Below are 57,671 nucleotides of genomic sequence, written 5' to 3'. Positions count from 1 at the left end.
CGACGCATTATCACGAACTGACGCGCCTCGCCGAGAAGCTCGACGCGCTATCGCTGCATCACGTTCGCGCCCGCGAATGGAAGGGCGATCTCGTCCTGCTACATGAATTGGCGAAAGGACCGGCGGATCGCAGCTACGGCCTTGCCGTGGCGCGCCTCGCCGGCCTTCCCCCTGCCGTTCTTGCGCGGGCAAAGGATGTCCTGAAACGTCTGGAAGCGGGCAAGGCGAAGACCGGCGGGATCGCCGCGGGGCTGGACGATCTGCCCCTGTTCGCAGCGTCGATGATCAAGGAAGCCGCACCGTCGGACCCCCTTCGCGACACTCTCGCCGCCATCGATGTGGACGCGCTGAGCCCCCGCGAGGCTCTAGAAGCGCTCTACCGCTTGAAAGGGCTGCTCGACGGCGCGTGAATCAGCGGTTTCATCACTAAGCGACAATCCCTACATAGTGCCCATGCCCAGCTTGTTCGATACGCTTTCCAATCGCCGCGCGATCATCGACCGCCGCATCGTCGCGGATCGCATCGCCGCGCTCGCGGAGCAGCACGGGCCGAATCTGCAACCTCTCCGCGCCGCCATTGTCGAGGAATTGCGGACTTCGCTGGAAGCTGGCCGTATCGAGGCCGCGCGCCGCCTTGCCATGCATCCGACCCGCGGTCGCGAAACCGTGTCGGCATTCGCGTTCCTCATCGATCAGATCCTGCGCATCCTGTACGACGCAACGACGAACTACCTGCATCCGGTGGGCAACCGAAGCACATCGGAGCGGATCGCCCTGATCGCGGTCGGCGGCTACGGCCGGGGCGAGATGGCGCCGCATAGCGATGTGGACATCGGCTTTATCACCCCATGGAAGCCTACTGGCTGGACGGAGCAGGTGATCGAATCCATGCTCTATTCGCTCTGGGACCTGGGCCTGAAAGTCGGCCACAGCAGCCGGTCCATCGATGAAACCGTGCGCATGGCGAAAAGCGATCTCACGATCCGCACTGCGCTGCTCGAAGCGCGGTATATCTGGGGCGACCGTGCCTTGTATGAGGAAACCTCCCGCCGCTTCGACGAGGAAGTGGTGAAGGACACCGGAAAGGCTTTCGTCGCGGAAAAGCTGCAGGAGCGCGATGTCCGGCACAAGCGTATGGGCGACAGCCGCTACGTGGTCGAACCCAATGTTAAGGAAGGCAAGGGCGGCCTGCGCGATCTGCACACGCTCTTCTGGATCGGCAAATATGTGAATCGCGTACGGTCCGTCGCGGAACTGGTCGAGGCCGGATTGCTGACACGCCAGGAATTACGCCAGTTCCAGAAGGCGGAAGACTTCCTCTGGGCCGTGCGCTGCCACCTGCACATGATCACCGGACGGGCAGAGGACCGGCTGACCTTCGACCTGCAGGTCGAGATCGCCGCACGCACGCATTTTTCGGGCCGCAACGGGCAATCGGCAGTCGAGCGCTTCATGCGCTACTACTTCCTCAATGCGAAGACGGTGGGCGATCTGACGGCAGTGTTCCTGGCGCATCTGGATGACCGCCTTGCTGCGAAGGGGCATCGCTACATACCGAGCTTTTTCCGCAGGCCGAAAAAGCTCGACGGCTTCATTCTCGACCGTGGCCGCATTGCGCTGCCCTCCGACGACTTCTTTCAGGCCGATCCGGTACGTCTGCTGGAGATCTTCGCAGTCGCCGACCGGCATGGCCTTTCCATACATCCCTCCGCGATCCGCGCCGCCAGCCGCGATGCGCACCTGATCGACCGCCACATCCGCAAGGATGCGCGCGCCAACGCCGCTTTCCTGGATGTCCTGACGTCGCCCCGCGATCCCGAGACAGTGCTGCGCTGGATGAATGAAGCCAGTGTGTTCGGCCGCTTCATTCCCGACTTCGGACGCGTCGTCGCGCAGATGCAGTTCGACATGTATCACCACTACACCGTCGATGAGCATACCATCAGGGCCGTCGGCCTGCTCGCGCGTATCGAAAAGGGCGATGCTGAAGTCGATCATCCGCTCTGCACCGCCTTGATGGACAAGCTGCTGTCGCGGCGCGCCCTGTACGTCTCGGTATTGCTGCACGACATCGCCAAGGGGCGGGGCGGCGATCACAGCGTTCTAGGCGCGGAGATCGCGCTTTCGCTCTGTCCGCGGCTGGGCTTGAGCGCAGCGGAGACGGAAACCGTGTCCTGGCTCGTCCGCTATCACTTGCTGATGTCGGCGACGGCCTTCAAGCGCGACCTCTCCGATTACAAGACGATCATGGACTTCACCGATGTCGTGCAAAGTCCCGAACGCCTCCGCCTGCTCCTGATCCTGACGGTGGTCGACATCCGGGCGGTCGGCCCAGGTGTGTGGAACAGCTGGAAGCGGCAATTGCTGAACGACCTCTATGACGCGGCAGAGGAAGTGCTGCGTCTCGGGCACAAGCAGAACGGCCGTCGCGAAAAGGTCGAGGCGAAGCAGGAAGCGCTTCAGGCAGCGATGGGCCTGTCCGAAGCCCAATTCGCGTCCCTGAAGAAAAGATTCCCCGAATCCTACTGGATTGCAGAGCCCGACGACATTCTTCAGCAGAACGTGCGTCATGTCATGGCGGCAGGCGATGCGCCCCTTTCGATCGCCGCCGAAGTCTATCCACAGCGCGGCGCGACTCTCGTCACTGTCTACGCCGCAGACCATCCCGGCCTGTTCTATCGGGTCGCGGGCGCTATCCACCTCGCCGGTGGCAACATCATCGACGCGCGCATTCACACGATGCGTGATGGCATGGCGATCGACAACTTCCTCGTCCAGGACCCGTTCGGTGGCCGTTTCGACAGCCCCGAGCAACTTAACCGAATCAAGCGTTCCATCGAGGAAGCGCTCTCGAATCGACACAAACTCATCACCAGGCTGGAGGCACGCCCCCTGCCCCGCACGCGTGCTGAAGCGTTCCACATCGTTCCGAACGTGCTGATCGACAACAAGGCATCCAATCGCTTCACGGTCGTCGAAATCAACGCGCGCGACCGCCCGGCCCTGCTTTTTGCGCTCGCCAACGCCCTGTTCCAGTCGAAAGTCACGGTGCACAGCGCCCATGTCGCGACCTATGGCGAGCGGGCCGTCGATACCTTCTACGTCACCGATCTGCTCGGCGGAAAGATCGAGAGCAAGGCACGGCTGCAGACGCTGGAGCGGAGACTTCTCGAAGCGGCGAGTTCCGAATTTACAGAGGTGCAGGAACGGAGCCGGGAAGTCGCCTAACGGATGACCATGACCGTATCAGAGCGCAGCATCGGCAACAGCGCCAGCATGTCCGCCTTGGCAATTGCAACGCACCCCTCGGTCGGCCGAGCCTCCACCCAGCAGTGAAAGAATATTGCGCTCCCCGCCCCCGGCACCGGCGGTGCATCATTGTGGCCGAGCACGACGATCACGTCATAGGCTTCGTCTTCGCGCTGCAGCGTCTCCGCCGAATAGCCGTGCGGCAGCCGGACGGGGCGGTTATATTCCGGGTCGCCCCTTCCATCCGACCAGCCATCCCCCGGACGTGTCCACCGCCAGGGCAATGCCGGCAAGACATCCAGCATCAACCGATCGCGGCGCAACAGAGCGCCTCGCACTGGCCATGATCCCGAAGGCGTGCAGCCATCGCCTTCATGCTTGTCCGCAGCGGCGCACAGCCCACCCTTGCCGATCGCGCAATTCACATCCATCGTGCCGAAACGCAAACGCCGCCTGGCGCTATCGACTGCAACGATGCTCACAGCTGGTGCCCTGTGCGATCCCGTTTGGTGGCGAGATAGCGGTCGTTATGCGGGTTGGCTTCGATCGCCAGCGCCAATCGTTCGGAAACCGTGATCCCGGCCGCCTCCAGTCCTGCGACCTTGGCCGGGTTGTTGGTCAGCAACCGCACCGTGCCGATCCCAAGCAGGTCCAGCATCCGCGCGGCGACGGAGAAATCCCTCGCGTCGATGGCGAAACCGAGCCGGACATTGGCGTCCACCGTATCAAATCCCTGATCCTGCAACGCATAGGCCCGCAGCTTGTTGACGAGCCCGATCCCCCGCCCCTCCTGCCGCAAATAGAGCAGCACGCCCCAGGGCGCGTCGGCGATCTGGTGCAGCGCCTCATGGAGCTGCGGCCCGCAATCGCACTTCAGCGATCCCAGCACGTCCCCGGTCAGGCATTCGCTGTGCAGCCGGACCACAGGTGGCGAGGAATCGCGCTTGCCGACGATCAGCGCGATATGCTCACGGGGTTCTTCCGGGCTGCGGAAGGCGACGATCTCCGCGTCCTCACTCGCTGCTACGGGCAGCCGGGCGCGCGTGGCGATCAGCAGGCGCGCGCCATCATCATAGGCTGCCACATCCTCGATGCTCACCTGGGCTTCGCTTTCGCCATCCGCGCCCACGAAGAAGGCTGGCAATATGCCCGCCAGCCGCGCCAGCCGAAGCGTCGCCGCTGCGGCATCCGGCGCAGTCAATGGCTGTGCCTTGAAAGGCCCCTTCAATGGCGTCCCAAGATCACGCACTGGGTCCGCAATGGCCATCGCGACATCGCGGTCGATCCAGGGCACGCGCGCGACCTGCACCGGCATTTCGGGATCGGCAGCAGCGCGCTGGTTGGTCAGCTTCAATGTCTCGGCGCGCGCCGCGGAAATGAGGATATCGGCCTGATCGTCGGGATCGAACGCCGCCAGCGTCACGGCGTCCGCGGCCTCCACCGCCATCACCCGCAAGGCTCCGTCCTGGCCATAGACGGTGACCGGCCACCCCCGGCGCAGCGCATCGATGGCGCGAGCGGCGGCTTTGGGGTCCGTCACATGCGGCTCAGAAAGAGAACTCGGTGATCAGCGGCACGTGATCGGAAGGCCGCGCCCATCCCCGAATGGGTTCGACGACCCGATGGCTGACAGCTTTATCCGCCAGTTCCGGGCTCACCCACATATGATCGAGCCGCCGCCCCCGATCGCTCTCCGACCAGTCGCGCGCGCGATAGCTCCACCATGTGTACAGCCGCTCGGGCGCGGGAAAGAACTTGCGGCCCAGATCCACCCAGTCATGAGATGCCTGCAGCCGTGCCAGAATCTCGCATTCCAGCGCAGTGTGGCTGACGGTGTTGATAAGCTGCTTGTGGCTCCACACGTCGCATTCCAGTGGCGCGATGTTGAAGTCGCCGGTCAGGATCGTCGGCTTATCGGCGAGATTGGACGACCATTCGATCATCCGTTCCAGAAAATCGATCTTCTGGCCGAATTTGGGGTTGATGTCGCGATTGGGCTCTTCACCACCGGCGGGAACATAGACGTTTTCCAACCGGACTCCATTGTCCAGCCGCACGCCGATATGCCGCGCCTCGCCATTGGCCTGCCAGTCGAGGCGGTCGTCTTCGCGGATAGGTATCTTGCTGACGATCGCGACGCCATGGTGCATCGGCTGTCCATTCAGCTTTTGGTGATTGTAGCCATATTGACGGAACAGCCCGGCCGGAAAGGTGTCGTTGACGACCTTGGTTTCCTGCAGGCACAGAATATCGGGAGCTTCTTCAGCCAGGAAGCGCTCAACGATATCGAGACGGGCACGGACGGAGTTGATGTTCCAGGAAGCAATCGTGACGGTTTCACTCATGGGATACCCACTAGGGTCCAAAATGCGCAAGGGCAAGCCACGAGCATGAGCCGCTCCGCCCAAGAAAAACCCCCGCTCCGGGGGCGTGGAACGGGGGTCTCGATTGCGCCTTTGTGCGCTTCGCGGCAAGAGCAGGGGCCGGGGGTAACAGGGGGGAAATCCCAAGGCTGCTCTTGCCGTGAACCCTCTCTAGCCTCGCCCATATGAGCGTCAGATGAACGAGCATGGTCAGAAATTCCGTTTATCTCATTCCGTCCCAAAGGGGTCTCTTTCTGCCTTCATCCGGAGCGACCGCGAGGCCGCGGGTCCGTCCAGCGGAAGGCGGAATCGGCGATCGGAATGCCGTAGCGGTGGTTGGTCAGGCGGATCGTCGTCCGGTTGTTCTGCGAATCGAGCGCCACCCAGCCGTATAGCTCCAGACCCGCAGGCGAGGCCGGCTTGCGCTTGAACACCAGGGTTATGGTGCCGAATTCCGGCCGCTTCGGATCACGGGCCTCTACACTCAGCACAGTAGGATCGCCCGTCTGAACGACACGCCCGAACTTCGACAGATCCTTGCTCGGATCGATCAGAGCAGCCAGAGGCGAACTGCCGATCGGCCAGCGTTGCACCTGCCGCACTTCGTAATCGATCATGGTCAGCGCCCTGCCATCTCCCACGATCAGCAAGGGCACCCCCTTCTGATATTGGAAGCGGACCTTGCCCGGCTGCTTCAGCGTCAGTCGACCATTTAAGGTTCTGCCATTGCGGTCTGTCTGGGTGAAGTCAGCCGTCATAGTGGTGACGGCGCGGATATACGCATTCACCTGAGCAAGATCGGACCGCTGCGCCGACGCCGGATCGGCTGGCAACAGGGCAACGGCTGCAACAGGCGCCACAGCGAGAGCAAGCGCGATGCGCTTCATGACTTGGTCTCCATTTCTACCTGGTGGGATAGTAGGACGGCGCCATTGAACCTGCCGTGAACTTCACAGTTCCGGATAAGGCACTAGAGCGGATTGCCCGCCTCGTCCCTCAGCACTTCGCGCCGCCCGACATGGTTGGGCGCACCTACCAGGCCCTCTTCTTCCATGCGCTCGATGAGGCGTGCTGCGCTGTTGTAGCCGACACGCAACTGGCGCTGCAGCCAACTTGTAGAGGCTTTCTGGTTCTCGAAGACCAGCTGGCAGGCCTTGCGGTAAAGCTGCGCGTCAGGGCTGTCGTCGCCCAGATCCACGCCATCGAGGGCGAAGCTGCCTTCCTCCGGCTCCTCGGTAACGGCGGATATGTAATCGGGCTTGCCCTGCGCACGCCAGTGATCGGCGACGGCGCGCACTTCATCGTCGCTGACGAAGGGGCCGTGGACGCGCGTCAATTGCTTGCCGCCCGCCATGTAGAGCATGTCGCCCTTGCCCAGCAGCTGCTCTGCGCCCTGCTCGCCCAATATGGTGCGGCTGTCGATCTTGCTGGTCACGAAGAAGCTGATGCGCGTCGGCAGGTTCGCCTTGATGACGCCGGTGATGACGTCGACCGACGGCCGCTGCGTCGCAAGGATCAGGTGAATACCCGCCGCGCGCGCCTTTTGCGCCAGCCGCTGGATCAGGAACTCGACTTCCTTGCCCGCCGTCATCATCAAATCGGCGAGTTCGTCCACAACCACAACGATCTGTGGCAGGGGCTGAAAGTCGAGCTGCTCCTCCTCATATATCGGTTGCCCGGTCTCGGGATTATACCCGGTCTGCACGCGACGGCCGAGTGGCTTGCCCTTTGCCTTCGCTGCCCTCACTTTCTCATTATAGTTGGCGAGGTTGCGCACGGAGATCGACGCCATCATGCGATAGCGGTCCTCCATCTGCTCCACCGCCCATTTCAGCGCGCGAATCGCCTTTTGCGGCTCGGTGACGACGGGCGAGAGCAGATGCGGGATATCGTCATAGGTCGACAGTTCCAGCATCTTGGGATCGATCATGATCAGGCGCAGCGAATCGGGCGTCATCCGGTACAACAGCGACAGGATCATGCAGTTGAGGCCGACCGACTTGCCCGATCCGGTCGTACCCGCGATCAGCAGATGCGGCATCGGCGCTAGATCCGCGATGACCGCATCGCCCGAGATGTTCTTCCCCAGCACGATCGGGAGCGCCGCCTGCTGATCGCCGAACTGCTCGCTTTCGATCAGTTCGCGCAGCACAACCGATTCGCGCTTGGCATTCGGCAGTTCGATGCCAATGACCGTGCGCCCCGGTATCGTCGCCACGCGCGCCGAGAGCGCCGACATGTTGCGGGCGATATCGTCGGCCAGCGCCACGACCCGGCTCGCCTTGATCCCCGCGGCCGGTTCCAGCTCATACATGGTGACGACCGGGCCCGGCTTCACTTCGGTGATGTGGCCCTTCACGTGGAAGTCGTCGAGCACGCTCTCCAGCAAGCGCGCGTTCCGCTCAAGCGCGGCCTTGTCGATCTTCACGATCTGGCTAGGCGCCGCTTCGGTCAGCAGGTCCGTGGATGGCAGGGAACTCGATCCGAACAGATCGTCCTGCCGCGATACCGGCGCAAAGGGGCGGGGCGGGGCGGCAGGCTTGGGTGTCTGGATGTTGATCGGCGGCTTGGGCTCGTTCGACACCGCCTTGCGCGGCACCGCTTCGCGCTCCTCGACCAGCACGTCACCCTGTGGCGGCACCGCGCGCTTGGTCAGGCTGAAGCGGGGCAGATTGGGTCGCGTCAGGTGGATCAGCGGCTTTTCCAGCGCAAGACTGCGATACCACAGCCATGCCCCGGCGATCAGCGTCGCAATCACCAGCAGCCCGACGATCCACTTCTGCCCCGCGTCCGGCGCCATCGCGATCAGGCTCAGCGTCCCCCGCGCCGTCAGCATCCCGACGATCCCGCCCCATCCGGCAGGCAGCGCCACCAGCGGCTGCGTCTGAAACAGTGAAAGACCGATGCCGATCAGGACGATGCCCGTCACGCACTTGCCCGCCTGCCCCTGCCAGCCGCTCATGTCCTGATCGCCCCACAGCCGCCGCGCGCAGACAAGGATCAGCGGCAACAGCAATGCCGCCGGCACGCCAAGCAGCCAGAGCAGGAAATCGGACGTATAGGCACCCGGCGTCTGCATGAAATTCTGGGCGAAGCCGCCCGCGACCGTGTTCAACGACGGATCGCTCGGATGATAGCTTAGGAGGGCAAGCAGCAGGAACAGGCTGAAGACGTAAAGCGAGATCGACCCGATCATCGCACCGCTGCGAATCAGGCTGCGCTTCAGCATTTGCCGCCACTCCGGCGTGCGCTTCGATGCCCGGCTGGCCACTTCGATCCCCGTTCGTGCTTCAAATGTTCCGGCTGCGCCCTTGTCCCTTAACCGGGAGTCTCCGTCAAGAGTCAGCTACTTGCGAGCGCCACGAGCGCGTCGCCGTCCATACGCTGGATCGTCCACTCCTCCATCGGCTTCGCGCCGAGCGCGCGATAGAATTCGATGGACGGCGTGTTCCAGTCGAGCACCGACCATTCCAGCCGCGCGCAGTCCCGCTCTATGGTAAGACGCGCCAGTTCCGCAAGCAGAGCCTTGCCCGCCCCAGATCCGCGCGCTTCGGGCACCACGAACAGGTCTTCCAGATAGATCCCCGGCCGCCCCTCGAACGTCGAGAAGTTGTGAAAGAACAGCGCGAAACCGATGCCGGCCCCGTTGCGCTCGGCAATCAGCACCTCCGCCATCGGCCGCGACCCGAACAGATGGCGCGACAGCACATCCCTATCCGCCCGAACCGCATGCGAGAGCTTTTCATACTCCGCCAGCGCAAGGATAAAGCCGTGGATCAGGTCGATGTCGTGCGGCACGGCATGGCGTATCGTAACGGTCAACTGGCACTCCCTTCCACATGGGCGGCAATCTGCGGATTGCGCCGCGCCGCGATCAGGCATCCACCGACGATCAGCACGGTTCCGCCCAATGTCGCGACGGTCAGCCGCTCGGAAAAGAACAACCAGCCCATGATCGCCGCCCAGACGAAGGCTGTATACTCCACAGGAATAAGGCTCTGCGCCTCCGCACGGGCATAGGCCCAGCTCAGGCACATCAACGACACGAACGCAAGGCCCGCCGCACCAAAGATCATAGGGGCGTGGCTTGTCTCAGGGACCACGGCAAGGAACGGCGAAAAGGCGCCGAACACGGCGAGCATCACCAGATGCTGGAAGAACGCCACTTCTACCGGCGAAGCGACGCCGGCCTGTTGCTTTTGCAGGATCAGGTTCCATGCGAACAGCACGGCTGAAAACAGGACAGCGCCTGCGCCAAACACCGCCTCCTGATCATAGTCGCCCCGTAGCCGCGCCGCCAGGATTACGGCGACACCCGCCAACCCGAGCACGGATGCCGTTATGGCACTCCGCCCGATCCGCTCCTTCAACAGCAACGCGGCTAGGTACAGCGCAATCAGCGGGGCTATGAAGGACAGCGCGATCGCTTCGGCCAGCGGCAGTTTTGTAAGCCCGAAGAAAAAGAAGAACGCCATCAGCGCAACGACGCCGCCGCGCAGCAGGTGAATGCGCAACACAGGCCACGCGGGCCAGCCCTTACGCAGCATCACCATACCGATAATCCCCATCAGGGTTCCCGCCAAGGCCCGCCACAGCAGGGCGTTGTACACGCCGATGGCAAGGCTCAACCCCTTCATCACTGCGTCCATCGCCGAAAACATGGCCACGCCGACGCAGCACACGGTAAAGGCGAGCGCCAGCGGAACGGGACGGCTCTTCATGAGCATGGCAAACCAGGCGGAGGCCGGACTATTCCGCCGCCACGCTCTCCGCCGTGCCTGCGTCGGTGGTGAACGCCTCGATCTCGGCGGCTTTCGCTTCCACCAGCTTGACGATGTGGTCGATCATGTCGGCGTCCTGCACATGATGGTCGGTAACGCCCGACAAATAGACCATGTGCTTGCCGTTGCCGCCGCCCGTAATGCCGATGTCGGTCTCACGCGCTTCGCCGGGGCCATTGACCACGCAGCCCAGCACCGAAAGCGACAGGGGCGTCGAGATATGGGCCAGACGGTCCTCCAGAGCCTGCACCGTCCGGATCACGTCAAAACCCTGCCGCGCACAGCTTGGGCAGGACACGACGCGTACGCCGCGTGTCCGGATGCCCAGAGATTTCAGGATTTCGTATCCTACGCGCACTTCCTCTTCCGGCTCGGCGGACAGCGACACCCGGATGGTATCGCCCACGCCCGCCCAAAGGAGATTGCCGATGCCGATGGCGCTTTTCACCGTGCCGCCGATCAGGCCGCCTGCCTCGGTGATTCCCAGATGCAGCGGGCAATCCACCGCGTCGGCCAGTTGCATATAAGCCGCTACCGCCAGGAACACGTCACTTGCCTTCACCGCGACCTTATATTCGTGGAAATCCTGATCCTGCAGCAGCTTGATGTGGTCGAGCGCACTTTCCACCAGCGCCTCGGGGCAGGGCTCGCCATATTTCTCCAGCAAGTCGCGCTCCAGCGATCCGCCGTTCACCCCGATGCGAATCGCGCAGCCATTCGCCTTGGCCGCGTCCACCACTTCCTTCACGCGGGATGCGGAGCCGATATTGCCCGGATTGATCCGCAGGCAGGCCGCGCCCGCGTCCGCCGCTTCCAGTGCGCGCTTGTAGTGGAAATGGATGTCGGCGACGATCGGCACCCTCGCGGCGCGCACGATCTGCTTCAGCGCCGCCGTCGATTCCTCGTCCGGGCAGGACACGCGGACGATGTCCACCCCCGCATCCTCGCACCGGCGAATCTGGTCGATCGTCGACCGCACGTCGTGCGTCAGGGTATTCGTCATCGTCTGCACAGTGACGGGCGCGCCGCCGCCGACGGGAACATTGCCGACCATGATCTGACGCGACTGCCGCCGCGCGATATCGCGCCAGGGACGCAGGCCGGGATTATGCTCTGACATGAAGGGGCTCCAGTTGTTGCTGCCCCTATAGCCGTTTAGAAGCGGGCCGTGAAGGACGCCGCGACCTGATCCGTATTACACGGCCGTCATCGGGGCCTTTGGTTGCCGATTTTCGGTGCGTTGTTAAAGCACGCTATAAGCCCTTGCCAATCCAAGATGCGGAGTACCGTCATGTCCAACATCCACTCTGGCCGGTGGTCCCTCGTGATCCATGGCGGGGCTGGCAGCATGTCCCGCTCCAACCTGTCCTCGCCGGAGGACGCGAAGGCCCGCACGGGCCTGAACGCCGCGCTCGATGCCGGTAGCGCGATCCTGAAAAAGGGCGGGGGCGCACTTGATGCGGTCGAGGCGGCAGTGAAGGTGCTGGAGGACGATCCGCATTTCAATGCCGGGCGCGGATCGACCTTCACCTACGAAGGCCGCAACGAAATGGACGCCGCGATCATGGACGGCACGACGCGTGCCGCAGGCGGCGTTGCGCAGACCACCCGCACGCGCAATCCCGTCAGCCTTGCCCGCGCCGTGATGACGAACAGCCCGCATGTGCTCCTGAGTGGGGAGGGGGCGGACAGATTCTCGGTGGAGCAGGCACTGGAACAGGTCGATCCATCCTGGTTCGCAACGCCGGAACGCCTGCGCCAGCTGGAAGAATTGAAGAACCGCAGCCATGGCCATTTCGATACCGACATGAAATATGGCACGGTCGGAGCGGTAGCGACGGATGCGCTGGGCCATGTAGCCGCGGCCACATCGACTGGCGGTCTCACCGGCAAGCGCTGGGGCAGGGTGGGGGACACGCCGGTGATCGGCGCGGGAACCTACGCCGACGACCGCGCGTGTGCCGTCTCCGCAACAGGTGTTGGAGAGTACTTCATCCGGATCGGCATAGCCCATGAAATCGCGGCGCGCGTTCGCCTGATGGGCGAGACATTAAACGAGGCTGCTCAGACCGTTATCCATGAACTTGGCGAAATGGGCGGGGTAGGGGGCGTCATCATGACGGCGCCGGATGGACAAAGTGCCTGGCTGTTCAACACCCCCGCCATGTACCGGGGATCGGTCAGCGCTGACGGCACGCGCCGCGTCGCTATCTATGGAGATGAGGAGTGATGGTCGGCTGAGGTCTATAGCCCGAAGTCCCATTCCGGCAGGCCAGGCACTTCAACGCGGAAAGTGAAGATCGACCCGGCAAGCGGCTGCTCGGCCAGTTGGACATCGGAAAGGCCGGTGCGCGCCGTGGTCACATAGGCCGTGCGCCGGTCTTCGCCGCCGAACACGATCATCGTCGGCCGCGTCACCGGCAAGGCGATCTCCATCAAAATCTCACCCTCGGGGGAGAGCCGGGCCACGCGTCCCCCATCGAACAGCGCGGTCCAATAGCAACCCTCCTGATCGACCGATCCGCCATCCGGTCGCCCTTTTCCGAACGGAAACTGATGCAGGATGCGCCGTCCCGACAATGTCCCCGTGGCCGGATCGCACTCGTAGCCGCGCAACGCGTGACTTGGCGTATCGGCATGATAGAAGCGCCGCCCATCCGCGCTGAACGCAGCGCCGTTGCATGTCAGCATACCGCCCTCGATCTTCGTGATCACACCGTCGCGGTCCAGTCGATAAAGCGCCGCATCATGCGCGGACTTCTTCAAGTTGACGCTGCCGGCCCAGAATCGGCCCGCAGGGTCGGTGCGCCCGTCGTTGAAGCGGATGTCCGGGCTCGCTGTGAACAACTGCTCTCCAAACGGCAAAGGTCTGGCGTCCCAGCCCTCCAGCGTTGCAAAGCCCTGCTTCATCGCAAGCAGCAGTCCACCAGACTTCCGAAAGGCGAAGCATCCGACGGGCGCATCGAAGGTACGGATTTCGTCAACACCACTCTCCGGGTCGAAGCGATGCAAGGCGTTGGCGGCAATATCCACCCAATAAAGCCGCTTCTCCCTGGCGTGCCAGCGTGGCCCTTCGCCCAATTCCGCGTGGGCTTTCAAAGCTATCATGGGCAAGAACAGGTCCGATTGTGTCATAAACGCAGCTATTCCTTGTTTTTCGACGCTTGGCGACTTCGTACGATTGCATATTGCCAAGCGATGGCTAAGCAAAGCCTAGGGCAATATTGCACGTGAAATACGAAGGACAGGACATGGCCAAGCCCGAACCCTGGCGTCTCGAACTCGACCGCTATCCTTTTGTGACGACTGCGGACACGCGTTTTCGCGATCTCGACATCATGGGCCATATCAACAATGTCGCCATGGCGGGAATCTTCGAGACCGCACGCGTCCGTTTTCACCATCATCTTGGCCGCCACCCGCATGATCAGGGCGTCCGCTGGCTGGTTGCGTCGGTGCATCTGGAATACCTTCAGGAGGCGCATTTTCCGCATGAAATGACGATAGGCTCTGCCATCGGCCATGTGGGGAATACAAGCTGGAAGGTGCTGTCCGCCGCCTTTCAAAATGGAGAATGCGTGGCGATCTGCGACAGCATCGTCGTCACGCATGGGCCCGACGGGCGACGGATCGTCGACGACACCTTGCGTGCGGCTATGGCAGCGAACACAATCCGCCAGCCCTGAAACAGGCGGGTCTAGACCGCCTGCATACTCAGCCAGAGGGATAGACCGGGGCCGGGCTTTGCGGGCGCCGCCGCCGCAGCGATCCGCTGGGCATCGGCACGTGCGCGGATCAGGATCGCGGGCGGTACGTCAGCGGTATGATAGATGCGGTCTGCTTCGCCCATGAGCCGCGCGGTCTTCAAGGTAAGGTCGTCCGGGTCCGCCGAGGACAAAGTGATCGCCACCATCCGGTCGGTAACCGGTTCGGCCGCCGCAGCCAGCCAGCGTTCCACAGCGTCCGCGCTCTGGACCTTGAGTGGGTCCAGCGGTCCACCGGTGGCGAGAGCGGCATCGAGTGCGCGTCGCCGTTGCGCCGGCGACGGCCACCGCGCCTGAATCGCCGGTCGCAGGCTCTCCAATGTCCGCGCCACTATCCCGAGGCTCGCGGGCAGCAGCGCCTCGATCCGCTGCCGCACGGCTTTCGCCAAGCCTGCGGACGCGCCTCCGGTGCCGACCGCGACGAGCACCGGATCGCGATCGACGATGGCAGGCAGCGTGAAATCACAATGTTGAGGGCGATCCACAGCATTGACGAGCACGCCACGTGCCTTCAGCCGAGTGATCGCAGCCTCGGCCTCCACATCTTCTTCCATGGCTACGATGGCGAGCGCCGCCTGCGCCTCTTCTCCGACGATCTGCGCACCGGCGCGCTCCAGCAGGCGGCGCTTTGCGTCAGCGGCGTCGCCCGTGCCCACGAGCATGACCGGTCGGCCTGCCAGCCGGAAGAACAGCGGCAGGCTGTGCATGGCGCTACGCCAGCCAGTCGGGAATGATGTCCCCGTCGATCAATGTCTGGATCGGGGGCCGCGGGCGCACCACTGCCCATTTGTCGCCCGATACCAGAACCTCCGGCGTCAGGGCGCGGCTGTTATAGGTGCTCGCCATCGTGGCCCCATAGGCTCCAGCCGTCATGAACGCGACCAAGTCTCCGGCCTGAACATGGTGCATTTCGCGGTTCGTTGCGAAGGTGTCACCACTTTCGCAGACCGGGCCGACGATGTTCGCGGTCGTCAACTTCCCACTCGGTTTCACCGCCCTGATATCATGCCAGGCATCATACAGGCTCGGCCGAAGCAAGTCGTTCATGGCAGCATCGACAATGACGAACGGCTCGCTCGCGCCCTGCTTGACGCGTACCACCTGCGAAAGCAGCGCGCCTGCATTGCCGACGATCACGCGGCCAGGCTCGAACATTAGCCGGACGCCCCAGTCCTTCGTGACGCGCGTGACCATCTCGCCATAAGCGGCCGGGCTGGGCGGAACCGGCAGGCTGGGATCATAGGGAACGCCCAATCCTCCCCCAAGATCGGCTGTGCGGATGTCATGCCCTTCGTCCCCTAAAGCTTCGATCAGAGCGCCCACCTTGAGGAAGGCGGCTTCCAATGGGGCGAGGTCCGTCAGCTGGCTGCCGATATGGACGGCGACGCCCTGCACATCCAGGCCGGGAAGCTGCGCCGCCCGGTCATAAGACGCAATCGCCCGGTCATAGGGAATACCGAACTTGTTCTCGGACTTGCCGGTGGAGATCTTCGCATGCGTGCCCGCATCCACATCCGGGTTGATGCGATAGGCGACGCGCGCCACCTTGCCCGCTGCGACGGCGACCTCGTTCAGCATTTCAGCCTCCGGTTCGCTCTCCAGATTGAACTGGAAGATACCGTGTTCGAGCGCCAGCTTCATTTCCTCGGCGGTCTTGCCCACGCCGGAAAAGACGATCCGGTCGGCAGCTATGCCTGCCGCCAGCGCCCGCAGCAGTTCGCCGCCCGATACGACGTCGGCGCCCAGACCAAGCTTCGCCAGCGTGGCCAGCACGGCGGCATTAGGATTGGCCTTTACGGCGAAAGCGATCAATGGGTCCTCGAGCGCACGCAGGGCATCGCGGAACACGCCGACGTGACGCGTCAGCGTAGCGGTCGAGTAGACGTAAACCGGCGTGCCCACTGCTTCCGCAATCGCGGCCATGGGCACATGCTCGACGTGCATCACGCCGTTACGATAATCGAAATGATCCATGTGATCTCGCTCAGTCGGCGGTTGGCGGCAAATTGAAGGGATCGTCCTGCCGTTCCTTCGACTGCGTCAGCAGTTCGGCGTTGCGTTCGGGCCGGGATTGCGGTGACGGCTCCATCAGTTCCTGCGGCGTCTGCGGTGCAGTCGCCCCGCGCGCAATCGGTATTGCAGGCGCGCCCTCGGCTGGTTTGAGCGCCTGCCGTCCTCCACAGGCACCCAGCGCCGCCAGCAGAGCGATGCTTGCAGCCAGTCGATATCTCATAGCTTCGGCTCCTTCGCACGTGCTTCGGCAATCCGCGCCCGTACCTGATCCGGCGCAGTGCCGCCATAGCTGCGCCGGCTTGCGACCGATGCGTCGACGCTCAGCACCTCGTACAGCGTGTCGTCGATCCGTGCATCGATGTCTTGCAAGGCGGGAAGGGACAGCTCCGCAAGCTGAACGCCTTGATCCTCGGCCAGCTTCACCGCGCGCCCCGTGATATGATGCGCCTCGCGAAACGGCACATTGGCTTCGCGCACCAGCCAGTCGGCCAGATCGGTTGCCGTCGCATAGCCGCTTTCCGCAAGCGCCCGCATCCGATCAGCGCGGAAGGCAACCGTCTCGATCATCCCGGTCAATGCGGCGATCGACAGGCCCAGTAGGTCATGCGCTTCGAAAACCGGTGGCTTGTCGTCCTGCATGTCCTTGGAATAGGCAAGCGGCAGACCCTTCATGGTGATGACGAGAGCCGTCATGCACCCGGCGATGCGCCCCGAATGGCCGCGGACGAGTTCCGCTGCATCGGGATTGCGCTTCTGCGGCATGATCGAACTGCCGGTGGAGTAAGCGTCCGGCAGTTTCACGAACCCGAACGGCTGGCTTGCCCATATCACGAACTCCTCGGCCAGGCGTGAAAGATGCAGACTGCATTGGGTGGCAGCCATCAGGTAATCCAGAGCAAAGTCCCGGTCGGACACGCTGTCGAGGCTGTTGGCTGTCGGCCTGTCGAAACCAAGCGCCGCCGTGGTGGCATGGCGATCGATCGGAAAACCCGTCCCCGCCAGGGCCGCTGCGCCAAGCGGACATTCGTTCATCCTTGTCCGCGCATCGGCGAAGCGCGACCGGTCCCGGCCGATCATCGCATGGTAGGCCATCAGATGATGGCCCAATGTCACCGGTTGCGCCGACTGCAGATGCGTGAACCCCGGCATGACGGTATCGGCATGTTCCTCGGCGCGATCCAGCAACGTGGATTGAAGCGCCGCCAATGCGGTCTCCACTTCGTCGACTGCATCACGCACCCACAGGCGAAAGTCCGTCGCCACCTGATCGTTGCGGGACCGGGCCGTGTGCAGCCGCCCTGCGACCGGCCCGATCAATTCGGAAAGCCGTGACTCCGTGACCATGTGGATGTCTTCGAGGTCCAGGTTCACCGGAACTCCGGATGCTGCATATTCTGACGCTACGCTGTCCAGGCCCGCGCTTATGGTAGCTGCGTCTTCTGCGGACACGATCCCCTGCTTGCCCAGCATTGCGACATGCGCCTTGGACCCCGCGATGTCCTGCCGCCACAATCGCTTGTCGAAGGGGATGGAGGCGTTTATCTCGCGCATGACTGAAGCGGGACCGGCGGCAAATCGCCCACCCCACATGCTATTGGAGACTTCCTTGCGATCCGTGATGGCCTTGCTCCTGCTGACCGGCGTACTTGGCGGATGCGATAGGCAATCGCCGCCGTCCGGGCAAGCCGCTGCGAACGATATGGCCGCTGGCAATGCAGCAATTGCCATGACGCCCGACGAAGTGCCAAGCACCAAGGGCGATGACGATCAAGCCGCCTTCAAATTCACGCTGGACCGTAGCAAGAAGGGGACCCCCGCCCCCAAGTTCACTTTCGCTGCGCCCGGTGGTGGAGACGCGACCCTCCAGGATTTTGCGGGTAAGCCTCTCCTCGTCAACTTATGGGCGACGTGGTGCACGCCCTGCGTCGCGGAAATGCCTACGCTGGACGGGGTGGCGGGCAGCTATGCGGGCAAAGGACTGCAGGTCCTTACGATCTCCCAGGACAGTCAGGGCGCCGAGCGCGTTGATGCCTTTTTCGCGAAGCGGAAGTTCAAGCATCTCAAGGCCTGGCTGGACCCGGAAAACCAGTTCGGCTTCCATTATGCTACCGGTCTTCTACCGACCAGCGTGCTGTATGATGCGGAGGGCAAGGAAGTGGCGCGCGTGATCGGCGCAATGGATTGGGAGGGGCCCGAAGCCAAGGCATTGCTGGAGGAAGCGACAGGTTAGTCCTGGCGTCGCTGATTTCAGATCCGCGTAAGTCCTTCAAAGCGCCATCCACTGGCGAGCGGCAGCGCTGTTTCGCAAAAGGCGCACTGTGCCATCACTCGGCCGACGAGCCAGTGGCTCTTGCCGCATCCTGGACAGGCGTTGGCGCTGTTCTGGCGATAGAGCAGCATGGATTTGGCAGGCACGGAGCGCCTGATCCGCAGAGCGGGTTCGGGTGATGAGCTGCTCAACATATCCATGACGGCCTCCCTGCATCATATATCCGAGACAGAACGTGCGGCAGGCGAAATGTTTCCGCAACGCGATGAACCGGTCCGCTAAAGTAGATTTATGCTTTTGAGACATTCGCGCGACCACACATGTTAACGGCCCGATTGGCATGCGAACCGTTGACTCAGGACAGCCATGCGCTATGGCGCAGGCGCACCGGGATTTACCCGCTTCGACCGCCGGTTGATGCATGGTGCGGCCATGGGTGAAGGGCGCCCTTTCAAGAAGACGCTCTGCCGGTTCGGCCCCGCTGTCGCATCCTCCCCATCCGCGCGGCCACCAGCTTTTGCGACGGAGACGCACGACCAATGACAGCCATCGGACAGGACACACTCGGCACCCGCGATACGCTCAGCGTCGGCGGGACGGACGTTGCCATTTACAGCCTGAAGAAGGCTGCGGCAAAGCTGGGCGACGTATCGCGCTTGCCTTTCAGCATGAAGGTCTTGCTGGAGAACCTGCTCCGCTTCGAAGATGGCGTCACTGTCACCGTCGAGGACATCCAGGCTATCGTCGACTGGCAGGTCGAGCGGAAATCCGTTCGTGAGATCCAGTATCGCCCCGCGCGCGTGCTGATGCAGGACTTCACGGGCGTTCCCTGCGTCGTCGATCTGGCCGCCATGCGTGACGCGATGAATGCGCTGGGCGCAGACGCGACGAAGATCAATCCTCTGGTTCCCGTTCATCTTGTGATCGACCATTCCGTCATGGTCGACGAATTCGGCACGCCCAAGGCGTTCGAGGATAACGTCGAGCTTGAGTATCAGCGCAACATGGAACGCTATGAGTTTCTGAAATGGGGCTCCAAGGCGCTGGACAACTTCAAGGTCGTTCCTCCCGGCACTGGCATCTGCCATCAGGTGAACCTGGAGAATATCGCACAGGCTGTCTGGTCTTCGGCTGGCCCGGACGGCGTGACCGTGGCCTATCCCGACACCTGCGTCGGCACCGACAGCCATACGACCATGGTCAATGGCCTCGGCGTGCTCGGCTGGGGCGTGGGTGGTATCGAAGCCGAAGCGGCAATGCTCGGCCAGCCTGTTTCCATGCTCATTCCCGAGGTCGTCGGCTTCAAGCTCACCGGCACCTTGGCCGAAGGGATTACGGCTACCGATCTCGTCCTAACCGTTACGCAGATGCTGCGCGCCAAGGGCGTCGTCGGCCGCTTCGTCGAGTTCTACGGTCCCGGCGTTTCGGCGCTGTCGCTCGCGGATCGCGCAACCATCGCGAACATGGCTCCGGAATATGGCGCGACCTGCGGCTTCTTCCCGATCGACGACAAGACGCTCGACTACATGCGTCTGACCGGCCGTTCGGAAGAAAACATCGCGTTGGTCGAAGCCTATGCCAAGGAGCAGGGTTTCTGGTTGAACGTCAGCGATGCAGAGCCTGTATTCACTGACACGCTGGGCCTCGACATGGGTACGGTCGAGCCTTCGCTGGCCGGTCCCAAGCGTCCGCAGGACAAGGTAATCCTTTCGCAGGTCGATGACGTGTTCAACGCGGATCTGGCGAGCATCTACAAGAAAGCCGCTCCGGCGCGGGTGGATGTCGAAGGCAAGGACCATGGCATCGGCGACGGTGATGTCGTTATCGCTGCGATCACCTCCTGCACGAATACCTCCAACCCGTCCGTTCTGGTTGCGGCGGGCCTCGTCGCCAAGAAGGCATTCGAGAAGGGCCTGAAGCCCAAGCCGTGGGTCAAGACCTCACTTGCTCCGGGATCGCAGGTTGTCACTGACTATCTGAACAAGGCTGGTTTGACGCAGTATCTCGATGCTATCGGTTTCAACCTCGTAGGCTATGGCTGCACCACCTGCATCGGCAACTCGGGCCCGCTGGCTCCGGCTATCAGCAGCGCGATCAACAACAACGATATCGTCGCCGCCTCCGTACTGTCGGGGAACCGCAACTTCGAAGGCCGCGTGTCGGCCGACGTTCGCGCCAACTTCCTTGCTTCGCCGCCGCTGGTGGTGGCCTATGCGCTGAAGGGTTCGGTCACGACGGACTTCGTTGCCACGCCGATCGGCCAGTCGCATGACGGCACGGATGTTTTCCTGAAGGACATCTGGCCGAGCAATGACGAAATCCGCTCGGTCATGGACGGCGCGCTTACCCGCGACATGTTCCAGAGCCGCTATGCTTCCGTCTTCACCGGCGACAGCAAATGGCAGGCGATCGACGTGACCGGCTCCGACACGTACACATGGCGCGCCGGATCGACCTATGTCGCCAATCCGCCCTATTTCGAAGGCATGGGCATGACCCCCGCGCCCGTTTCCGACATCATCGATGCAAAGCCGCTGGCGATCTTCGGTGACTCGATCACGACCGACCACATCTCGCCCGCCGGCAACATCAAGGCGACTTCGCCGGCAGGCGTTTGGCTGCAGGAGCACCAGGTCGCGCAGGCGGACTTCAACAGCTACGGCGCGCGCCGTGGCCATCATGAAGTGATGATGCGCGGCACCTTCGCCAACATCCGCATCAGGAACCAGATGCTGGACGGCGTGGAGGGCGGCATGACTCGTTACAACGGCCAGATTATGCCGATCTATGATGCGGCGATGCGCCACAAGGCCGACGGAACGCCGCTGGTCGTTATCGCGGGCAAGGAATATGGCACGGGTTCGTCACGCGACTGGGCGGCGAAGGGTACGAACCTGCTTGGCGTACGCGTCGTGGTGACGGAAAGCTTCGAGCGTATCCATCGCTCCAACCTGGTGGGCATGGGCGTCCTTCCCCTGCAGTTCGCAGAAGGGCAGAGCCGCGAAACTCTTGGCCTGACGGGCGATGAGACCTTCACCATCACTGGCGTGTCGGGTCTCAAGCCGCGCCAGATGGTGCCGGTGCAGGTAACGCGAGCCGATGGCTCCACCTTCACTTTCGAAGCGCTGTGCCGCATCGATACCGTGAACGAACTGGACTACTTCCTGAACGGCGGCATCCTGCCCTACGTTCTTCGCAAATTGGCCGCATAACTTCTACGTAGGAAGCCCCGTTCAACGACTGGGGCTTCCTACGTCTGCAACGGGGCCTTTGCCGGTCGAAACATTTTTCCAACTCGACAAAAGTTGGGCCGCATCCCTAATCGGCCCGTGACCAAGACCGCTCTAATCGTCAGACATGTCCCTCGCGAAGGCGCAGCCGGGTTTCTCGCGCCGATCGAGGCGGCGGGCTACTCGATTGAGCGCATCGATGTGGCCAATCCTGCTTTCGAGGCAGTAGATCTATGCGCGCCCGACCTTCTCATCATGATGGGTGGGCCCATGGGCGTGTATGAAACGGACATCCATCCCTGGATACCGCTTCAGATTAAGAAGCTGGCGGCGAGGCTGGAAAAAGATCGTCCGACACTGGGCGTTTGTCTCGGCAGCCAGATGATTGCCGCCGCTCTGGGTGCCCCGGTGTACCAGGGTCATACATTCGAACTGGGATTCGCGCCGCTGGAACTTACCGCTGCAGGTAAGGGCTCTCCGGTCAAGCATCTGAGGGGCGTCCGCGTGCTCCATTGGCATAGCGACACGTTCGATCTGCCCGATAATGTCGAACTGCTGGCCTCTACGCAGCATTACCGGCACCAGGCCTTCAGGCGCGGCGCGAATGTGCTTGCCCTGCAGTGCCATGCCGAGATGGGTGAAGATCCCCGGTTCGAGGATTGGCTCACGCATTTCTGGGCCGATCTGGACAGCGCTACTCAGTGTCCCAACGCTCTTCGCGAGGATCACGATATTTATGGACCCGCTGCCGTAACTGCGGGGCGCGTCATGATCGGCGAGTGGCTTGCCGGGCTGAACGCCTAGCCGGTTCCCGCTTTCGCCTGAGATTGCTATCGTTCAAGCTCTCACTGCCGGAAGGATCATCGTGACCGCTATCGCCTATCTCAACGGCATGTTCCTGCCCTTATCGGAGGCTCGCGTGTCCGTGCTCGACAGAGGCTTCCTGTTTGCAGACGGGATTTACGAAGTCGCGGCGGTACTGGACGGTAAACTGGTGGATAGCGCGTCCCATCTGGCGCGGCTGGCACGGTCTTGTGCGGAAATAGCCTTGCCTTTGCCGAGAGATCGAAGATACTCAGCGGGACCTCGTGGCGCGCAACGCCCTGGTTGAGGGTCTGGTTTACTTTCAGGTTACGCGTGGAGTTGACACCGTGCGTGACTTCCTCCCGCCTCAGAATATTTCGCCCACGCTGGTGATGTTCGCGACGCCCAAAGCCATCATAGCTTCTCCTGCCGCTCAAAAAGGCGCCAGCATCAAGACCGTCCCGGACCTGCGCTGGGCACGACGTGATATCAAATCTATCGGTCTGCTGGCGCAGGTGCTCGCCAAGCGGGAAGCTGCTGCCGCAGGATGCGACGACGCTTGGTTGGTCGATGAAGCTGGCCAGGTGACCGAAGGCGCGTCGGCCACGGCTTTCATTCTCACTGCCGACGGCGTTCTGGTTACGCGGCCCAATTCTCAATCCATTCTGCCGGGCTGCACGAGTGCGGCTGTCACAGCCCTGGCACAGGAAACGGGCATTGCTCTCGAGTATCGACCCTTCACCGTCGCGGAAATCCATTCCGCGCGCGAAGCCTTCCATACCAGCGCATCGACCTTCGTCATGCCCGTGGTGCAAGTGGATGGCAAAGCTATCGGCGACGGCAAACCCGGCCCCGTCGCAAAGCGGCTTCGCGAACTTTACGTGGATTTCGCGAGAAGAACGGGCACCTAGTTTGAAGTCTTTACGGCAGCTTCATTCCCGCAGAGCGCTGTCACGTACCCGGATCAAGGGGCCCAGGATATAGTCCATGATGCTCTGGCGGCCCGACTTGATGTTTACTTCGGCCGTCATGCCGGGAATGACAGGTTTTCCAGCGCCAAACTTCGTGGTCTCCGCTCGCAGGCGTACACGGTAGAAGACTTCGCCCTTGGCATCCTGGATAACGTCGGGAGAGACATCCACCACGGTTCCAGCCATCCCGCCATATATTGCGGAATCATAGGCCGAGATCTTGATGTTCGCAGGAAGGCCGGACCAGACTTGCCCGCGGTCCTTGGGCGCGATGCGGGCCTCGATCATCACCACTTTGTCGACAGGCACGATTTCGGCAATCGGCTCGCCGCCGCGGATCACACCACCGACCGTCTGCACGTAGAGTTTGTTGACGATGCCATCCATGGGCGCGCGAATCTCCTCGCGCGATTCCTTGTCGGAATAAGCCCCCAGCGTTTCATCGGCCTTGGCGAGTTCCATGCGGAGTTTCGCCGCTTCGGCCTTCGTTTGCTGCACCGACTTGGTCCACACTTCACCCCGGCGCGCTGAAGACTCACTGAGTTCCGCCATGGCTTGGGGAATTTGGCTTTCCACATCGGCAATCCGGGTCTGCAGCGCCAGAAGCATGGAGCGCTTGTCCAGCACTTCACGCTCGGAAATCGCTTCGGCTTCGTAAGCGCGCTCCAGCTTGCTCAGCTGGGTCATCATCAGCGTCTGCTCGCTCCGCAGGTTCTTCAGCCGGGCTTGCAGACCGGCGATTTCGGCACGCCGCGCGCGTGCCTGCTCCGATATGATGCCGGTTTCCTGCCCCCGCTGGTTCCGGCTGGAGTAGAACAGCGCCTCTTCCGAGGCGGCAATGTCCGGAGCGGCCTCCGCAAGCTCGGCAGGAACCGTGAAGTTCGATGCGCCGCTCACCTCGGCGTCCATGCGCGCCAGGGCGATGCGCTTGGCGACGACGTCTGTGCGCGCGTTCTCTAGGTCCGCCGTGGTAAACTGATTGGTCACACGCATCAGGATCTGGCCTTTGCGCACTCGCTGCCCTTCACTGACCAGCAGATCGTTGACGATGCCACCTTCGAGATGCTGCACGACCTGATTCTGTACGGAAGGCAGCACGCGCCCGGACCCGCGCGTAACCTTGTCGACCTGAAAGAAGACCGCCCAAGCCAGAAAGGCAACGATCAGCAAAGCGAGAACCTTCAGCACGCGCCCTTGCCTGTCCGTCCTGATTCGGGCGCTCCAGGGTGCGACTCCGTCGATAGGAGCGCTAGCCACCTTGATGTCGCCTGCAAAGGCTGCGGCCAGTTCGCGGCTACTTACCCCTTCAAACAGGCTGGAACCGCCCATCGATCGGATGATTCGATCCCTGATCGCGCTGAAATTCATATCCTGATCCCCGAAAATCTCAGCGGCGTTTACCACTCATTATCCTTAAGAATGTTTAATGATCCCCAGAGACATATGGGGACGACCATGCAGCGGGTTTCAGATGAGCAGACGGGCATCAGCCTCTTCGGGCGGATAGCGGGCGCCATTGGTTTGGCGCCCTCACCCCATTCCCGCGCCCGGGAAGGCATGGCGGCGGCCCGCCATTGGCACGGCTCGGTCGAGCCGGCTTCGCTGGTGACGTGTCTTGAGCGGCTCAGCGCGCTCTGCGGCAAGCCAACGCCGCGTGACATGCTGATTGCAGCCTTGCCGCTTCCGAATGGTTTCATGGACCCGCGCCTCGCACCGATTGCGATGGCGCGCGCCGGCCTCGACGCCCGGTGGGACGTCCGCCCACTGGCCAGCCTCACGCCGCAGGACCTTCCCGTAATCATGCAGTTGCGTGATGGTGCATCGGTGTTGCTGGTCGGATTGAGCGACGATCCTCATGCGACCATCATCGATGCGACCGGCGAGAAGACGGTGCCGTTGCCGATACTCAAGGATCTGGTCAGCGAAGATGTACTGGTCTGCGGCCACATCGACCCTGCGAACGGCCTGGATCTGGACGACGAGCGTACGTTCGTCCGCCGTAATCCGCGCCTCTGGCTGCTTGGTACGTTCCTGAGCGAACGCAAGCGACTCGGTCAACTCCTCCTCGCCGCCGCGCTCCTCAACCTGTGCGCTCTGGCGATACCGCTTTATATGCGCGCTGTTTATGATCGCGTGGTGCCCAATCTGGCGATCGAGTCGCTCTGGGCGCTGTCTGCCGGCGTTGCGATCGTCCTCGTCTTCGAATTCGTGTTCAAGCATGTTCGCGGCGGCTTCATCGATGCCGTAGGTGTTCGTGTCGGCCAGGCGATCCAGAATCGCGCCATGGCATCGTATCTCCACGCGCGAGTCGGACATGCGGACAACAGCGTCGGCGGATTGATGACGGCTTTACGCGATGTGGAGGGACTGGCGCTGCTGGTGCCTCAGGCCGTCGTGACCTTCTGCATCGATGTGCCGTTTTTCTTCGGCTACATTGCCCTCATCATGCTGATCGGCGGATGGGCCGTGGCAGGACCGATCGTCGGCGCAAGCGCAATGGTGCTGGTCGGGATCACCGCCGCCTACGCGCTGAAGCTGTCGAGCCGCCGCTCATCGAAGCTGATGCATGCGCGCAGCAATCTGGTGGTCGATGTCACCGAGGGGCTGACGACGATCAAGGCCAATCAGGCCGAGCGCCACTTCCTGCGCCAATGGGACATAGTGTCCGACCATATCGGCATCAGTTCCAGGGTTGCCCGCAAGTGGAGCGACCTTCCCGCGTCCATGGCGGGGCTGCTGGTGCAGATGGTGACCGTGATGGTGGTGATCATCGGCGTGTTCCAGATCAAGGCGGGGATCATGACCACGGGTGCGCTGGTGGCCGTCACGATGCTGACCGGGCGCGCCATGGTGCCGGTGTCCGCAGCCATTTCCATCGTGTCGAAAGGCTATCAGAGCCTGTCGCAATTTGCCGCCCTCTCCAAAATCCTGGGCGCTGAGCCCGAGCGCGAAACATCGGACCCTGCCGTGAAGACTCGCGCCATCAAGGGCGACATCCGGCTGCAGAACGTCGTGTTCTCCTATGCCGAAGCAGCAACGCCGAGCCTCAAGGACATCACGCTCTCTATCAAGCCGGGCGAGAAGATCGCGCTCATCGGCCGGTCGGGATCGGGCAAGTCTTCGCTGCTTCAGTTGCTGGCGGGACTGCATCAGCCGCAAGGTGGTGCCATCACCATCGATGGCAACGCGATAGACCAATATGGCGTCAGCCACCTCCGGCAGAGCATTTCCTATTCGGCGCAGGACGCGACGCTGTTCAATACCTCGATCTGGGGGAACATATTGCTTGGGCTTCCGGAACCGGAGGCTGATATAGTCGAGCGGGCCATCGCCGCTTCCGGCCTGGACCGTTTCGTCAGCCGCAGTGTGGAAGGCTATGGCCGCAACGTGGGACCGAATGGCGTCAAGCTGTCCGGCGGGCAAAGGCAGTCGGTGATCCTGGCGCGTGCGCTCCTGCGCGATCCGCCGATCCTGCTTCTGGATGAACCCACGGCCGCGATGGACATCAACAGTGAACAGGCAGTGATCGAGGGTTTGCGCGACGTTGCGAAGGATAGGACGCTGATTATCGCTACGCATCGCATGGCGTTGCTCGATCTGGTGGACCGCGTGATCTGGCTCGAAGAAGGCAAGATTTTCGCCGACCGCCCCCGTGCCGAGATCCTGATGATGATGCGGGGCCAGCAGGCCGCGAACCAAGCCGCCTGACCCACGATGCTGGTGAGGGTTTGTTAAGGTTAATTGTCTACCAACATCTGTGAAACTGGTCTGCGCATTGATGCGCGGCCTATCCTTGGGGAACGTACGTGGCGGGTGCTTCAGCAGAAGGCGAAGTCAATCACTGGCCGGCATTCGTCGATGTGCTGACGACCGTGATCATGGTCGTCACCTTCCTGCTCGTCATCATGAGCGCGGCCGTGATGGTCCTGTCGCAGCGCACGCTCCAGACGATCAAGGCTCAGATGGAGGCCAAGGAACACAAGACCAGCGACAGTATCGATAACGCGTCGTCGTCTTCCAAGGATCGGAATGGCGAGACCGTCACTTCGCAAGTCACTGCCGAAGCGGGGAAGTCCAATGCCGAGCTAGGTGATGTCTTGCGGACGGACAAGCCGATCAACGGTAGCGAGCAACTGACCATCCGGACGCGCGAAACGCCTGATACGCTCAAGCTGCAGATCAAGGCGATGGAGCAGCCCGACGACAGCAAGGGCGTGGAAGTCAAGACTGCCGACGTGCTGTTGCGCGTTACGTTCGAGCCCATGGCCGTTCGCTATAACGACGACGCAACCAAGCAAGTCACGGACTTCCTCAGCACGCGCCAGGCGGCGGGCATGAAGTATGAAATCTGGTCGTTCGCGCCGCAGACTTCCTCGATTACCGAAGCGCAGCGGCTGGCCTTCTACCGCGCGGCCATGACGCGCAACCTGCTCGTGCGGGCCGGGATCAAGCCTGCCGATATCTATACCCAGATCCGCGTGACGGACCCGTCCTCCAAGGACGGCCACAACGTCCGCGTCGTGCTGAAACCCTGATGCCGCACTACCAGCGAAAGTATACGTGACAATGGAACAGAAAATCCGGTCCGAACTTCTGAAAATGACTGCGGTCATGCTGGTGCTGCTGGGCCTCGGCATCTACGCGCATGAATTCGTGATCGCGGGCATTCAGGCCAAGGTCGCGCTGAACCTGTCGATCTTCGCCGTGTTCGGCCTCGCGGCGGGCATCGCGTTCCGCCATGTTCTCAACCTCAGGAACGAAGTGCTGGCGCTCAAGGCGCTCAAGGTCGATTATGGCGACCGTTCGCGGCGGCCGCTCGATTTCTACAAGCATCCGGCGATCGTGTTCCAGGAACCGGAGCTGCTGGGCCAGGGCTATCGGCTGATTACCGAGGAACTTGGCAAGCAGGACGGCCTGCAGATTTCCAATGCGACGGTGCAGGTGCTGTTGCACGACGTTGATCAGCGCATCAACGACCGCAAGTCGACGCTCATCTATTTCTCCGGCCTGATGGTGTTCCTGGGCCTGCTCGGCGCATTCATGGGCCTCATGAAGACCGTCCATTCGGTGGGCGACCTCATCGGCGGCATGGATGTGTCCGGAAATGCTGGCGGCGATAGCTTCGGCAAGCTGATCGAGGGCATGAAGGCGCCGCTGAACGGCATGTCCGTCGGCTTCTCCTCATCGCTTTTCGGCCTGATGACCTCGATGGTGCTTGGCGCGCTGGAACGCTTCATGACCAGCGCCATGAAGACGCTGCGCAACGAGTTCGAGCATTGGCTCTCGAACCTTGCGGCTCTCGAAAACCCGAACGGCGAGGCCGCGGCCCGCTCGACTGGCGACCTGAGCGGCGTCGTGCGGGCGCTGGAGATGGGCGGCAAGCAGCTACGGGATTTGCGCGAAGCCGTTGCGGGCGGCGCGAACATCAATGCGGACGCTCAGCGGTCAATCGTGCATATGGCCGACGCCGTGACCACCTTGTCGCAGTCGGTGCAGCAAGTTTCCGACCCGACGCCGCTGCTCCAGCCGATCGCCGATGTCGTGGCCGAACTGGCGCATAATCAGACGTTGATGGTCGGACAATTCCAAGGTCTTTTCGATATGGCGGAGCGCGACCGCGCGGCTATCCGGCATATGCTGGAAGGCATGAACGCCGGGATCGATCGGCAGGGAATGCTGGACGGACCGCAGCTTCACCAACAGCTGGATCGGATGGTTGCCCTCCAGTCGGAACTGCTGGCGTACAGCGCCGATGCGCCGATGATGGCTACTCCCGTGGGAGCCGGGCCGGATGTCCGGCGTGGTTGGCTCTCGATTTTATGGGCCCCGAGCCCCTCCACCCTGGCACGGCGCGAGCGGAAGAAACTGCGCGCGGAAGTACGGGATGTCACGCTTAGCCAGCGCAAATTCGCGCGTTCGGTGGAGCAGGCGCTCGATCATTCGATCGGCCAGCTGGAGGCGGGACGACGCAGCGACCATGCGATGCTCGCGAATATGATCGCGCAGAATGAGCGCAACCAGGCGCGTCTCACGGCGATGCTGGATCAACTGCAAAGCAGCGCCCCCCGTGCGGAAGGCACTCCCGATCTCGCCGCCGAACTTCACGGTGCGCGGCAGGAAATGGACTTGCTGCGCCGGCGCATGAACCTTTCGCAGGAGCATGAGTCATCGCTGCCGGCCGCGGCCGCCGAAACGAACAGGAAGGCATCGTAACATGACATTATCCTTGCGCCGCCTCTTTGGTACAAAACCAACCTTCAGCCGCTCCGCCGCGCGTTACGCCTGCAAGCTGGAGGGATCGCTGATGGTCATTGACCGGATGGCGAGTTTCGAAGGCCGGGTGATCGATCTTTCCAGTGGTGGGGCGATGTTCCGCCCGCGCCTTGCCTATCTCATGGATCGCCGCGACGTGCCGATCTGTCTGACCGTGGGTCCGGTGGAGGTATTCGGCCGGATCATGAGCACCAGCCCCCAGGGTTTCGGCCTGCGCTTTGATGAACCGATCGAGGAAGAGGAACTTAGCCAGATGCTGGCCCTCGAAGCGCCCGCCATGCCGAAGTTCGCGGCGCGCGCAGCAGCCCGCTAGAGCATTTCGGCCGGATCGAACACGGACCATCCGGTACGCTGCACGAGCCGTTCGAGCGCCAATGTGCCGAGTTGCGAATTGCCGCGCGCGTTTAGGCCGGGCGACCACACGACGATGGATGCGATGCCGGGCGCTACGGCAAGAATGCCGCCACCTACGCCCGATTTGCCGGGAAGACCCACTCGATAGGCGAATTCGCCCGATCCGTCGTAATGGCCGCACGTCATCATCACTGCGTTGATACGGCGCGCCCGCTGCCGTGAGACGATCGTGCGCCCCGTCTCAGGGTTTATGCCGCCGCACATCAGATATCGTCCTGCCAATGCCAGCTGTCGGCAACTCAGGGCCAGGGCGCATTGATGGAAGTACACACCCAAGGTACGTTCGACGGAGTGATGGATGTTGCCGAAGGCGCGCATATATTGCGCCAATGCCATGTTGCGGAAGCCCGTCTCCTGCTCGGCATGAGCGACTTCCTCGTCGATCATGATGCTTTCGTCGCCGGCCAGACCGCGCACGAAGCGCAATATCTCTCCGATCGTCTCGCCGGGCTGGTGCCGACCCAGCAAAATGTCCGAGACCACGATGGCACCGGCATTGATGAAGGGATTGCGGGGGATGCCCTGCTCGGCCTCCAACTGCACGATGGAGTTGAAGGCGCTTCCTGAAGGCTCGCGGCCGACTCGCTTCCACAAGGCGTCGCCGACCATCCCAAGTGCAAGAGTAAGGCCGAACACTTTGGAAATGCTCTGGATCGAGAACGGAGTGTCTGCGTCGCCCGCGACATGGCAGGTGCCATCCAGCTCTATGACAGCGATGCCGAAGCGGCTGTCTGGGACGGCCGCCAGAGGCGCGATATAATTGGCTACCGTTCCACGATCGGATATGTGGGCCATCTCGAGCGCAATGTCTGCAATGATTGAGCTGAGCCGGTCGTTCATGCCTGTTCCTCATTGCCTGCTATCGCGTTGAGCAGCATTATGCCGGGATGCGAACGATATCCAGCGAAGTGGCCGTGCGGCTCTATTACCTTGATGACGGGGAGGGTGGTACGGCCTCTACGCTGTTCTATGGCCCGTTAGGTGAGGCGTTGGCGATCGCCGCGGCAGAACCGGATGATGTGCAGGCGGGATTGTTTCTCCAGACCAGCAACGATGTTGTCGCCTATCTTGATCTGGTTGAAGATTAGCGGCTTGCCATAACCCCCGAATGCAGAGTGTGAAGTAGAGGACCGTAACGCACTTTGCATATTTCCAACACGTGATTTCAGTGACTTAGGAGAGGCTGGATGACATCCGGTGCGCAGGACAAACGGCAGCGACGTGTCTTGCTGGAGGTGTCGGACGGGATAGGGCATTTGCGCCTGAACCGGCCGGACAAGATGAATGCGTTCGATGCGGCGCAGTTTGCGGCGCTTGCCGAGCGGATCGATCAGATCGCCGGGCGGAAGGATATCCGCTGCGTCGTGCTGTCAGGTGCGGGACGCGCATTCAGCGTGGGGCTGGACCTGGAGGTGCTTGCCGATACGAGCCTGCCGGATCTGATGCCGCGGACGCATGGTGACGCGAACGTCTTCCAGCAATGTGCCTGGGGCTTGCACACCCTGCCTGTGCCGGTGATTGTAGCCGCGCATGGCTTCGCTTTCGGAGCGGGGTTTCAGGTGATGCTCGGCGCGGACATTCGGATTGCCGCGCGGGATCTGGAATGCGCGATGATGGAGATCCGCTGGGGCCTTGCGCCGGATATGGGAGGCATCGCATTGCTGCGCAGCATTGTGCGCAGCGACGTGGCTCGCGAAATCATATTTACGGGCAAGCGGATGAAGGCGGAAGAGGCCGAACAGGCAGGCGTGGTGACGCATGTCGCGGACGACCCGCTTGCCATGGCCATGAGCATGGCAAGCGGCATTGCGGCCTCCAGCCCCGACGCGATCCGGGCCAGCAAGCGGCTGCTCAATCTGGAAAGCGATGCCGCCGCCATATTGGTCGAAGAATCGCGTGAGCAGGCGGCATTGCTGGCTTCGGCCAATCACCGCGAGGCCGTGGCGGCGGGCATGGAGAAACGCCCGCCGATATTCCGGGACTGACTCCTCAGATCACGCTGAGGCGCGCAACTTCCGTTGTCATGTTCGCGTCGCTGTAGAGCGTATATTCATTGCCTGCCTGCGTGTAGTGCGCGGACGCGTCCATGGTCAGGCTGTCATTGGCATCGAAGTTGACGGTCAGGTGCGACGTGTTGCCGCTGCCGACGATCGACTGGATGAAATTGGCATCGATGTTGAGGCTGCCCTGAACGCCGGTGCCACCGAAGTCGATTTCCTCGGTATGGGTGAGGACGCTGAGCAGGCTGCCGCTGTTCACCGGGCCGCCGCTGTTGGCGAGCGTCACCGTGTCATAGCCAGCGCCGCCATCGACTGACCAGGCTTGCGCCAGATTCAGTGTGAAGCCGTCGTTGAAGCTGCTGCCGGTGACACGCTCCATTCCGTTGAGAGTGTCGCCAGCGGCATCGCCTGCCGAGCCTGTTCCGGTCGCGCCGGACAGGTTGAGCAAGACTGCCGCCGCCGAGCCCGAGTAATCGGCCGTGTCGGTGTCAGCACCGCCTGTCAGTATGTCGGCGCCTCCGCCACCGATCAGGGTGTCGTTGCCCGCGCCGCCGTTCAGGGTATTGGCCGATCCATTGCCGATCAACGTATCGGCCTGGGCCGAGCCTGTCAGATGCTCGATTGCGATGTAGCTGTCGCCCGCCGCATCGCCGGTGTTCGACGCGTTGTTGGCCAGGCTGGCGACGACACCGCTGGAGGCACTCGCGTAGCTGGCGGTGTCGTTGCCGGCCCCGCCGTCCAGAACGTCCCCGCCTGCGCCACCTGACAAGATATCGTCGCCGTTGCCGCCGCTCAGCGTGTTCGCGCCTGCGTCGCCGCTCAGCATGTCGGCAAAGGCCGAGCCGATCAGCCTTTCGATGCTGCTGTAGCTGTCGCTCGTAGCTTCACCCGTATTGGCGAGGCTGTTGGCGAGATTGGCTGTGATGCCTGCGGTAGAATTGGCATAGCTTGCCGTGTCGTTGCCGGAGCCGCCCGTCAGCGTATCCGCGCCGAGCCCGCCCGCCAGTATGTCGTTGCCATCGCCGCCGACCAGCGTGTTGGCGCCCGCGTCACCGATCAGCATGTCGGCAAAGGCCGAGCCGATGATGATTTCGATGCCGCTCAACGTATCGCCCGCAGCGTCCGAGCCGCTTCCGGCGGTGCCATTCATGTAGACGGTCACCGCTGCGCCCGCGCCGCTATAGTCTGCGGTATCGATGCCCGCGCCGCCCGTCAGGGCATCCGAGCCGAGCCCGCCGATCAGAATGTCGTCGCCATTACCGCCGTCCAGCGCGTTGGCGCTTCCATCGCCCGTCAGCGTATCGTTATTCACTGAGCCGGTCAGGTTTTCGACGCCACTGTAGCTGTCACCCGCCGCATCTCCGGTATTGCCAGCGGCATTGGCCAGACTTGCGATAACGGCTGCGTTTGCGTTGGCGTAGCTGGCGGTATCGGAGCCGGTGTTGCCGATCAGCACGTCCGCGCCTGCACCGCCGACCAGCGTATCGTTGCCGAGGCCACCGTCCAGCGTGTTCGCGTTGCCATCGCCTGTCAACGTATCGGCATAATCCGAACCCAGCAGGTTTTCGATTGCCGTCAGGGCGTCGCCCTGCGCGTCGCCGCCGGAACCCGACTGGCCGTTGAGATAGGCACTGATGCCGGACGCCGACGATGCGTAGCTCGCCGTGTCGGTGCCTGCGCCGCCGTCCATAGTGTCCGAGCCCGTGCCGCCGACCAGCGTATCGTTGCCAGCCTCGCCATAAAGTTTGTCCGCGCCCGCGCCACCCTGGATCGTATCGTTGCCGTCACGTCCATAGAGTGTGTCTTCGCCGGTGCTGCCTGCCATCGTGTCTGCATGTGCGCTGCCGATGGCGATCTCAAAGCCACTCAGCGTATCGCCTGCCGCGTCACCGCCGGTCTGCGCTCCGCCAGCCAGGGATAGGGAAACCGCGGCGCTGGATGCGCTGTAATCGATGGTGTCGGTGTCGCCGCCGCCGATCAGAATGTCCGCACCCACGCTGCCGTAGATGATGTCGTCACCCAAGCCGCCATCCAGTCGCTCACTGACCGTTCCGCCGCTCAGGCTGTCGGCGAAGTTGGTGCCTGCCACGCCTTCGATGGAAGTGAACGTATCGCCTGACGCATCGCTGCCGGTGACGACCAGCGACCCGCTGGCGAAGCTGGCGGCGATGCCAGCCGCCGACGTGATGTAGGACACGGTGTCCGTGCCCAGGCCGCCGTCCAGAGAGTCCCCGCCTGCGCCACCGACAAGGATGTCGTTGCCGCTGCCGCCGATCAGCGTCTGGCTGCCGGTGGTTCCGTATAGCATGTCGTCATAGTCGGACCCTACCAACGTTTCGATGTTGGAGAGGCGATCGCCCTGGGCTTCGCCGCCGGTGCCGAGCGTGACGCCATCCAGATAGGCAACCACGCCTGCCGTCGAGAGGGCATAGGTGGCAATGTCGGTGCCCGCGCCGCCATCGATGGTGTCGGCGCCGGAGCCACCGCTCAGCGTGTCGTTACCACCGTCGCCATTCAGGATGTCGTCGCCGACATTGCCGCGAATATCGTCATTGCCATTGCCGCCGCTCAACGTCTCATTGGCGTTGGAGCCGATGATGGTGTCGTTGTACGCCGAGCCGATGGCGGCCTCTATCGAAAGCAGGACGTCGCCCTGCGCGTCGCCATTCGCCGATGTCGTGCCGTCCAGATTGAGCGTGACGGCGCTGCCTGAGTCCGCATAGTCGGCAGTGTCTATGCCCGCTCCGCCGTTCAACTGATCGGCACCCGCGCCGCCGTGCAGATAGTCGTTGCCATCGTTGCCGTTCAACACGTTGTCGCCGCTGGTGCCGTACAAAATGTCTGCGTTCAGGCTGCCCGTGACATTCTCAATGCTGACATAGCTGTCGCCCGCCGCATCGCCGCCCGAGCCGCCAGCGCCATTAGTAATGTCGAGGCGTACCGTGACGGCGCTGGCCGACGCGGAATAGTCGACGGTATCTGCCTGGCTGCCGCCATCGATCAGGTCCGCGCCAGCATCGCCCCGGATCACATCCGCGCCGTCGTTGCCGTAAATCCGGTTGTCGCCGGCGCTGCCCCAGAGCGTATCGTTCAGGTTCGTGCCCACCAGGATCTCGATGTTGGTCAGGCGGTCGCCTGCCGCTTCGCCCAGCGTACCCGCCACGCCATCGAGGCCGATGCTGATTCCCGTCCCGGCGCCTGCATAGGATGCCGTATCGATCCCTGCGCCACCGTCGATGGTGTCGGCGCCGCCCAGGCCCCGGAACCATTCATCCGCGTTCGTGCCATAAGCCGTGTCGTTCTGGTTGGTGAGATAGACGACCTGCATATTGGTGTAGGTGTCGCCTGCCGCATCGCCGCCCACGCCCTGTGTCGTCCCATTGAGGTAGATGGTGACGCCGGTGCTCAGCGATACATTCGCCGGATTATTGGGATCGGTGCCGAAGTAGAGGGTGTTGGTGCCAAGGCCGCCGATGATCGTGTCCGCGCCCGCGCCGCCGCTGATCATGTCGTCACCATCGCCGCCATTAAGCGTGTCGTTGCCTGCCAAGCCGGACAGGCGATCGTTGCCCGCACCGCCTAGGATGACATTCACGCCGCTGGTGCCGATCAGCGTATCATTATTCCCCGAGCCCGTGATGTTTTCGATCGAGACATAGGTGTCGGCCAGCGCATCGCCACCCTGGCCGGTGCCTCCCAGATCGACGGTCACGCCCGCGGCGCTGAGGCTGTAGTCGATGGTGTCGGTGCCGTCGCCGCCGTCGTTCTTGTCCGTGCCAGCGCCGCCCATGATGATGTCATTGCCAACGCCGCCGTTCAGCGTGTCATTGTCCGCGCCGCCGTCGATGATGTCATCGCCGTTATTGCCGTTGATCACGTTCTGGACGGCATCGCCCGTCAAGGTATCGGCGGAATTCGACCCATTGAGATTGACGAAGTTGAGCAGCGTATCGCCCGCCGCATCGCCCAAGGTACCGGTCCCCGCCAGCAGCGACACGGCTACGCCCGACGAGGCGGAGATGTAGGTCAGGGTGTTGATGTCGAGGCCACCGTCCAGCACATCCGCGCCGCTGCCGCCATCGATGGTGTCATTGCCGGCTTGGCCATAGATGGTGTCTGCGCCGGAGCCTCCGTTCAGCGTGTCGTTGCCGTCTTCGCCGTACAGCGTATCTGCGCCGCCATTGCCGGAGAGGGTGTCGCCTCCAAGCCCGCCCCAGATGATGTTCGCGTTGTTATCGCCGCTCAGGACATCGATAGAATTGGAGCCTTGCAGGTTTTCGAAGTTCGTGAGGGTGTCGCCTGCCGCATCTGTGCCGGTGCCCGTACCGGAGCCGGTTAGCAGCGACACGGTGACGCCCGCACCGCTGTTGGAATAGCTCGCGGTGTCGGTCCCCGTGCCGCCGTCCATCACGTCCGCGCCGCCACCGCCCTGAATGGTGTCGTCGCCGTCCCCGCCCTGAATGTTGTTAGCGCTGCCCGAGCCGATGATCACATCGCTATAGGCCGTCCCGATGGCGTTCTCGATGCTGATATAGCTGTCGCCGGCCGCGTAGCCGCCGCCGCCGTTGCTACCCAGATTGATGGAAATCCCCGCGGTGCTGACGCTGTAGTCCACCGTATCTGTGCCGCCGCCGCCGTTTATGGTTTCGGCACTGGCGGACGCTACGAAGGTATCGGCGGAGCCTGACAGCGTGAAACGCTCGACATTGACGAAGGTGTCGCCCTGGGCGATGCCGGTGGAGAGGGCCGCATTGTTGCGGTTTACGATAAGGCCGCTCGTCGAGCCGCTATAGTCCACCGTGTCGATGTCCGCGCCGCCGTCGATCGTGTCCGCGCCAAGGCCGGCGGCGATCAGATCGTCTCCGGCGCCGCCCAGGATGGTGTCTGCATTGTCTGAACCGATGATGATGTCAGCCAGCGCGGACCCGACGACGCGTTCGATGTTGATAAGGATATCGCCATTTGCGTCGCCTGCAACGCCTGCCTGGCCGTCCATGCGGACGGAGATGCCGCCCGACGAGGAATAATCGGCAGTGTCGAAGCCTGCGCCGCCATCGAGAGTGTCCGCGCCCGATCCGCCGACCAGCGTATCGTCGCCGTCATTGCCGAACAGCGTTTCGTTGACGCCGGTGCCGTAGATCGTGTCGGCGTAGGAGGAGCCGAGGACGCGTTCGACTGACTGTATCATGTCGCCCGCTGCGTTACCGCCGGAAGAGGCCGTACCATCGAGTCGCAGGGTGATCCCTGCGAGTGAGCCGGTATAGTCTACGGTATCGGTGCCAGTGCCGCCGTCGATGGTGTCGGCCTGTGCAAAACTGATGAAGGTGTCGTTGCCGCCCCAGCCCCACAGGACCGTGGACGCCGTGGTGCCGCCGCGAAGAGTATCGCCATAGGCAAGCGAGCCTTCGATCCGTTCTATGCCCGACAGTGTGTCGCCTGCGGCCCAACCGCCCGATCCTGCAGTGCCATCGTTGGCGATTGTGACTGCCGCGCCGGAGTTGCGATAATCGGCGGTATCGGTGCCGTTGCCGCCGATAAGCTGATCCGCGCCGAGGCCGCTGGCGATAATGTCGTTGCCCTCGCCGCCGTTCAGAATATCCGCGCCATTCGCGCCGAACAGGAAGTCGTCGCCTGCGCCTGACAAGATCGTCGAGCCATTGGCGCTGGCCGTTATCTCATCGTTCTGCCCCGAACCGATCACGATCTCGACGTCGAAGATCTGGTCGCCCGCCGCGTCGCCGGCGGTGCCGAAGCTGCCGTCGAGATAGATCTTCATGCCGCTGGAAAGCGACGCCGAATAATCGACGGTGTCCACGCCGTCGCCGCCGCGATAGATATCCGCGCCCGCGCTGTTGATGAAGCTGTCGTTGCCCGACGCGCCCGTGAAATCCTCGTTGGCGCTGCTGCCCTCGAAACGATCATTAAACGCCGAGCCGACGACTTTCTCGATGCCGGAAAGCGTGTCGCCTTCGGCATCGCCGCCGCTGGATGCTGCTGCCATGCGGATCGTGACCGCCGAAGCCGACGCCGAGTAGTCGGCGGTGTCGATGCCGCTGCCGCCCGTCAGCGCGTCAGCGCCTGCGCCACCGATCAGCGTATCGTCGCCGATGCCGCCCGCCAGCACATCGTCACCCGCTTCGCCGCGCAGCAAGTCGTCGCCATCGAAGCCGTCGAAATTGTCTGCGCCCGCGCCGCCGATCAGGATGTCGCCAAGGCGGGATCCGACGAAGCGCTCGACATTGGCAAAGGTGTCGCCCGCCGCGTCGCCGCCGGACGCCGTGCCCTGGGTAAGGTCGATGATGACTGCCGAGCTGGAGGTGCTGTAGCTGACGGTATCGATGCCCGCGCCGCCATCCATCTGGTCTGCGCCGCCGTCGCCGCGTAGCGTGTCGTTGCCGCCTTCGCCCATCAGTATGTCGACGCCGGTGCCGCCCGACACTACGTCATCGCCATCGCCGCCAAGCAGCGTGTCGTCGGAGAAGGTGCCGGTGATCGTATCGGCGAAGGCTGATCCAATGACGGACTCCACGCCGGTCAGGCGGTCGCCAGCGGCAATGTCGCCGCTGCCGGAGGAACCATCGAGATTCACGGTTACTCCGGCCGCCGCAGCGGCGTAGCTGACTCGGTCGAAGCCTGCGCCGCCGGTCAGCGTATCCGCGCCTGCACTGCCGATCAGCACGTCGTCCCCTGCGCCGCCGTCCAGCGTTTCCGCCGATGCGCCGCCTGCCAGCGTGTCGGCATAGTCCGAACCCAGCAGACGTTCGATGGAGACGAGGGTGTCGCCATTGGCTTCGCCGCCAGTGCCGCTGTTGGTGGCGAGGCTGACGGTGACGCCGCTGGTGGCATGTTCGTAGGAAGCCGTGTCGGTGCCGTTGCCGCCGTCGATGGCGTCGGCGCCTGCGCCGCCTTCGATCACGTCATTGCCGTCCTGGCCGATCAATATGTCCGCGTTCGCGCCGCCGATCAGCGTGTCGCCGAATGTGGAGCCGATGATCCGTTCGATGTTGAGGAGGGTGTCGCCGGTGGCGCTGCCGCCAGCGCCCTGGTCGATGCCGTTATTGTAGACGGTGACTGCCGCCGTCGACGCGGAGTAGTCCGCCGTGTCGGTGCCGATGCCACCGTCCAGCGTATCGCTGCCCTGACCGCCGACGAGCGTATCGTCGCCCGATCCGCCGTCCAATGTGTCGCCGCCGGCACCGCCGTCGAGGGCGTCGTCGCCCGCGCCGCCAACAAGGCTATCGGCATTGGCCGAACCTGTCAGAGTGTCGTTATTGGCCGATCCGACGACTCGCTCGATCGTGGAGAGCGTGTCGCCCTGTGCGTCGCCGCCCGTTCCGGTACCTGTCGCAAGGTTGATGGCGACGGCGGCGGCCGATGCCGAATAATTTGCCGTGTCGAAGCCGTCGCCGCCCGTTAGCGCGTCGGCTCCCGCGCCGCCGATCAGCGTGTCGTCGCCGGAATTGCCGATCAGGCTGTCGGCACCTGTGCTGCCGTAAAGAGTATCGGCATTGGCCGAGCCGCGTAGGGTTTCGATGTTGACGAGGGTGTCGCCATTCGCGTCGCCGCCAATGCCTGCGGTGCCGTCGAGATAGGCAGTGACGCCTGTGGCCGATGCGGAATAGTCCGCTATGTCGGTGCCTGCGCCGCCATCCAGCGCGTCCGCACCTGCGCCGCCCGAAAGCGTGTCATTGCCGTCGTCGCCGAACAGTTGGTCGATGCCGCTATTGCCTTGAAGCACATCGTCGCCCGCGCCGCCTTCGATGCGGTCATTGCCCGCGCTGCCGGCGATCGTGTCGCCATAGGCCGATCCGATAACGCGCTCGATATTGGTCAGCGTGTCGCCCAGGGCGTCGCCGCCACTGCTGGCGACGCCATCCATGCGCACGATCACGCCTGCAGCGGCTGCGGCGTAGCTTGCGGTGTCAGTGCCCGCGCCGCCGTCGAGGCTGTCCGCGCCTGCGCCGCCGACCAATGTGTCGTCGCCGGTGCCGCCGGAGAGGCTGTCGTTGCCAGCCGCGCCCGTGAGTACGTCATCGCCTGCACCACCGAGGATGGTGTCGGCATTGGCGGAGCCGGTGATGCTGTCGTTCTGGCTGGTGCCGATGACCTGCTCTACGCCGTTCAGCACGTCGCCTGCAGCAAAGCCGCCGGTCGATGCCGTGCCGTCCATGTACACAGTCACGGCCACCGCATTGTTGGAATAATCCACCATGTCGAAGCCGCTGCCGCCGGTCAGGATGTCCGCGCCTGCACTGCTGTAGAGAATGTCGTCGCCCGTGCCGCCATCGACCAGATCGCCGCTGGTGGAGCCATAGATGTTGTCAGCCTGGCTGGAGCCGATAACGGACTCGATGCCGGTAAGGACATCGCCCTCCGCATCACCGCCGACCGAGACGGTGCCGTCCATGTAAAGCGTCACGCCTGCCAATGACGTGGCATAGGTCGCGATGTCGGTTCCCGCGCCGCCGTCGATGATGTCCGCGCCGAGGCCGCCCGCCAGCGTATCGTCGCCTGCTTCGCCGCGCAGGGTGTCGTCGCCGCCGCCGCCCTGGAGCAGGTCTGCGCCAAGGCCACCCAGCAGGGTTTCCGCGCCATTGCCGCCGAACATGCGATCGTCGAATGCAGAGCCGATCAACTGCTCGATATTGACGAGGATGTCGCCTGCCGCATCGTTGCGGCTGCCCGATGTGCCGTCGAGATAGACAGTGACTGCGCCGAGAGCGCCTGCATAGCTTGCCGTGTCGAAGCCGATGCCGCCGTCGAACTGGTCCGCGCCCGCGCCGCCGATCAGCGTGTCATCGCCCGAGCCGCCAGCGAGAATATCGTCGCCTGCGCCGCCCGAAATCGTGTCCGCGCCCGCGCCGCCCGCCAGTTCGTCGCCATTGGCCGATCCGCCGAGCGTATCGTCGAAGGCCGAGCCGAGCAGGCGTTCGATGGTGAAGAGCGTGTCACCCGTTGCGTCTCCGCCGGTGCCTGCCGTGCCGTCCAGGGCCACGGCAACGCCGCCGGTCGCTCCCGCATAATCGGCTGTGTCGGTGCCTGCGCCGCCTTCGAGACGATCCGCGCCCCCGCCGCCGACGAGGATGTCGTCGCCGGCATTGCCATAAAGCTGTTCGTCGGCCGCGCCACCGCGAATGATGTCGGATTGCGCCGAGCCCAGCACGCGCTCGATGCTGGTCAGCATGTCGCCATCGGCGTCGCCGCCGCTGCTGGCGAGGTCGTCGAGATTGACGGTCACTGCGCCGACCGATGCGGAATAGTCCGCCGTGTCGGTGCCTGCGCCGCCGTCGATCGCGTCGCTGCCTGCGCCGCCGGTCAGTATGTCGTCTCCGGTGCCGCCCTGCAGTGTGTCGCTGCCAAAGCCGCCCGAGATGATGTCCGCGCCCGCGCCGCCGATCAGCGTGTCGTCGGCGGTCGCGCCGGTCAGCACGTCGTTTTGGGCCGAACCGATGATTCGCTCGACCGAAATGAGCTGATCGCCTGCCGCATCGCCGCCAATGCCCGCCGCGCCGCCAAGGCCGATCGTCACGCCTGCGGCCGAGGCCGAATAGTCCACGGTGTCGAAGCCGCTATTGCCGTCCAGCGTGTCTGCGCCTGCAGATCCCAGGATCGTGTCGTCGCCTGCGCCGCCATTGATGCTTTCCGCCGCCGCGCCGCCGCGCAGCGTGTCGGCGAAGGCCGAGCCGATCAGCCGCTCTACATTGGCGAGCGTGTCGCCTGCCGCTTCGCCGCCGGTCTGCGCGCCGCCATCGAGGCCGACGTTCACGGCGCTTGCGGAGCTTGCATAGCTGACCGTGTCGGTGCCCGCGCCGCCGTCCAGCGTGTCCGCGCCGGTTCCGCCGAGCAGCAGGTCGTCGCCTGCCCCGCCGAGCAGGCTGTCATTACCTGCGCCGCCGTTCAATATGTCCGCGCCTGCATTGCCTTCCAGCGTGTCGGCGGCACTGGTGCCGTTCAGCGTGTCGTCGTTGAGCGAACCGATGACGCGTTCGATATCGGTGAGGGTGTCGCCAGCGGCGTCGCCGCCCAGCGAAACCGAGCCGTCGAGGTTGACGGTGACGGCAGCCGTCGATGCCGAATAGTCGGCGGTGTCGGTGCCTGCGCCGCCGTCCAGTGTGTCCGCGCCTGCGCTGCCGAACACGATGTCGTTGCCCGCGCCGCCGAGCAGCGTGTCCGCGCCGATGCGGCCGGAGAGGCTGTCGGCAAAGGCCGAGCCTTCGAGGATTTCCGCATTGGTGATCACGTCACCGGCAGCGTCACCGCCTGTGCCGATCGTACCTGCCAGGGACGCCGTGACGCCCTGTGCCGACCCGGCGTAGCTGACGGTGTCGAGGCCGTTGCCGCCGTCGATGCTGTCCGCGCCTGCGCCGCCGGTCAGCATATCGTCGCCCGATCCGCCGAGGAGGGTGTCATTGCCCGCAGCGCCGGAAATGATATCGTCGCCTGCCTGGCCGGAGAGTATGTCTGCGCCAGCGCCGCCCGTCAGCACGTCGCTATCGCCGGAGCCCAGCACGCGTTCGATGCTGACATAGCTGTCGCCCTGCGCATCGCCGCCGATGCCCGTCGATCCGTCCAGCACGACCGTAACGCCCGTTGTGGACGTGCTGTAGTCGGCCGTATCTGTGCCCGCGCCGCCGTCCAGCACGTCCGCGCCCGCTCCACCCGAAAGTATGTCGTTGCCCGCACCGCCAAGCAGCGTGTCGCCGCCGCCATTGCCGGTAAGCGTATCGTTGCCGCCAGCGCCCTCCAGCGTTTCGCCCGCGGAGCCGCCAGTGATGATGTCGTCAAAGGCCGAGCCGACGATGCGCTCGATGCGGACCAGCGTGTCGCCTGCCGCATCGCCGCCCGACGCGCTCGATCCGTCGAGGATGACCTGGATGCCTGTTGCTGAAGTGGAATAGTCTGCGGTGTCGAAGCCTGCGCCGCCGTCCAGCGTGTCCGCGCCAATGCCACCCGACAGGATGTCGTCGCCAGTGCCGCCATCGATGATGTCCGCGCCTGCGCCGCCGGACAGGGTGTCCACGCCTGCGCCGCCCTCGATTGTCTCGTCGCCGGTCGATCCGGTCACGCTGTCGTCGAAGTCGGACCCGATGATGCGTTCGATGTTGACAAAACTGTCGCCCTGCGCGTCGCCGCCAGTCCCGGTGCCGTTAAGCAGGTCGATGGTTACGCCGCCGGCCGAATTTGCGAAGCTGACGGTGTCGACGCCGCTGCCGCCGTCGAATGCGTCTGCGCCTGCGCCGCCGTCCATGCTGTCATTGCCGGAGCCGCCGAGCAGGCTGTCATTGCCAGCGCCGCCGCTCAACACGTCGTCGCCCGCGCCACCTTCCAATATGTCGCTGCCGATGGAACCGGAGAGGCTGTCCGCCTGGTTCGAGCCGACAATGCGCTCGATCTGGACCAGCCGGTCGCCCGATGCGTCGCCGCTGGAGCCGAAGCTGCCGTCGAGGGCCACGGTGACGCCTGCGCTCGATGCGGAGTAGTCCGCCGTGTCCGTACCTGCGCCGCCAATCAGCGTATCGTTGCCAAGGCTGCCGGTCAGCACGTCGTTGCCTGCGCCGCCGTCCAGCGTTTCGCTGTCATTGCCGCCGATCAGGCGGTCGGCATTGGCCGAGCCCACGATGCGTTCGATGCCGGTCAGCGTATCGCCAGCTGCATCCCCGCCTATGCCGGTGCTGCCGTCGAGGCCGACAGTCACGCCCTGCGCCGAGGCCGAGTAATCGGCCGTATCCGTGTCGACGCCGCCGTCCAGTATATCCGCACCCGCGCTACCGCGTAGCACGTCGTCGCCCAGCGCCCCGCGCAGGGTCTCTGCGCCTGCACCGCCGCCCAGCGTGTCGTCGAAGTCGGAGCCGAGCAGGATTTCGATCCCGGTCAGCGTGTCGCCCTGTGCGGTACCGCCTGTGCCCGCGCTGCCATCCAGGCCGATGCTGACGGCCGAGGTGGAGTCGACATAGCTTGCGGTATCGGTGCCCGTGCCGCCGTCGATCTGATCCGCGCCGTCGCCGCCGACGATGATGTCATTGCCTGCGCCGCCGCCCAGGCTGTCATTGCCGCCAGCGCCTTCGAGGCGGTCGTCGCCTGCGCCGCCGTCGATGCTGTCCGCCAGCGATCCGCCGATCAGGGTGTCGCCATTGGCGGAACCGACGAGCCGTTCGACATTCAGCAGCACGTCGCCCGCCGCGTCGCCACCGCTGCCCGCACGGCCGTCCAGATAGGCCGTGACCGCCGAACCCGAGGCGCTGTAGTCGATAGTGTCGGTGCCGCCTTCGCCATCCAGCGTGTCCGCGCCAGCGCTGCCCAGCAATATGTCGTCGCCCGCGCCGCCGAACAGGGTTTCAGCGCCTGCGCCGCCGCCCAATGTGTCGGCAAAGGCCGAACCGACGAGCCGCTCGACATTGGCAAGCGTATCACCCAGTGCCTCGCCGGCCGTGCCTGCCGCGCCCGACAGGCCGATGGCCACACCCGACGCCGCATCGGCGTAGCTGACCGTGTCGGTGCCGCTGCCGCCATCGATGCTGTCTGCACCCAGGCCGCCTGCCAGGATATCGTCGCCGGTGCCGCCCGTCAGAATGTCATTGCCCGCGCCGCCGGTGACGCTGTCGTCGCCCGCTGCGCCGTCCAGTACGTCGTCGGCATTGCCGCCGATGATAACGTCGCCCTGCCCTGAACCAGTGACGCCTTCGATGCCCGAGAGCACGTCGCCTTCGGCATCGCCGCCAGTGCTGGGGCCGCCATCCAGGCGCACGTTCACGCCTGCGCTGGAGCCCGCATAGCTGGTGGTATCGAAGCCGGAGCCGCCGATCAGCGTATCCGCGCCTGCGCCGCCCAGCAGAAGATCGTCGCCCAAGCCACCGATCAAAGTGTCGGAGCCTGCATTGCCGCGCAGGATGTCGTTGCCTGCGCCGCCGTCCAAGGTTTCGTTCTGGCTCGTGCCGGTGATCGTGTCGTCAAGGCTTGAGCCGATGACGTTCTCGATGGAGGACAGGGTATCGCCCTGCGCGTCGCCGCCCGCGGACAGCGAACCGTCCAGATTGATGGTGATCGCGCCGGTCGAGGTCGAATAGTCCGCCGTGTCGCTGCCCGCGCCCCCCGACAAGGCGTCCGCGCCTGCGCCGCCGTTCAGTATGTCGTCGCCGGTTCCGCCCGAGAGGCTGTCGTTACCGGCGCCGCCCTGAAGCACGTCGTCGCCTGCATTGCCGTGCAGTTCGTCGGCATTGGCCGAGCCGCCGATGGTGTCGGCAAAGCCGCTGCCTTCGACGATTTCGATGCTTGCGAAGCTATCGCCTGCCGCATCGCCGCCCGTGCCGCCGGCAGTGAGGTTCAGGGTCACGCCAGCGCCCGCCAGTGAAAAGTCCGCCGTGTCGGTGCCCGCGCCGCCATCCAGAAGGTCGGCGCCTGCGCCACCGCGCAGGATATCGTCGCCTGCATTTCCGTGCAGTTGCTCGTCAGCGGCGCTGCCGTTCAAGGTGTCGGCGAAGGCGGAGCCCGAGACCACTTCGATGTTGCTGAGCAGGTCGCCTTCGGCAAGCCCGCCGACGCTGGAAGCGCCATTCAGGTTCACCGTGACGCCTGTACCGGACACGCTGTAGTCGATCGTGTCGGTGCCGGTGCCGCCGTCTATGCTGTCCGCACCTGCGCCGCCGTCGATCGTGTCGTTACCCGCGCCGCCCAGCAGCGTATCGTCGCCGCCTGCGCCCGTGATGCTGTCGTCGCCCGCGCCGCCTTCGATGACGTCCGCTGCCGAGGATCCGGCAAGGGTGTCGGCAAAGGCCGAGCCTACGATCCGTTCGATGCTGCTGAGTGTGTCGCCCGCCGCGTCACCTTGCGTGCCGGTGCCCGTTGCCAAGGACACAGCGATGCCTGCAGACGCATCGGAGTAATCTGCCGTATCGAAACCCGCGCCACCGATCAGGCGATCCGCGCCGCCGCGGCCGCCCAGGCGATCGTCGCCCGCGCCGCCGGTCAGCGTGTCGCCAGCGGCAGTGCCCAGCAAGATGTCGTCGAAGTCCGAACCGATCAGGTTTTCGACATTGCTAAGCTGGTCGCCTTCCGCAGCGCCACCCGTCGAGGTCGAACCGTCCACGGATACTGAGACGCCGGACGTGGACGTCGAATAATCGACGGTATCGATGCCGCCGCCGCCGTCGATCCGGTCCGCGCCCGCGCCGCCGTCCAGCAAGTCATTACCCGCGCCGCCGCGCAGGTCATCGTCGCCGCCGCCGCCCGTGACTGTGTCGTTGCCTGCGCCGCCGTCCAGAACGTCCGCCACGTTGCTGCCGGTGATGACGTCGTCCAGAGTCGAGCCGATCACGCCTTCGATGCTGATGAGCTGGTCGCCGGACGCATCGCCGCCGATGCCGAGCGATCCGTCCAGTGTGACGTTTATCGCACTGGCCGACGCGGTGTAGTCCACGGTATCGAAGCCCGCGCCGCCGTCCACGATATCCGCGCCGGTGCTGCCCAAGATGCGATCGTCGCCTGCGCCGCCGCGCACGGTGTCACCGCCCGCGCCGCCGCCCAGAACGTCGCCGAAAGCCGAGCCTTCGAGAATTTCGATGCCGGACAGGCTGTCGCCCGCGCCATCGCCGCCAGTGCCGAGCGATCCGTCCAGCGAAACCGCCACGCCTGCGGTCGCGCTGGCATAGCTGGCGGTGTCGATGCCGGAGCCTCCGATAAGCTCGTCCGCACCTGCGCCACCGTCCAGCAGGTCGTCGCCGCTGCTGCCGATCAGGATGTCGCTGCCCGCGCCGCCGGTGATGATGTCGTCGCCCGCGCCGCCGGTCAGTCGCTCGTCGGCAGTGCTGCCGTTCAGCGTGTCGTCGAAGCTGGAGCCAGTGACATTCTCGATCCCGATCAACTGGTCGCCGGTCGCATCGCCACCCGAACTGGCCGAGCCGTCCAGGTTGATGGTGACGGCCACGCTGGAGGTCGAATAATCCACGGTGTCGGCTCCCGCGCCGCCGTCGATCACGTCCGCGCCCGCGCCGCCATTCAGCGTATCGTCGCCATCGCCGCCGCGTAGCGTGTCGTTGCCTGCCGCGCCGCTGATGATGTCGTTGCCTGCGCCGCCGACGAGTTCGTCGTTCTGCAAGCCGCCGGTTAGGGTGTCGTTGAAGTCCGATCCGACCAGCCGTTCGATGCCGGTCATCACGTCGCCCTGCGCGTCGCCGCCGGTGCCGGTGCTGCCGTCCAGCCCAGCGGAGATCGCGACAAGTGAGGAGGCGTAGCTTACCGTATCGAAGCCGCTACCGCCGTCGAGAAAGTCAGCGCCCGCGCCGCCTTCCAGCGTATCATTGCCCGCGCCGCCCGAGAGCGTATCGGCACCGTCGCGCCCGACGAGCACGTCGTCGCCCGCGCCGCCGGAGATGTCGTCGTCACTGGCCGCGCCACGCAGGGTGTCCGCGCCGGAGGAACCGACAAGCTTCTCGATGGAGACGAGCTGATCTCCTTCCGCGTCGCCGCCAGTGCCGGTGCCGGTCAGCAGGTCAACGATCACGCCAAGTGCCGAGCCGCTATAGTCCGCCGTATCGGCGCCCGCGCCGCCGTCCAGAAGGTCCGCGCCTGCGCGCCCTTCCAGGCGATCGTCGCCGCCGCCGCCGATCAGGTCTTCATCCGCCGCGCCGCCGGTCAGGGTGTCGGCAAAAGCCGTACCGATGACGCGTTCGATGGAGGACAGCACGTCGCCGGTCGCGTGGCCGCCGAGGCCGGTCGAGCCGTCGAGTGAAACGCTGACGCCCGCGCCCGAAGCACTGTAGTCGGCTGTGTCTCGTCCTGCGCCACCGTCGATCGTGTCGCCGCCTGCGCCGCCCTCGATGAAATCGTCGCCATCGCCGCCAATGAGCGTGTCGGTATTCGCGCCGCCGCGCAGGGTGTCGTTGCCCGCGCCGCCTTCGAGCTGGTCCGCGCCGCTGCGTCCGGTCAGCACGTCATCGAAGGTGGAGCCTATGACGACTTCGATGCTGGACAGGACGTCTCCTTCCGCGTCGCCGCCGATGCCGGTCGATCCATCCAGCGTGATCGTCACGCCAGCGGCAGAGTCGGAGTAATCGGCCGTGTCGATGCCCAGTCCGCCGTCGACGATATCGGCACCTGCACCGCCGTTCAGCAGGTCGTTGCCTTCGCCGCCCTGAAGCGTATCGCCGCCTGCGCCGCCCAGCAGCGTGTCGTCGCCGCTGCCGCCGATCAGCAAATCCTGGCCGCCATCGCCGGAGAGCCGGTCGGCACCGCCGCCGCCTTCCAGCACTTCATCGGCACCGACGCCCGTGATGGTGTCGGCATATTCTGAGCCCAGGATCATTTCGATGTTGAGAACCGTATCGCCCGCAGCGTCGCCGCCCTGTCCGACGCTGCCGTCGAGCGTGAGCGTGATGCCGCTGGCGCTGGCCGAATAGTCGGCAATGTCGAAGCCTGCGTCGCCATCCAGAATGTCCGCGCCTGCACGACCCGCCAGCGTATCGTCGCCCGCGCCGCCCGTCAGGCTGTCCGCGCCGTCGCCGCCGATCAGGCTGTCGTTGAAGCCCGAGCCGACCACGGCTTCGATGCTAGTCAGCATGTCGCCCGCCGCGTGGCCGCCCGATGCGTTGCCGGTGCCGAGGTTGATCGCGACGCCCGCGTCGGAATCGCTGTAGTCTGCGGTGTCGAAGCCCGTGCCGCCGTCCAGCACGTCCGCGCCCGCGAGGCCGCTCAGCCGGTCGTTGCCGCCCTGGCCGCGCAATATGTCGTCATCACCCGAACCATAGAGAGTATCGGCAAAGGCGGAGCCGGAAAGGCCTTCCACATTGAGGAAGCTGTCGCCCGCCGCGTCGCCGCCCATATTGACGCGCCCGTCCAGGCCCGCGACGATAGCGGCGTTGGAAAGGCTGTAGTCGGCGATGTCGGTTCCCGCGCCGCCGTCCAGAGCATCGGCCCCGCCGCCACCCTGCAGCATGTCGTTTCCCTGGCCGCCGTCCAGCGTGTCGCTGCCGGTGCTGCCAGTGATCCGGTCGTCGAAGGCCGAGCCGATGATATGTTCGATCTGCGAGAGCCGGTCGCCCTGCGCGTCTCCGCCAAGGCCGATGGCCCCGTCATTGGACACGATGATGTTGGAGGACGATTGCGAGTAGTCGGCCGTGTCGAAGCCCGCGCCGCCGATCAGCTCGTCGCTGCCGAGGCCGCCGCGCAGCACGTCGTCGCCTGCGCCGCCCGACAGGCGGTTGGCATTGTCGTTGCCGGTGAGTTCGTCGGCGAAAACAGAGCCATTCACGCCTTCGATGTCGATCAGGCTGTCACCTGCCGCATCGCCGCCGCTGCCGAGCGATCCGTCGAGGGCAATGCGTACGCCGGCCGCCGAACCAGCGTAATCCGCGATGTCGAAGCCGACGCCGCCTTGGAGGATGTCCGCGCCTGCGCCGCCACTCAGTATATCGTTGCCAAGGCCGCCCGACAGGCGATTGACGCCCGCGTCGCCGCTCAGCACATCGTCATGGTCGGACCCAGACAGGTTTTCGATGCCATCGAAGCTGTCGCCCTGTGCCGTGCCGCCGGTGGCGGTGCCCGTGGCGAGGCTGGCGGTCACGCCGGTTGCGGAGTCGCTGTAGTCGGCAGTGTCGCTGCCTGCGCCGCCGACTAGATGATCGGCCCCTTGCCCGCCGCGCAGCGTGTCGTCACCGCTTTGACCATAAAGGATGTTGTCGCCGCTATCGCCGATCAGCGTGTCGGCATAGGCGCTGCCCAGCACGCGTTCGACGCCGGAGATCCGGTCGCCCTCGGCCACATCGCCGGAGGAGGCATTCCCGTCCAGCCGGACCGTGACAGCGCCCTGCGCAGCCGAATAATCCACGGTGTCGAGGCCATCGCCACCTTGCAACTGGTCCGCGCCTGCGCCGCCGACGAGAATATCGTCGCCAAGGCCGCCCTTCAGCACATTGTCCCGATCGTCGCCGGTCAGGCGGTCGGCATGGTCGGAGCCGACCAGCCGCTCGATACCCGAAAGTGTGTCGCCCTGCGCATCGCCGCCGATCCCGGTGGAACCGTCTAGGGCAACGGTAACGCCGCTGGCGGAGCCGCTATAGTCGGCGGTATCGTTGCCTTCGCCGCCCAGCAGGATATCCGCGCCAGCGCCGCCTGAGAGCATATCGTCGCCCCCGCGGCCTTCCAGCCGGTCGTCGCCTGCGCCACCGATCAGGCGGTCGTCGAGCGTAGAGCCGATCACGCGCTCGACATTGCGGAGCACATCGCCATCGGCATCGCCGCCTTCGGAAATGCCGCCGTCGAGACGCACCGTCACCGCAAAGCGCGATAGGCTATAATCCACCGTATCGGTGCCCGCGCCGCCGTCCAGAATGTCCGCGCCGCCAAGGCCCAGCAGCGTATCGTCGCCGTTATTGCCAATCAGGGTGTCCGCCCCGGACGTGCCGATCAGCGTGTCGTCGAAGCGCGAGCCTTCCAACCCCTCGATGCTGACGAAGCGGTCGCCTACGGGATCCCCGCCATCCAGCGTCGATCCGTCCAGCGCCACGCGCACGCCGGTTGCCGAACCATCGTAGCTGGCAATGTCGAAGCCGTCGCCGCCATCCAGCGTGTCCGCGCCCGCGCCGCCTTCCAGCACATCGTCGCCCAGGCCGCCGCGCAGGGTTTCCGCGCCTGCACCGCCGACGAGATGGTCCGCCTCGGTCGAGCCAGTCAGGTTTTCGATGCTGGTATAGCGGTCGCCTTCCGCGTCGCCGCCTGATCCTGCATGTCCGTCGAGATAGACGGTGACGCCAACCGCGCTGTCGCTGAAATCGACGGAGTCGGTCCCTGCGCCGCCGTCGATGATGTCTGCGCCTGCGCCGCCCTTCAGCGTGTTATCGCCAGCGTCGCCGGTAAGCCGATCGGCGAAGGCGCTGCCGGTCAGCCCTTCGATGTTGGCGAGGATGTCGCCTTGCGCGTCGCCGCCGACACCGGGCGTGCCGTCAAGCGAAACGGCTACGCCTTCCGTGCCGCCGGAATAATCCGCGACGTCGAAGCCCGTGCCACCGTCCAGACGATCGGCGCCCCCGCCGCCCCGGAGCACGTCATTGCCTGCGCTGCCTTCAAGATGCTCGTCCGCATTGCTGCCGATCAGCGTGTCGCCGCGCGCCGTGCCGATGACATGCTCGATGCTGGTCAGGGTGTCGCCTTCGGCCTCGCCGCCATGCGAGACGGTGCCGTCAAGATGGATTTCGACGCCGGGGCCTTCGGTGCCGCTCAGCGCCCTGGAGTAATCGACGGTGTCGAACCCTGCGCCGCCGTCGAGCCTGTCCGCGCCTGCGCCGCCGTCCAGCCTGTTGTCGCCTGCGTTTCCGGTCAGCTGGTCAGCATATGCCGATCCGGTCAGCCCTTCGACGCCTGAATAGCTGTCCCCGCGTGCGTAGCCGCCAGCGCCCTTGCCCGTGGCGAGATCGGCCTGCACGCCGACATTGGACTGCGCGTAGCTGACGACATCAAAGCCTGCGCCGCCGTCGATCTGGTCTTCGCCCGCGCCCGCCACGATCTTGTCATTACCGTCGCCAGCCGTGACGATGGTACCGGGCGGGTTGGAAAACAGCACATTGACCGGATCGCCGGTGACGGGATCGGTGACGACCATGTCGGACGCGCTGTTGACGATCTTGATGCCGAAATGGGTGGAGACTTCGACGCTGTTGGAGCTGTTCTTGCCGTCGGTCGACAGGCCGAGCTGGACCGGCAGGAAAAATTCGTCCTGAAAGCCGCTGGACGCCGCAGCCTTGCCATCGGCAGGCAGATTGTAGACGAGTTGGATATCAAAGGAGAAATGCGACTGGCTGGTGGGCACGTTGACGGTCTTGCCCTGCGCATCGACCATCGTCGTGATCTTGGTGATCTTGCCCTCGTCCACGGTGACGAGCCAGCCCTTGTCGGTCTGAGTTGCATTGGCGATGGAATAGCCCGCCGGAAGCGAAGGGATCAGGATCGACAGCAGTTGCAGGTTCTTGGCGGGAACCATCGCCTCGACATGCAGCACGCGCAGCGATGTGCCCGATGGCACGACATTGGGATTGTCGGCGAAGATCGTGTCGTCGCCCGAGGTGCCGCTGACGCGTTCTACCGAAGACTGCGCGCTGTAGCTCGCGTCCTTGGATGATCCCGCCCCGCCAGTCGATCCGCGGACGACCGTCGCGCCGGCTTCGGCGGCGGTAGAGACGCCCTCCTGGTTGAACAGCGTGAAGGTGAGCTTTGGAACCAGCTTGCCGATCCCTGCCGGGCCAATGGCATCATCAGGCGCGGGCTCGATGGAGCGAGCGGACGGAGGGCTGGAAGGTGCGCTGGAACTGGAGGGCGTGCTGCTGATCTTCTGGGTGAGGCGCTTGGCGTCCTCGTCCGAACGATGCTGGTTCTCCTCCTGCGCCGCGGCATTGGCCTGGCTCCTGGCTGAATCCAGCGGCTGGATGCCGGTTCCTTCGGCTGCCTTGTCGCCACTGGCTTTCTTGTCCTGCTCGTCATTCGCGGAGGAGGACGAGAGGCCGAACTTGACCGGCGACACCTGTTCCTTGATTTCGCCGACGCCATCGACGGCGGCTTCGGCGGCGACGGTCTTGTCCTTGAATATCAGCTGCGGATTGCGGCCGGAGAAGACCGCAAGCGCCATGCCGGGTATGATGATCTTGGTGCCGTCCTCGAACAACAGGACGACATCGACGTCGATGATCTCTGCTTTGAACGCGCCGTAGAAGCGCTCCAGTATGGCACGGCCGTCGTCGCTGAGCTGGACGACCTTTGCGTCTCCGTAGTTGGTGTCGACCTGCCCGGCGCTGACATCGATATCGGCAGCATCGCCAGCGGCGTCGCTGACAGCATGGGCCACGGGCGTCTTGATCGCCGCGTCCTTTCCGCCTTTACCCGAACTACCTTTGATTCTCGCCATTCCGCGAAGTCCCTACATGTTCCGGAACAGCGTATCCGCTGGCAGGTTTAGATATGGTAAACGCGAAATTTACTGTTACTTGGCCGTGCCCGGTGCAGGCACCACCAGCGGGGGCAGAGGCTCGCCGCCGCTGACGAGATCGAACAATCCGCCGAGCTTCTGGAGCACACGGAATTCGGTGGCGGTCTTGGCCGTCATGTTCGCGACCTGATTGGCGCGGGCGTTGAACAGGATCTGCTGGCTGTCGAGCAAGTCGAACACGGTGCGGCGACCTTCGCGGAATTGCTGGGCGTAGAGATCGACCACCTTCTGCGCGGATGCAATTTCCGATTCGATGGTGACTATCTTGCCGCGCGCCGCCTCAAGTGCGTTGAAATCGATGCGGATGTCCTGCTCGACTTCACGGCGGCGGCGATCCAGTTCGTAGTCGGCTTCGCGCAACCGTGCGGCGATGCGATTGCGCACGGCAATATCCGCGCCGCCATTGAAGAAATTGTAGGTGACGGTCAGCATCGCCCGCGCATCGCGATTGGTGCCGGTGCGGCCCTGGACATCGTCCCGCCAGTTGCCCTGCGCCTGAAAGGCGAGGCGGGGAAAGAAGGTGCCGGTCTGGCTGGCGCGCTGGCGATCGAGGGAGCGGCGATCCTGTACGGCCTGCGCCATTCGGGGACTGCGCTCGTCGATCAGACCCACCGCGGCATCGGCCGAAACAGGCAGGGCGGCGGCGGGTGAGGGCAGGTCGATGGCAAGGCCGGGAAGATGGTTCGTCAGGCGACGATAGGATTCGCGTGCCTGCTGGAGGGCGCTGGTCCGGTCGAGCAATGTTGCGCGCACATTGTCGAGCCGCGCCTTTGCCCGGCTGATGTCGGCGGAGGTGGTAAGGCCCAGATCGTTCTGGATCGTGACGATCTTCACGATCTTCTCGTTCGCCGCAATCTCCTGATTGGACAGGTCGACCAGCTTCTGCTGCTGGAGCAGGGCAAGATAGGCAGTAGCAATGTCATAGGCGATCGCCTCGATCCGCTCGCGCGTGGCCCACTGGGCGCTGCGGTAGGTGGCGCGGGCGCGCTTGATGTCGTTGATCGTGGTGCCGAAATCCCAGACATTCTGGCTGAGCGTGACGACGCCTTCACTCCGCCGGAGTGTCGAGTCCGCGCCGATCTGCGGCTGGTTGAGTTCGCCGCCCAGCGCGACGGTCGCGTCGAGATGCGGAAGATAGCCCGAGCGTGCTTCGTCCACGCCGTACTTCGCGTCGTCCTGGCGCGCGAGGGCGATCTGTATTTCAGGGTTGCCCTTGAGCGCTTCGACAATGGCGTCGCGCAGGGATTCCGTTGCGCCCGGCGGCGGTTCGAGATTTTCGCGGGCGGCTTGCGCGGTTGCCGCGGAGTCGGTGGGCAGCGGCGGGATCTTGCCGTCGGGTCCTATGGCATAGGGATCGTTCAAGGCCGAGATTGGGGGCGTCTCAGCGGTTGCGGCCTCGGCGAGGGTAGGCGCGTTCAGCGCGGCGACCGGTGTCCCATCGGGCTGAGGCCCTGCCACATCGGCAGCGGACAGCGCCGCCCCCTGCAGCAAAAAGGGAAGCGACAACGCTATGATGGCAGCGCTGCGCAAAATCCTGGACTTATGTGTCATGCCCTTACCGACCTTCTCTTGTCTGAGCGCGCCCGTCTTGATGCGAAGCCGCTACGATCTTTGAGAAGGGGAATGACGGAACATGGTTAAGATCGAATTAAGTGTAAAAAGGGTTGGAGTAACGCGCCGGAACCTATGCTGCGCGTTGCTCCGCAAAGATCATTTCGAGCCTCTGGATCAGGTCATCGAGGGGCGGCGTGGGTGAACGGCGGATCGATGCGGGCTTTTCACGCATCAAGCTCTGCATCCTGCGGCATACCATTGCGAAACCATCTTGCGTGTCGGCCATGTTCACATTCCCCGGTTGTCGAGAAACTTTGTATTAGAACGTGGTTAACAAAGCATTTGCACTCGTCCGACCTGCGATTAGCCGCCCGGCCTTGGGCGTGGCCTGGTTTTCCCAAATGCGAAGGCTGCATCTGGCAAAACCCAGCAGGAGATCAGCGCACCCATCAGCGTAGCGAAGCCCAGCACGCCTATGATGCCGGGCACGGTTTCGCCCCCGGCCAGCATGAGGCTCACGACGCCCACGACTGCCACGGTGATCGCGGCGTTTGTAATGTTGTTCGCCGCTATCGTGCGCGACCGCTCTTCCACCGGGCTGTGCGTTTGGAGAATGGCGTAGAGCGGCACGATGAACATACCGCCAGCAAAAGCGATGCCGAACAGGTCGGCCATTATCCGCCAACTGCCGGGGGTCTCGACGAATTCCCGGATGCCGGCACCGGGCGAGACTATGCGATAGGCGCTGGTCGAGAGCCAAAGATCTATCATGCACCCGGCAAGCGCCAGCGCCGCAATGGGCACATACCGGGCGGAGACCTGGCCCCGCAGCAGCCTGTTCACCAGCAGCGAGCCGAATGCGACGCTGAGCGAGAAGATCAGCAGGAACAGCGTGGCGACTTCCTGCCTCGCACCCAGCACGCCGCTCACCAGCGGCGCAAATTCCGCCAGAAGTATCGCTCCGACCGCAAAGAACCAGCTTATGCCGAGGATCGAAAACCAGACCATCCGCCCATGCCGCGCAGCTTTGAGGATCGTCCAGGTGCTTTTGAGTATGTTGCGTTCGATCTTCAGCCCTTCGGCGGCGGAGGGTGCCGAAGGGACGAAGAGGCTCGCGACGAAACCGAGCAAAGCGATGCCGATCGCAACGAATCCCGCCGTCATGGTGGGAATGATTCCCGCCAGCAATTGGCCGCCCAATATGGCGAGGAAAGTACCCGCTTCGATCAGGCCCGTACCGCCCATGATCTCGTTCTTGTGCAGATGCTGGGGCAGGATCGAGAACTTGACGGGCCCGAAGATCGTGGAGTGCAGCCCCATCAGGAACAGTGACCCCAGCAGCATGGGCACCGACTGCAGCCAGAAGCCGCCGAGCGCAAGGCTCATGATGCCGACTTCGGCGGTCTTGACGATGCGGACCAACTTGGCTTTGTCCCATGCGTCGGCGAGTTGGCCAGCGAGCGCGGAGAATAGGAAGTAGGGTAGGATGAAGAGGCCGGTTGCAATGGTCGCCAGCAATTTCGCCTTGTCCGGTTCGGCGGCGTAAAGGCTGAAATTGGCGAGGAACAGCAGCGCGAACTTCAGCAGGTTGTCATTGAACGCACCCAGAAACTGAACCACGAACAAAGGCGCGAAGCGGCGTTTCAAAAGCAGCGAAAGGTCTGGTGCGGCCATCAGTCACTCCGGCAAGGCATGTGGCGTAACGCACAACCTGGAGCGAAGGTAATCCAGCCAAGCGGCGTTTGCCAAGCCATAGCGCAAAGGCGCTGTGCGCGGTCGATACTGGCAGGTCGTTACGGAGCGACATATCGGCAAGCTGGCTTTCGCTAATTGGCGTCACCTGGTACACTTTCGGTTCATGTCGCAGACCGCCCGCATCCTCCTTGCTTTGATCATCGGCATCGCTGTTGGCATATTGGGCGCGCGGATGGGGTGGAATACTGCCGCGGCCATTGCCGAGCCTGTCGGCAATCTGTGGCTCGATGCCCTGCGCATGACGGTCGTGCCGTTGGTTGTGTCGCTGCTGATCACCGGCATTGGGCGTACCGCCGATAGTGCGCGGGGCGGCAAGCTGGCGTTGCGGTCGGTCCTGCTGTTCGTCGGCCTGTTGTGGCTCGTCACCCTGATCGCGGCGTTCCTGGTCCCTGCCTTGTTGAAGATGTGGCCGATGCCTGCCGAGGCGGCCGCTGCATTGAATGTGGCATTAGGACAGGCGAAACCCGATGTCGGCGCGGCGCCAAATCTTGCCGATTTCCTCAAGACGGTCGTGCCGACCAACCCGATAGCCGCCGCTGCCAGCGACGCGATGCTGCCCCTGATACTCTTTGCCACGCTGTTCGCGATTGCGGTAACGCGGCTTGAGCCACAAGCGCGTGACCGGATCACGGGGCTGTTCGGCGCCATCGAACAGGCGATGCTGGAGATCGTCAGCTGGGTGCTCTGGATAGCGCCGCTAGGTGTGTTTGCCTTGGCCTTCGTCGTAGGCATGAAGGCGGGCACATCGGCTATCGGCGCGCTGGCTCTGTTGCAAAGATTGGCGGCAGTCAGAGGTAGGCTGTCGCTCTGCGCCGATCAGGCGGCTGCTGCGAAATGGTGGTTGAGCATGCCCATGGCCTCCGTCAGCGCCGAGGGCCCAATGCCAAAAGCTCTCTCCACAAGGCGCACCTCGCCCCTGATGCCGGGCTGCAGGCACCAGGGGCGAGCCTGTCCTTTGCGCAGGGCTCGCATGACTTCGAATCCCTTGATCGTGGCATAGGCCGTGGGGATCGATTTGAAACCGCGCACCGGCTTGATCAGTATCTTGAGCTTTCCGTGATCGGCCTCGATCACGTTATTGAGATACTTCACCTGCCGGTGGGCCGTCTCCCGGTCCAGCTTTCCTTCGCGCTTCAATTCGGTGATCGCTGCACCATAGCTCGGCGCTTTGTCGGTATTGAGCGTGGCAGGCTTTTCCCAGTGCTTCAGGCCTCGCAGGGCCTTGCCCAGGAACCGCTTCGCTGCCTTGGCGCTGCGGGTCGGCGA

Annotated in this window: 34 protein-coding genes and 3 pseudogenes (1 of these 37 running past the window's edge); 16 read left to right on the top strand and 21 right to left on the bottom strand. The window is 63.9% G+C overall.

Going from position 1 to position 57,671, the window contains the following annotated elements; all coding sequences use genetic code 11:
* Both mutS and QHC67_RS05245 read left to right on the top strand, forming a co-directional pair.
* A protein-coding gene (gene mutS / locus QHC67_RS05250) for a DNA mismatch repair protein MutS (protein ID WP_319291990.1) crosses the window boundary here: on the top strand, positions 1-410 show its 3' portion. It extends 2,215 nt beyond the left edge of the window; the window shows 410 of its 2,625 coding nt (coding positions 2,216-2,625); its start codon lies off the left edge, out of view; the stop codon is at positions 408-410.
* Between the two features lie 43 nt (positions 411-453).
* The gene (locus tag QHC67_RS05245; protein ID WP_319291987.1) at positions 454-3,228 is read left to right on the top strand and encodes a [protein-PII] uridylyltransferase; all 2,775 of its coding nucleotides are present in this window, start codon (positions 454-456) and stop codon (positions 3,226-3,228) included.
* Here the strand turns inward: QHC67_RS05245 and QHC67_RS05240 are convergent.
* From QHC67_RS05240 to ispG, 8 genes are all read right to left on the bottom strand, one after another.
* Entirely contained in the window at positions 3,225-3,731 is a 507-nt protein-coding gene (locus QHC67_RS05240; protein ID WP_319291984.1) for a L,D-transpeptidase family protein, read from the bottom strand. The two genes, QHC67_RS05245 and QHC67_RS05240, sit on opposite strands and share 4 nt — an antisense overlap.
* Positions 3,728-4,789, bottom strand: a complete 1,062-nt coding sequence (gene ribA, locus QHC67_RS05235; protein ID WP_319291982.1) for a GTP cyclohydrolase II — start codon at positions 4,787-4,789, stop codon at positions 3,728-3,730. The genes QHC67_RS05240 and ribA overlap by 4 nt, the downstream gene beginning before the upstream one ends.
* A 7-nt stretch (positions 4,790-4,796) precedes the next feature.
* Complete coding sequence (xth, locus tag QHC67_RS05230; RefSeq protein ID WP_319291979.1) at positions 4,797-5,594, bottom strand: exodeoxyribonuclease III; 798 nt, start codon at positions 5,592-5,594, stop codon at positions 4,797-4,799.
* Between the two features lie 278 nt (positions 5,595-5,872).
* Positions 5,873-6,499 (bottom strand): outer membrane lipoprotein carrier protein LolA, encoded by a 627-nt coding sequence (locus QHC67_RS05225; RefSeq protein WP_319291976.1) that lies wholly within the window; start codon positions 6,497-6,499, stop codon positions 5,873-5,875.
* An 83-nt stretch (positions 6,500-6,582) separates the two neighbouring features.
* Complete coding sequence (locus tag QHC67_RS05220) at positions 6,583-8,841, bottom strand: FtsK/SpoIIIE family DNA translocase (RefSeq protein WP_319291973.1); 2,259 nt, start codon at positions 8,839-8,841, stop codon at positions 6,583-6,585.
* Positions 8,842-8,954: 113 nt separating this feature from the next.
* Positions 8,955-9,434 (bottom strand): GNAT family N-acetyltransferase, encoded by a 480-nt coding sequence (locus QHC67_RS05215; protein WP_319291970.1) that lies wholly within the window; start codon positions 9,432-9,434, stop codon positions 8,955-8,957.
* Positions 9,431-10,333: a DMT family transporter gene (locus QHC67_RS05210; protein WP_319291968.1), complete on the bottom strand. Its 903-nt coding sequence runs from the start codon at positions 10,331-10,333 to the stop codon at positions 9,431-9,433. The genes QHC67_RS05215 and QHC67_RS05210 overlap by 4 nt, the downstream gene beginning before the upstream one ends.
* A gap of 28 nt (positions 10,334-10,361) precedes the next feature.
* On the bottom strand, positions 10,362-11,513 hold the full coding sequence (ispG, locus tag QHC67_RS05205; RefSeq protein WP_319291965.1) for a flavodoxin-dependent (E)-4-hydroxy-3-methylbut-2-enyl-diphosphate synthase: 1,152 nt from the start codon (positions 11,511-11,513) through the stop codon (positions 10,362-10,364).
* Between the two features lie 171 nt (positions 11,514-11,684).
* Between ispG and QHC67_RS05200 the strand changes: the two genes are divergently transcribed.
* The gene (locus tag QHC67_RS05200; protein ID WP_319291962.1) at positions 11,685-12,623 is read left to right on the top strand and encodes an isoaspartyl peptidase/L-asparaginase; all 939 of its coding nucleotides are present in this window, start codon (positions 11,685-11,687) and stop codon (positions 12,621-12,623) included.
* Positions 12,624-12,637: 14 nt separating this feature from the next.
* On the opposite strand, the gene QHC67_RS05195 is transcribed toward QHC67_RS05200, so the two are convergent.
* Complete coding sequence (locus tag QHC67_RS05195) at positions 12,638-13,528, bottom strand: SMP-30/gluconolactonase/LRE family protein (RefSeq protein WP_319291960.1); 891 nt, start codon at positions 13,526-13,528, stop codon at positions 12,638-12,640.
* Positions 13,529-13,644: 116 nt separating this feature from the next.
* Here QHC67_RS05195 and QHC67_RS05190 point away from each other — a divergent pair, with 116 nt between their 5' ends.
* Positions 13,645-14,079 carry an acyl-CoA thioesterase gene (locus tag QHC67_RS05190; RefSeq protein WP_319291957.1) on the top strand — a complete coding sequence of 145 codons (435 nt, stop codon included), beginning with the start codon at positions 13,645-13,647 and terminating at the stop codon, positions 14,077-14,079.
* Between the two features lie 11 nt (positions 14,080-14,090).
* On the opposite strand, the gene QHC67_RS05185 is transcribed toward QHC67_RS05190, so the two are convergent.
* Genes QHC67_RS05185 through argH form a run of 4 tightly spaced genes read right to left on the bottom strand, consistent with a single transcriptional unit; the run spans position 14,091 to position 17,760 of the window.
* Positions 14,091-14,864: a bifunctional precorrin-2 dehydrogenase/sirohydrochlorin ferrochelatase gene (locus tag QHC67_RS05185; protein ID WP_319291954.1), complete on the bottom strand. Its 774-nt coding sequence runs from the start codon at positions 14,862-14,864 to the stop codon at positions 14,091-14,093.
* Between the two features lie 4 nt (positions 14,865-14,868).
* On the bottom strand, positions 14,869-16,131 hold the full coding sequence (gene lysA, locus QHC67_RS05180; protein WP_319291952.1) for a diaminopimelate decarboxylase: 1,263 nt from the start codon (positions 16,129-16,131) through the stop codon (positions 14,869-14,871).
* 10 nt (positions 16,132-16,141) lie between these two features.
* Entirely contained in the window at positions 16,142-16,390 is a 249-nt protein-coding gene (locus QHC67_RS05175) for a hypothetical protein (protein WP_319291950.1), read from the bottom strand.
* Entirely contained in the window at positions 16,387-17,760 is a 1,374-nt protein-coding gene (gene argH, locus QHC67_RS05170; RefSeq protein ID WP_319291947.1) for an argininosuccinate lyase, read from the bottom strand. Before argH ends, QHC67_RS05175 begins: the two co-directional genes overlap by 4 nt.
* A 28-nt stretch (positions 17,761-17,788) precedes the next feature.
* On the opposite strand from argH, the gene QHC67_RS05165 reads away from it, so the two are divergent.
* Positions 17,789-18,400 carry a TlpA disulfide reductase family protein gene (locus QHC67_RS05165; RefSeq protein WP_319292220.1) on the top strand — a complete coding sequence of 204 codons (612 nt, stop codon included), beginning with the start codon at positions 17,789-17,791 and terminating at the stop codon, positions 18,398-18,400.
* Positions 18,401-18,417: 17 nt separating this feature from the next.
* On the opposite strand, the gene QHC67_RS05160 is transcribed toward QHC67_RS05165, so the two are convergent.
* Positions 18,418-18,639 (bottom strand): hypothetical protein, encoded by a 222-nt coding sequence (locus tag QHC67_RS05160; RefSeq protein WP_319291944.1) that lies wholly within the window; start codon positions 18,637-18,639, stop codon positions 18,418-18,420.
* A 166-nt stretch (positions 18,640-18,805) separates the two neighbouring features.
* On the opposite strand from QHC67_RS05160, the gene QHC67_RS05155 reads away from it, so the two are divergent.
* From QHC67_RS05155 to QHC67_RS05140, 4 genes and pseudogenes are all read left to right on the top strand, one after another.
* Positions 18,806-18,982, top strand: a complete 177-nt coding sequence (locus QHC67_RS05155; protein WP_319291941.1) for a hypothetical protein — start codon at positions 18,806-18,808, stop codon at positions 18,980-18,982.
* Positions 18,979-21,651, top strand: coding sequence for an aconitate hydratase AcnA (gene acnA / locus QHC67_RS05150; protein WP_319291938.1), 2,673 nt, complete (start codon positions 18,979-18,981; stop codon positions 21,649-21,651). The genes QHC67_RS05155 and acnA overlap by 4 nt, the downstream gene beginning before the upstream one ends.
* Positions 21,652-21,768: 117 nt before the next feature.
* Entirely contained in the window at positions 21,769-22,473 is a 705-nt protein-coding gene (locus tag QHC67_RS05145) for a glutamine amidotransferase (RefSeq protein ID WP_319291935.1), read from the top strand.
* 88 nt (positions 22,474-22,561) lie between these two features.
* Positions 22,562-23,384, top strand: a pseudogene (locus QHC67_RS05140) (D-amino-acid transaminase).
* A 21-nt stretch (positions 23,385-23,405) separates the two neighbouring features.
* On the opposite strand, the gene QHC67_RS05135 reads toward QHC67_RS05140, so the two are convergent.
* Positions 23,406-24,848: an HlyD family type I secretion periplasmic adaptor subunit gene (locus QHC67_RS05135; RefSeq protein ID WP_319291932.1), complete on the bottom strand. Its 1,443-nt coding sequence runs from the start codon at positions 24,846-24,848 to the stop codon at positions 23,406-23,408.
* Positions 24,849-24,899: 51 nt separating this feature from the next.
* On the opposite strand from QHC67_RS05135, the gene QHC67_RS05130 reads away from it, so the two are divergent.
* The 4 genes from QHC67_RS05130 (at position 24,900) to QHC67_RS05115 (ending at position 30,030) form a co-directional block, all read left to right on the top strand.
* Complete coding sequence (locus QHC67_RS05130; protein ID WP_319291930.1) at positions 24,900-27,152, top strand: ATP-binding cassette domain-containing protein; 2,253 nt, start codon at positions 24,900-24,902, stop codon at positions 27,150-27,152.
* A gap of 98 nt (positions 27,153-27,250) precedes the next feature.
* Positions 27,251-27,979: a hypothetical protein gene (locus QHC67_RS05125; protein ID WP_319291927.1), complete on the top strand. Its 729-nt coding sequence runs from the start codon at positions 27,251-27,253 to the stop codon at positions 27,977-27,979.
* A gap of 31 nt (positions 27,980-28,010) precedes the next feature.
* Positions 28,011-29,657 carry a hypothetical protein gene (locus tag QHC67_RS05120; RefSeq protein WP_319291925.1) on the top strand — a complete coding sequence of 549 codons (1,647 nt, stop codon included), beginning with the start codon at positions 28,011-28,013 and terminating at the stop codon, positions 29,655-29,657.
* A 1-nt stretch (position 29,658) separates the two neighbouring features.
* Positions 29,659-30,030 (top strand): PilZ domain-containing protein, encoded by a 372-nt coding sequence (locus QHC67_RS05115; RefSeq protein ID WP_319291923.1) that lies wholly within the window; start codon positions 29,659-29,661, stop codon positions 30,028-30,030.
* Here the strand turns inward: QHC67_RS05115 and QHC67_RS05110 are convergent.
* Entirely contained in the window at positions 30,027-30,971 is a 945-nt protein-coding gene (locus tag QHC67_RS05110) for a glutaminase (RefSeq protein WP_319291922.1), read from the bottom strand. The two genes, QHC67_RS05115 and QHC67_RS05110, sit on opposite strands and share 4 nt — an antisense overlap.
* Before the next feature lie 47 nt (positions 30,972-31,018).
* On the opposite strand from QHC67_RS05110, the gene QHC67_RS05105 reads away from it, so the two are divergent.
* Complete coding sequence (locus QHC67_RS05105) at positions 31,019-31,219, top strand: hypothetical protein (protein WP_319291920.1); 201 nt, start codon at positions 31,019-31,021, stop codon at positions 31,217-31,219.
* Positions 31,220-31,318: 99 nt separating this feature from the next.
* Positions 31,319-32,116: a crotonase/enoyl-CoA hydratase family protein gene (locus tag QHC67_RS05100; protein WP_319291918.1), complete on the top strand. Its 798-nt coding sequence runs from the start codon at positions 31,319-31,321 to the stop codon at positions 32,114-32,116.
* A 4-nt stretch (positions 32,117-32,120) separates the two neighbouring features.
* On the opposite strand, the gene QHC67_RS05095 is transcribed toward QHC67_RS05100, so the two are convergent.
* The 4 genes from QHC67_RS05095 to QHC67_RS05080 form a co-directional block, all read right to left on the bottom strand.
* Entirely contained in the window at positions 32,121-53,015 is a 20,895-nt protein-coding gene (locus tag QHC67_RS05095) for a hypothetical protein (protein WP_319291916.1), read from the bottom strand.
* A 75-nt stretch (positions 53,016-53,090) separates the two neighbouring features.
* Complete coding sequence (locus QHC67_RS05090; protein ID WP_319291913.1) at positions 53,091-54,647, bottom strand: TolC family outer membrane protein; 1,557 nt, start codon at positions 54,645-54,647, stop codon at positions 53,091-53,093.
* 133 nt (positions 54,648-54,780) lie between these two features.
* The gene (locus QHC67_RS05085; protein WP_319291910.1) at positions 54,781-54,936 is read right to left on the bottom strand and encodes a hypothetical protein; all 156 of its coding nucleotides are present in this window, start codon (positions 54,934-54,936) and stop codon (positions 54,781-54,783) included.
* A 77-nt stretch (positions 54,937-55,013) separates the two neighbouring features.
* A complete protein-coding gene (locus QHC67_RS05080; protein WP_319291908.1) occupies positions 55,014-56,324 on the bottom strand; it encodes an MFS transporter in 1,311 nt (436 codons plus the stop codon).
* A gap of 184 nt (positions 56,325-56,508) precedes the next feature.
* Between QHC67_RS05080 and QHC67_RS05075 the strand changes: the two are divergent.
* Positions 56,509-57,114, top strand: a pseudogene (locus QHC67_RS05075) (dicarboxylate/amino acid:cation symporter); the annotation flags it as partial.
* A 107-nt stretch (positions 57,115-57,221) separates the two neighbouring features.
* Here the strand turns inward: QHC67_RS05075 and QHC67_RS05070 are convergent.
* Positions 57,222-57,671, bottom strand: a pseudogene (locus QHC67_RS05070) (IS6-like element IS6100 family transposase); the annotation flags it as partial.

The sequence above is a fragment of the Sphingobium sp. genome (assembly GCF_033795625.1).
GTDB lineage: Bacteria > Pseudomonadota > Alphaproteobacteria > Sphingomonadales > Sphingomonadaceae > Sphingobium.
The sequence above is the reverse complement of the archived record's forward strand: the minus strand, read 5'-3'. Positions and strand labels throughout refer to the sequence as shown.

Bases quoted from the DNA above. Each gene is read 5' to 3' on its own strand.
- QHC67_RS05245 (WP_319291987.1), top strand. From the start codon at position 454: ATGCCCAGCTTGTTCGATACGCTTTCCAATCGCCGCGCGATCATCGAC.
- xth (WP_319291979.1), bottom strand. From the start codon at position 5,594: ATGAGTGAAACCGTCACGATTGCTTCCTGGAACATCAACTCCGTCCGT.
- QHC67_RS05225 (WP_319291976.1), bottom strand. From the start codon at position 6,499: ATGAAGCGCATCGCGCTTGCTCTCGCTGTGGCGCCTGTTGCAGCCGTT.
- QHC67_RS05220 (WP_319291973.1), bottom strand. From the start codon at position 8,841: ATGCTGAAGCGCAGCCTGATTCGCAGCGGTGCGATGATCGGGTCGATC.
- QHC67_RS05210 (WP_319291968.1), bottom strand. From the start codon at position 10,333: ATGAAGAGCCGTCCCGTTCCGCTGGCGCTCGCCTTTACCGTGTGCTGC.
- ispG (WP_319291965.1), bottom strand. From the start codon at position 11,513: ATGTCAGAGCATAATCCCGGCCTGCGTCCCTGGCGCGATATCGCGCGG.
- QHC67_RS05200 (WP_319291962.1), top strand. From the start codon at position 11,685: ATGTCCAACATCCACTCTGGCCGGTGGTCCCTCGTGATCCATGGCGGG.
- QHC67_RS05195 (WP_319291960.1), bottom strand. From the start codon at position 13,528: ATGACACAATCGGACCTGTTCTTGCCCATGATAGCTTTGAAAGCCCAC.
- QHC67_RS05190 (WP_319291957.1), top strand. From the start codon at position 13,645: ATGGCCAAGCCCGAACCCTGGCGTCTCGAACTCGACCGCTATCCTTTT.
- QHC67_RS05185 (WP_319291954.1), bottom strand. From the start codon at position 14,864: ATGCACAGCCTGCCGCTGTTCTTCCGGCTGGCAGGCCGACCGGTCATG.
- lysA (WP_319291952.1), bottom strand. From the start codon at position 16,131: ATGGATCATTTCGATTATCGTAACGGCGTGATGCACGTCGAGCATGTG.
- QHC67_RS05175 (WP_319291950.1), bottom strand. From the start codon at position 16,390: ATGAGATATCGACTGGCTGCAAGCATCGCTCTGCTGGCGGCGCTGGGT.
- argH (WP_319291947.1), bottom strand. From the start codon at position 17,760: ATGTGGGGTGGGCGATTTGCCGCCGGTCCCGCTTCAGTCATGCGCGAG.
- QHC67_RS05165 (WP_319292220.1), top strand. From the start codon at position 17,789: ATGGCCTTGCTCCTGCTGACCGGCGTACTTGGCGGATGCGATAGGCAA.
- QHC67_RS05160 (WP_319291944.1), bottom strand. From the start codon at position 18,639: ATGGATATGTTGAGCAGCTCATCACCCGAACCCGCTCTGCGGATCAGG.
- QHC67_RS05155 (WP_319291941.1), top strand. From the start codon at position 18,806: ATGCGCTATGGCGCAGGCGCACCGGGATTTACCCGCTTCGACCGCCGG.
- acnA (WP_319291938.1), top strand. From the start codon at position 18,979: ATGACAGCCATCGGACAGGACACACTCGGCACCCGCGATACGCTCAGC.
- QHC67_RS05130 (WP_319291930.1), top strand. From the start codon at position 24,900: ATGCAGCGGGTTTCAGATGAGCAGACGGGCATCAGCCTCTTCGGGCGG.
- QHC67_RS05120 (WP_319291925.1), top strand. From the start codon at position 28,011: ATGGAACAGAAAATCCGGTCCGAACTTCTGAAAATGACTGCGGTCATG.
- QHC67_RS05115 (WP_319291923.1), top strand. From the start codon at position 29,659: ATGACATTATCCTTGCGCCGCCTCTTTGGTACAAAACCAACCTTCAGC.
- QHC67_RS05110 (WP_319291922.1), bottom strand. From the start codon at position 30,971: ATGAACGACCGGCTCAGCTCAATCATTGCAGACATTGCGCTCGAGATG.
- QHC67_RS05105 (WP_319291920.1), top strand. From the start codon at position 31,019: ATGCGAACGATATCCAGCGAAGTGGCCGTGCGGCTCTATTACCTTGAT.
- QHC67_RS05100 (WP_319291918.1), top strand. From the start codon at position 31,319: ATGACATCCGGTGCGCAGGACAAACGGCAGCGACGTGTCTTGCTGGAG.
- QHC67_RS05095 (WP_319291916.1), bottom strand. From the start codon at position 53,015: ATGGCGAGAATCAAAGGTAGTTCGGGTAAAGGCGGAAAGGACGCGGCG.
- QHC67_RS05090 (WP_319291913.1), bottom strand. From the start codon at position 54,647: ATGACACATAAGTCCAGGATTTTGCGCAGCGCTGCCATCATAGCGTTG.
- QHC67_RS05085 (WP_319291910.1), bottom strand. From the start codon at position 54,936: ATGGCCGACACGCAAGATGGTTTCGCAATGGTATGCCGCAGGATGCAG.
- QHC67_RS05080 (WP_319291908.1), bottom strand. From the start codon at position 56,324: ATGGCCGCACCAGACCTTTCGCTGCTTTTGAAACGCCGCTTCGCGCCT.